The 44,778-nt window shown below is 44.3% G+C and carries 25 protein-coding genes and 1 pseudogene; 10 read left to right on the top strand and 16 right to left on the bottom strand.

The window, feature by feature from the left end; genetic code table 11:
* Positions 1 to 231 precede the first annotated feature (231 nt).
* From Xenpb_RS14775 to Xenpb_RS14765, 3 genes are all read left to right on the top strand, one after another.
* Positions 232 to 522: a JHE-like toxin PirA gene (locus tag Xenpb_RS14775; RefSeq protein ID WP_255523150.1), complete on the top strand. Its 291-nt coding sequence runs from the start codon at positions 232 to 234 to the stop codon at positions 520 to 522.
* A 65-nt stretch (positions 523 to 587) separates the two neighbouring features.
* Positions 588 to 1,865 carry a toxin PirB gene (locus Xenpb_RS14770; protein WP_187655025.1) on the top strand — a complete coding sequence of 426 codons (1,278 nt, stop codon included), beginning with the start codon at positions 588 to 590 and terminating at the stop codon, positions 1,863 to 1,865.
* A gap of 526 nt (positions 1,866 to 2,391) precedes the next feature.
* Positions 2,392 to 3,459 carry a PfkB family carbohydrate kinase gene (locus tag Xenpb_RS14765; RefSeq protein ID WP_187655024.1) on the top strand — a complete coding sequence of 356 codons (1,068 nt, stop codon included), beginning with the start codon at positions 2,392 to 2,394 and terminating at the stop codon, positions 3,457 to 3,459.
* 300 nt (positions 3,460 to 3,759) lie between these two features.
* On the opposite strand, the gene Xenpb_RS14760 is transcribed toward Xenpb_RS14765, so the two are convergent.
* Positions 3,760 to 4,311 (bottom strand): AidA/PixA family protein, encoded by a 552-nt coding sequence (locus Xenpb_RS14760; RefSeq protein WP_187655023.1) that lies wholly within the window; start codon positions 4,309 to 4,311, stop codon positions 3,760 to 3,762.
* A 446-nt stretch (positions 4,312 to 4,757) separates the two neighbouring features.
* On the opposite strand from Xenpb_RS14760, the gene yegD reads away from it, so the two are divergent.
* Positions 4,758 to 6,110 carry a molecular chaperone gene (gene yegD, locus Xenpb_RS14755; protein ID WP_187655022.1) on the top strand — a complete coding sequence of 451 codons (1,353 nt, stop codon included), beginning with the start codon at positions 4,758 to 4,760 and terminating at the stop codon, positions 6,108 to 6,110.
* Between the two features lie 193 nt (positions 6,111 to 6,303).
* On the opposite strand, the gene Xenpb_RS14750 is transcribed toward yegD, so the two are convergent.
* On the bottom strand, positions 6,304 to 6,873 hold the full coding sequence (locus Xenpb_RS14750; RefSeq protein WP_187655021.1) for a TetR/AcrR family transcriptional regulator: 570 nt from the start codon (positions 6,871 to 6,873) through the stop codon (positions 6,304 to 6,306).
* A gap of 20 nt (positions 6,874 to 6,893) precedes the next feature.
* Between Xenpb_RS14750 and Xenpb_RS14745 the strand changes: the two are divergent.
* Together Xenpb_RS14745 and Xenpb_RS14740 are read left to right on the top strand one after the other, a co-directional pair.
* Positions 6,894 to 7,151, top strand: a pseudogene (locus tag Xenpb_RS14745) (DUF1348 family protein); the annotation flags it as partial.
* Between the two features lie 96 nt (positions 7,152 to 7,247).
* A complete protein-coding gene (locus tag Xenpb_RS14740) occupies positions 7,248 to 8,114 on the top strand; it encodes a GyrI-like domain-containing protein (RefSeq protein WP_187655020.1) in 867 nt (288 codons plus the stop codon).
* A 679-nt stretch (positions 8,115 to 8,793) separates the two neighbouring features.
* Here the strand turns inward: Xenpb_RS14740 and Xenpb_RS14735 are convergent.
* Positions 8,794 to 9,651 carry a queuosine precursor transporter gene (locus Xenpb_RS14735; RefSeq protein ID WP_187655019.1) on the bottom strand — a complete coding sequence of 286 codons (858 nt, stop codon included), beginning with the start codon at positions 9,649 to 9,651 and terminating at the stop codon, positions 8,794 to 8,796.
* Positions 9,635 to 10,249, bottom strand: coding sequence for a helix-turn-helix transcriptional regulator (locus Xenpb_RS14730; protein ID WP_187655018.1), 615 nt, complete (start codon positions 10,247 to 10,249; stop codon positions 9,635 to 9,637). Before Xenpb_RS14730 ends, Xenpb_RS14735 begins: the two co-directional genes overlap by 17 nt.
* Positions 10,250 to 10,659: 410 nt before the next feature.
* Between Xenpb_RS14730 and Xenpb_RS14725 the strand changes: the two genes are divergently transcribed.
* The gene (locus tag Xenpb_RS14725) at positions 10,660 to 11,355 is read left to right on the top strand and encodes a helix-turn-helix transcriptional regulator (protein WP_187655017.1); all 696 of its coding nucleotides are present in this window, start codon (positions 10,660 to 10,662) and stop codon (positions 11,353 to 11,355) included.
* A gap of 22 nt (positions 11,356 to 11,377) precedes the next feature.
* Positions 11,378 to 12,658: a cytosine permease gene (locus tag Xenpb_RS14720; protein ID WP_187655016.1), complete on the top strand. Its 1,281-nt coding sequence runs from the start codon at positions 11,378 to 11,380 to the stop codon at positions 12,656 to 12,658.
* Between the two features lie 48 nt (positions 12,659 to 12,706).
* Here Xenpb_RS14720 and iolB read toward each other — a convergent pair whose 3' ends face one another.
* The 7 genes from iolB to Xenpb_RS14685 form a co-directional block, all read right to left on the bottom strand.
* Positions 12,707 to 13,537 carry a 5-deoxy-glucuronate isomerase gene (gene iolB / locus Xenpb_RS14715; RefSeq protein WP_187655015.1) on the bottom strand — a complete coding sequence of 277 codons (831 nt, stop codon included), beginning with the start codon at positions 13,535 to 13,537 and terminating at the stop codon, positions 12,707 to 12,709.
* A 35-nt stretch (positions 13,538 to 13,572) separates the two neighbouring features.
* On the bottom strand, positions 13,573 to 14,463 hold the full coding sequence (iolE, locus tag Xenpb_RS14710) for a myo-inosose-2 dehydratase (RefSeq protein WP_187655014.1): 891 nt from the start codon (positions 14,461 to 14,463) through the stop codon (positions 13,573 to 13,575).
* Between the two features lie 37 nt (positions 14,464 to 14,500).
* Positions 14,501 to 16,405, bottom strand: a complete 1,905-nt coding sequence (gene iolC, locus Xenpb_RS14705; protein WP_187655013.1) for a 5-dehydro-2-deoxygluconokinase — start codon at positions 16,403 to 16,405, stop codon at positions 14,501 to 14,503.
* 220 nt (positions 16,406 to 16,625) lie between these two features.
* Positions 16,626 to 18,302, bottom strand: coding sequence for a solute:sodium symporter family transporter (locus Xenpb_RS14700; protein WP_187655012.1), 1,677 nt, complete (start codon positions 18,300 to 18,302; stop codon positions 16,626 to 16,628).
* 104 nt (positions 18,303 to 18,406) lie between these two features.
* Positions 18,407 to 19,393, bottom strand: coding sequence for an inositol 2-dehydrogenase (gene iolG / locus Xenpb_RS14695; RefSeq protein ID WP_187655011.1), 987 nt, complete (start codon positions 19,391 to 19,393; stop codon positions 18,407 to 18,409).
* Between the two features lie 279 nt (positions 19,394 to 19,672).
* Positions 19,673 to 21,607 carry a 3D-(3,5/4)-trihydroxycyclohexane-1,2-dione acylhydrolase (decyclizing) gene (gene iolD / locus Xenpb_RS14690; protein ID WP_222943000.1) on the bottom strand — a complete coding sequence of 645 codons (1,935 nt, stop codon included), beginning with the start codon at positions 21,605 to 21,607 and terminating at the stop codon, positions 19,673 to 19,675.
* 38 nt (positions 21,608 to 21,645) lie between these two features.
* A complete protein-coding gene (locus Xenpb_RS14685; RefSeq protein WP_187655009.1) occupies positions 21,646 to 23,157 on the bottom strand; it encodes a CoA-acylating methylmalonate-semialdehyde dehydrogenase in 1,512 nt (503 codons plus the stop codon).
* A 265-nt stretch (positions 23,158 to 23,422) separates the two neighbouring features.
* Between Xenpb_RS14685 and Xenpb_RS14680 the strand changes: the two genes are divergently transcribed.
* Positions 23,423 to 24,256 carry a MurR/RpiR family transcriptional regulator gene (locus tag Xenpb_RS14680; protein ID WP_187655008.1) on the top strand — a complete coding sequence of 278 codons (834 nt, stop codon included), beginning with the start codon at positions 23,423 to 23,425 and terminating at the stop codon, positions 24,254 to 24,256.
* Positions 24,257 to 24,430: 174 nt separating this feature from the next.
* Here Xenpb_RS14680 and Xenpb_RS14675 read toward each other — a convergent pair whose 3' ends face one another.
* Positions 24,431 to 39,994 carry a non-ribosomal peptide synthetase gene (locus Xenpb_RS14675; RefSeq protein WP_187655007.1) on the bottom strand — a complete coding sequence of 5,188 codons (15,564 nt, stop codon included), beginning with the start codon at positions 39,992 to 39,994 and terminating at the stop codon, positions 24,431 to 24,433.
* Positions 39,995 to 40,951: 957 nt separating this feature from the next.
* Positions 40,952 to 41,176 carry a hypothetical protein gene (locus Xenpb_RS14670; protein WP_187655058.1) on the bottom strand — a complete coding sequence of 75 codons (225 nt, stop codon included), beginning with the start codon at positions 41,174 to 41,176 and terminating at the stop codon, positions 40,952 to 40,954.
* Positions 41,177 to 41,202: 26 nt separating this feature from the next.
* Between Xenpb_RS14670 and Xenpb_RS14665 the strand changes: the two genes are divergently transcribed.
* Positions 41,203 to 41,601 carry a hypothetical protein gene (locus Xenpb_RS14665; RefSeq protein ID WP_187655006.1) on the top strand — a complete coding sequence of 133 codons (399 nt, stop codon included), beginning with the start codon at positions 41,203 to 41,205 and terminating at the stop codon, positions 41,599 to 41,601.
* Positions 41,602 to 41,744: 143 nt separating this feature from the next.
* Here the strand turns inward: Xenpb_RS14665 and Xenpb_RS14660 are convergent, their stop codons facing one another.
* Genes Xenpb_RS14660 through Xenpb_RS14650 form a run of 3 tightly spaced genes read right to left on the bottom strand, consistent with a single transcriptional unit; the run spans position 41,745 to position 44,593 of the window.
* Positions 41,745 to 42,524 carry a hypothetical protein gene (locus tag Xenpb_RS14660; RefSeq protein WP_187655005.1) on the bottom strand — a complete coding sequence of 260 codons (780 nt, stop codon included), beginning with the start codon at positions 42,522 to 42,524 and terminating at the stop codon, positions 41,745 to 41,747.
* A 5-nt stretch (positions 42,525 to 42,529) separates the two neighbouring features.
* Complete coding sequence (locus tag Xenpb_RS14655; RefSeq protein ID WP_187655004.1) at positions 42,530 to 44,395, bottom strand: lipase family protein; 1,866 nt, start codon at positions 44,393 to 44,395, stop codon at positions 42,530 to 42,532.
* A 42-nt stretch (positions 44,396 to 44,437) separates the two neighbouring features.
* Entirely contained in the window at positions 44,438 to 44,593 is a 156-nt protein-coding gene (locus tag Xenpb_RS14650) for a hypothetical protein (protein ID WP_187655003.1), read from the bottom strand.
* Between the last annotated feature and the right edge of the window lie 185 nt (positions 44,594 to 44,778).

Here is a 44,778-nt window from a genome sequence, read left to right as displayed (position 1 = left end):
TGGAAACAAGCCAAATATCACTGGCGACGTTTTATCACCTGGACTCAAGATACCATGGAGTATGAGCTAAATACGTTATTGGAAGGTTATGGTGATCAATTTGCAATTAATTTTTCTTGAGCACTTAGTAGCATTACGGTTATAAATAACACTCAAACTGCTCCAACAACAAAAATTGATAATCAAAACACACCCGAATCAGAAACTCATATCATCAGTAATTATAGCGATATGACAATCGAGCCACATTCTTCTGTTCAAGCAACAAGAATAGACACACCTATTATTCCTGAAACACGCCCTAATTACTATGTGGCTAATTCCGGCCCTGCTCCAGAAGTTAGAGCTGTTTTTTATTGGTCTCACTCCTTCACATCACAATGGTTCGAACATTCATCTATCACGGTAAAAGCCGGTGAAGACGGAATATTAAAAGCACCTGGCAATGCTTTATATTACAGTAAAGTTGTAATTTATAACGATACAGATAAACGAGCCTTTGTTACCGGGTATAATAAATAACGATATAAAAAAGTTATTTATTACCAATAAAACTTAAATGATGGCACTAAGGTAAAAACAAAATTATGAACACCACACCTATTATTGTATCTGAAAATAGAACACTGCCTTTATCAAATGAAATAATAATGTTAGATACTTATACAGTTTCCACACCTGATTATGAATGGGATATGTCATCAATAATAAAAGATGCTATTATTGGTGGCATAGGATTTATTCCCGGTGCTGGCCCTGCGATGTCTTTTCTATTGGGGTTATTTTGGCCTCAACAAAAAGACAATACTTGGGAACAAATTCTCCAGAAAGTCGAACAGATGATAGAGGATGCCGCCCTAAAAACCATTCAGGGTATACTTAATGGAGATATACAAGAAATCAAAGGAAAAATGGAACATGTGGAATACATGTTAGAAACTTCGCCCGGTAGTCAGGAAAGCCATGACGCGTATATGTTCCTGGCCAGATATCTGGTTAGTGTAGAGGAAAAGTTTAAGTCTTTTGATAATAAAACAAACTATCAAATTCTTCCAATGTACTCTAACACTCTTATGTTACAGGCTCCTTATTGGAAAATGGGAATAGAGAAGAAAGGCGAAATTGGTTTAACAGATATAGAAGTCGATGAATTAAAGCAACTCATCAACAAATTAGTTGCCAATGCGAATAACTATATTCATACAATGTATACTAACCAATACGATGATGCTATAAACACCTCAACAGCAGGAAGTGTGACTAATAATTTATTCTCTGTAAGAGGATATTGTTTATTACACGGTTTAGAATGTCTTGAACTCATTGAGCATATACAAAACAATAGCCTTGAAAGTGGTTTTTATCCCAAGACTATCAGTTATTCAACTGTGTTTGATCGTCCTACAAACAAAACGAGAATTCAGGCTCTTACAGAAGACGATAAAATGCAGGAACCACTCAAGCCCTCTTTAATCAATGGAAAGTATAGTAAAATAAAATCACTCATTGGGTATGTACAAAGGATCGGCAATGCACCTAGAGTAGGAGGTATTAAGGTCATATTTGACAACGACTCATCTCATACACTTGGTACAGTGACATCAGAAACAAGATCAATTGAGTTAAATGATAGTGTTATAACCAGCCTGGAAGTATGGGGTAATGGTGCGGTTGATGAGGCTCTATTTAGGCTAAGTGATGGACGCCAATTCAGTTTCGGCCAGCGCTATGCCAGCAAATATAGAAAATTCGCGGTTGATGGTCACTATATTGCCGGGCTTTATCTGGCCAGTGATGAACCTTCACTTGCTGGTCAAACCGCAGGAATTGTGGTTTCATACCATATGGTAACTGATAAAAAATAATATGGTATATATCCAATAAATTTCAAATTACAGAACAACTGTAAAAAAGTAAATATCCAGTCACATAGCTGATTATGTGACTGGAATATGTAAGCCCAATCAACATCCCCCACTCTGAACTGCTTAGCAGACTATTTTATGAATAACTGAATTATTAAAAATCAATTAATAAATTAGATTACGAAGTTTTATTCTAAATACCACTAAAAACTATCTTGTAATAAAAAATAACTCATAAAAAACCAAACATTTGTTTGCAACTCTCCATCGATAACACAACAGATTGTTTTAAAAGGAATTATTGTAGACAAAAATATAGTTTACTGACTTGATGTATTTATCTATCTAATTTCCCCTGATTTTACAGCATAATATTCAAGATGCAGATCACGTTTTTCTGCAAAATACATGCTTTATAAAACTTACGATCACATTCTCATAATTGGAACTAAACATAAAAATAGCCTTTACTATCAGTCACACATGAAATAAAACATCAATACAAAAAAACAACTAGGGAAATAATATGTCAAAAAGGGAAAACCAGATATTGCAACTTCTAAAACGTGATCCTTTCATTCAGCAGCAAGAACTTGCTGATATCCTTGGAATTAGTCGATCATGTGTTGCAGGACATATTATGAATCTCAGTAAAAAAGGTTACATCAAAGGCAAAGGTTATATTTTATCCAATGACGTTTATACTGTCACAATTGGCGCCGCCAATATGGATCTAACAAGTTATGCCTATGCCAAATTGATTTATGAAGATTCCAACCCAGGGAAAATTATTTCAACACCAGGCGGTGTTGGAAGAAACATTGCACAAAATATTGCATTATTAAAAAATGAAAGTTACTTAATATCTGTTGTTGGTAATGATTCACATGGAAACATACTGTTTGAGCAAACAAAATCAGCAGGAGTTAATGTTAAATATCTCTATAAATTAGATGGAGAAAAAACATCAATCTGTAATTCACTTATCGACGAAAATGGTAAGTGTGTTGTGGCTGTTAATGACATGAGCATTTTGGAAAAACTCACTGCTACGTTATTATCTCAATCTAAATCTTTAATCCAACATGCCAGTGTCTTAGTCATTGACTGTAACTTAACAGAAGATGCCTTGAAATGGTTATTTAACCATGTCGGCAACGTTCCTATTTTTGTTGATACTGTTTCAGGATCTAAAGCGCCCAAAATTCGCCATTGGTTATCCCATATTCACACTTTAAAACCCAATCGTACTGAAGCTGAAATTCTGAGTGGAATCAAAATAGAAACTCAAAAAGATGCTGCCAATGCAGCACTCTGGTTTCATCAGCGTGGTGTCCAACGCCTAATTTTAAGTATGGATGCAGAAGGAGTCTATTACAGTGAATTGGACAACACATCAGGATGGTCACATGCTATCAATACTAATGTTATTAATACCAATGGAGCTGGTGATGCGATGATGGCCGGTCTTGTGCATTGTTGGTTAGAAGGTATGGAACTGAAAGAAAGTATACGCTTTGCACAACAGTGTTCAGCACTGACGCTATCCTCAGAGAATGTTGAAATATTTCCTAAAAGTCGCCCATATATTTAGGAAGGAATTTTAACACACAATCCTAATGAATTATTCAAGGGAATACGCACTTGTTTACTTCGAGGATAATAGTATTACTCTTATTATGTGAATACAAGTGATATTAATATATAAAAAACAACTAATCCACTATTCCAATAAGACTGCATATGAAAAATATTATGAAAAATTATTATTTAATCAGGTAATATCTGAAAGGAAAATTTAACTTTCATATTATTTCATTAGATGAAAACATCAAAAATAAAAAGCCTCGCGAGTGCAAGGCTTATATCTATGATCGAAAATTATATAAATAGACTATCTATGATCAAGAACAATAGCCATATTCCAAGAAATATATCCCGTTAAGTTACCATTTCTATATATACCTACAACGAAAGTGTAATGTTCCCAAGGCGTACTCTGAGCAGGAGGCATTCTTTTAACTTCTAGCTCGATATAGTAACTCCTTGCTTCCTGGGGCATTACAGCTATCGGATAAAGGGTTGATGTTGTGTTGTCAGCTACCATCTTAGCGTAGTTAAAATTAACCGGTTTTGCATCTGGCATGTCGAAAAAATGAGATTCTGATGAACCCATTCGATAACACTTTGATATTGCAGATGAATATTTTAAATTCGTAGTTGTTAAAGCAACTTCGCGCCAACGAATAGAATCACTTAGATCAAGTTTAACTTTTAACTGACTACTTAAAAGTAGTTCAATATCTTGTGATCGTGTCAACATCTCAATATAATTATCAGGATAGGGAAGATAAGTAGGTTTATCAACATCTTGGCTAATTGTATGATAATCACGCATAATGGAATCGGCATCTATATCAACTAATATATCAATGACATCAGACATTACAGTATCCTCATTAATTAATTAATTGGAATATTATCTCTATAACCAAAATAAAAAATTCTATACTTTAATAGTAAACTACCTACCAGTTTTAAAATATCAAAATAAAAACAAAATAAAACATCAAAAAATCACACATATATAATAAAGATGATTTCGTCATAATAAATTTATTTTTTAATAATGTTAATTATACATTATTTATTTTTAGTAAAGTTTATCATTGTATCTATTTATTCTTATTATGTGGATGCAAGGACTCTGATTTATTAATAGCAGTGAATATTCAAATAATGGTCGATAACATTTTCATGTATTTCAATGGATGCCAATATGATATAGCATATATTCTATTAGTTCCCTTATGTTAAGCTCGCATTCAACCCTAATTTAGGATAGCATCTGCGCCTTTTTAAAATTGTCAACGATTGAGAATAAGGAAAGCTATGTTCATCGGTTTTGACTATGGCACATCAAATTGCGCGGTAGCAGAGATGATCGGGGATACACCACGGCTGATTGCTATCGAAAATGATAACTTTTACATGCCTTCTGCTTTGGCAGCACCGACCCGGGAATCTGTTTCTGAGCACTTATTTCGTCACTGGAATATCAGTCCAAGCAATCAAGCGGGTGAACAGCTTCTTCGTAGTGCGATTGCTGCAAACCATGAGGAAGGTATTGAGCTTTTGCCAGATGATATCGTATTTGGGCAAGAAGCTCTGGCTCGATATTTGGAAGATCCTCAGGATGTTTACTATGTAAAATCACCAAAATCCTTCTTGGGTGCAATGGGATTAAGGGATATCCAAATCAGCTTCTTTGAAGATCTGGTTTGCGCCATGATGGCAAATATCAAACAACAAGTAGAAATCAATAAACAACAAACTATTGAAGAGGTTGTGATCGGCCGTCCGATTAATTTTCACGGACGGGGTGGCGATAAATCTAACCAACAAGCTGAGAAGATTTTACTTGATGCAGCAAAACGAGCAGGGTTTCGCAATATTGAATTCCAATTTGAGCCAGTCGCGGCAGGTTTGGAATATGAGGCCACTCTGACAGAAGATAAAACAGTATTAGTCGTTGATATTGGCGGTGGAACGACAGACTGTTCTCTTATCCGAATGGGGCCAAGCTGGCGAGGAAAATCTGAACGAAAGGATAGCTTACTGGCACACACTGGTCAGCGTATCGGTGGAAACGATTTGGATATTAATCTGACCTTTAAACAGCTAATGCACCCTTTTGGGTTAGGAAGCAAAGTTATCTCAGGCATTGATATGCCACTGACTCAGTTTTGGAATCCGATTGCCATTAATGATGTTCAGGCCCAGAAAGATTTTTATTCTCGCCAGAATTTGACGGTATTAAAATCCTTGCACAGAGATGCTCAAGAACCAGAAAAATTAGCTAGATTATTGAAAGTATATCAAGACACATTGGGATATAGCTTGGTTCGCAGTGCAGAGGAAACCAAAATTGCCCTTTCAGAGCAATCTGAACATCGCGTTAAGCTCAATTTATTATCAGAGATTATTGAGGTTAGCATCCAGCGCGATCAGATGATTGACGCAATCGAATCCACGAAAGCGAAAATGGCTAAATTGGTTAGCGAAGCGGTGGTACAAGGAGGTACTCAACCTGATGTGATCTTTATGACGGGAGGTTCAGCAAGTTCACCTATCCTGCGTCAGGCAGTTGAACAAGAGTTGCCGGGTATTCCATTAGTTGGCGGTAATTACTTTGGTTCCGTGACTACAGGTCTGGCACGCTGGGCAAAAATTTGTTTCGCTTGATAAGCTACAAGCAGGCTCAATAATACTGGGCCTGCTTAACATTGAGTACAAATAGCTTACCCTATAGCTTGATATTCATTACCCTATAATCTTTATTATGAGATATATCAATGTAACTCCAATCTGATAACAGAATTCAACCCAGATATTTATTAAGTGATGATTGGGATGGCCAAGAAGATGCAAAAAGTCCTTATTGATTCAGCAGCGCTGAGTGCAACAATAACCACTTATCCACTAGAGATATCACCTGATCACTCTCTTCACCATATTGCGCCATTACAATGGCTCCATCGATGAGCAATGTGATTTGCTTAGATAGCACCAGCTTTTCCGGTATATCAGGTAGGAATTCTGCGAGTGTTTTTGTCATTTCCTGTTTATGAGACAGTACGACAGGTTGTATCTCAGATAATGCCTGAGAAAATTCAATCGAAGAATTGATAAAAGAACAACCGCGAAATTCGCTGCTCATAAACCATTTTTTCAGTACGGCAGGAATTGCTTTTATAAGTGTTCCATGAACAGACATTTCAACAGTTAATGTCGTATGGAACCAATCTATCCAGTGCTGATGTCTGTATTCAAGAAATGCCATGATCAAATCATTTTTAGAGGGGAAGTGCCGATAAAAGGTGACTTTTTTGACACCGGCTTCTTTGATGATACGGTCTATTCCTGTTGCTCTGATCCCTTCTTGATAAAAAAGATTGTGGGCAACCTGAAGAATACGCTCACGTGCAGTTGAGATGTTTTTTGACATAGTGACTCCTTTAATAGAATTATCGATTAATTAAAGAGTTATGGGCCTATGATGAAAACCGCATTGCTGTCAGGTTCGCCTATGAATGGCAAGATGACTCAGGGAACTGGTACCGCAGCTATGGTAATGAAAACTGGGATTTTAACGAACAGGGGCTTATGACCAACCGATATGCCTGTATTAATGACGTACCGATCAAGGAAGAAGAACGCCTTTTTTTATGGCCATTGGGGCGTCGGCCTGATAATCACCCTGAACTTTCAGAATATGGGCTTTAATAACCCGCTGACAGGTAAGCGTTAAGTCAGCAATTATCATCATGTCCTGCCACGGAAGGCTATATATCATGCGTTGTACCAGATAAGGCGGACATTATGACAATGATTAAACAGCGATTACATGCACTTCTTCATTACATCGATGAACATATTGATACACAGATGGATGGAGAAAATTTGAGCCGTGTTGCAGCTTGCTCTAAGTATCACTTTCACAGATTATTTTCAGCAAATTACGGCATCAGCGTTGCTGCCTATATCAGGCAACTTCGATTGAAAAAAGCCGTTTATGATCTCGCCTATAGCAATAACCCAGTTATAGACATTGCTTTTGCCTGTGGATATGAAAGTCCCGAGGCATTCTCAAGAGCATTCAAAAGCGCTATTGGTCAAAGTCCCACTGAATTCAGGCAAGAGCCTGATTGGTCTGTCTGGTATAGCCAACACCAAATCATAAATGAAATTAGGACTAAAGTGATGAATGAGAAATTACCTTATCTTGAAGTGAAAATCGTTGATTTTCCAGAAAATTCAATCGCAGTTATGGAACACAAAGGCTCTCCATCGGATATCGGTCATACAATCAGGGCATTCAAAGAGTGGAGAATAAACAATAAATTACCACTCGGGCGGTACAAAACATTCAATCTTGTTTATGCAGATCCGACAAAAGTTGAACCGGATGAATATAAATTTGATTTGTGTGTCGAAGTCTCCTCCATGTTTGAGATTAACAACCCAATAATCATCAAAAAAACCATTCCATCAGGAAAATGTGCTTATATAAGACATATTGGTCCAGATGAGGAAATAACCACCTTAGTCAATTACTTGTATACACGCTGGCTGTCGGAAAACAACCAAGAAGTCCGGGACTTCCCACTATTTTTTGAACGAGTAAAGTTATTCCCTAACGTCCCAGAAACTGAAACTGTGACAGATATCTACCTGCCTCTGGTGTAAAAAGCCTCTCTTTCAAGTTGCGGTTGTGTCGGTTATGCCGCAATTTGAAACCCGTTTGGTATATGATTGCCTAGTCTCTTAATCAGGAATATCAACTAAGAGACCGGGCTTTCATAAGTACAAAAAACAAACTAACATTACCCTGGTGCCGGGCGAGTAAAAATTTTTATTCAAAATAATGAAGATATTTTACCGATACAGAAGGAGAGAAATGCTTCTTTCCTAACCTTTCAGATAAATATCAATTTTAACTTATGTTTTTATAGTAAAATAAATACACCAGACAAATACTAAAATCAACATATAAAACATCAAATGGTGATTTTAATGATGAATTTATACGTTATTTTTTGGTGCCATATGAACAAAATACCAACCAAAATCCACGTATTATGTTGATAAATAACAATTAAATTTAAATCTCTCCTAAGACTGTCTATGCCCTGATAAAAACGAGGTAAAACAGTAAATCCCTACATTGATTGCGTGAATATAAACAGGGTTACTGCATAAATATGCGCAATATAATTACATGTAGTTATAAATGAATAAGTTTATTGGTTATAGAAAAGTAATATCATATCTTATGTGATTATGAAAAATAAGGGCACTGGTTTTAAATAGGCATTGATTTTAAATAGGTAATAGCATCATGGGGGGATACCCCCCATGCGGCTTGTTAGTTTGCTGTTTTGACAACCCACCGATTAAATAAATAACGTGAGCCGTAAGCGGGAAATACATTAAACAATGCAAAGAAAATCTTAATTAGGATTTGCACGATCATCATTGCAACAATTTGATTTACAGGCAATTTTCCATAAAATGCTACAAAACAGAAAATAAAACTATCAATCACTGATGCAATGAATGTACTGAAAAATACTCTTAACGCCAAAAAACGAGAATTTGTCATATCTTTCAGCTTGCACAAAATATAAGAGTTGACAAGCTCTGAAACTAAAAATGACAAAGAGGATGCAAAGATTGCCGACAATATATGATTCATCAGAGCATTATACTGATCATTTAAATCCCAACTTGCAATTGCCGGTAAACTGGTTGAAATACTCAACAAGGATACGATAATCAGATTAGAGATTAATGACATGTATATTGCTTTTCTTGCTAATCTGAATCCATAAAATTCACTCAGCAAATCAATAACTAAAAATGAAAAAGGATAAATAAACGTACCAGGAGTAACAATAATATCAAGGTATTCGATATAAACGGGTTTTGCTGCTGCTATATTGCTGAATGTATAGAAAATTGTCAGTAATAATGCGAGAAACGAATAAATAACCCAGGATTTTTCATTACGCTCTTCAATTTCATAAACTGAGGGAGTATTTGGGAAACTAGAATACAACTTTCTATAAAGTGATTTTATCTCGTGATTGTCCAGATCATCCGCTATTTCGCTCTTTTCAAGCTCCTTTGTGTTTATTTTCAACACCTTTCCGGTTGATAAAATTAATACATTCGCTGTATTATCCTGACTATTGAATCCCAGTAATTTATATTTTTTTCCCATATCCGAACCGTTCTTCCATTATATCCCCAATCACCATAAAACTATCCGAATTCTCTTGAGTAAACTCTTTTATATGAAACTTCTGCTTTTTTGGATCGAAACATAATTTTGGGTTATTGTTCTGATAGTTACCCCTCTTAATTATTAATAAATCACCTGCATTATATTTACCTAAAAAATCATTCTCAAGTAAAATGGCAACGATATTAGGCCCTGAACCAAAATAATAAGTCAGTGGCCTATCCACAATCAGAGACCCTATCTTACTGTCAGAAAAGTCAGAAGTAATGCATTCAGACTGCATAAATAACGGAACAGCACTGGGGTTCATGTTTCCTTCATAAGAGACAACCGCGTCCAGACGTTCTTTTTCTGCAATATCCGTTGCCTCTATTTCACTATATGATACGCCAAAGAAATTGGAGACTTTTTGTATTGTAGAAGAGTGAACGTTTTGAACTCTGCCATCCAAAATATTATAGATAGTTGTACGGTTAAGCCCTGTTCGATCACAGAGAGATACTCTTGTTTCCCCTCTGGAATCAAGTAGATATTGTAAGTTTTTTTTCAGGTGTTTCATTTTTTGTTTCTTATACATACTAACGCCCAGAAAAATATATAACTGGCTAATTTATATGACCTTTTAGACTAACCATTTTTTCTTAGAGCAAGGAAGGGTGAAAAACACTCTTGTCATTAAATAGCAAAAATGATAGCAATTTATTTTTAACTGATATTATTTAGTAATATAACAAAATTATCTTATATTGAAAATATTAATTAAATAATTTATATTTTATATAGAAACCAACAAAACAGATAATGAAACACATAATGACAACTCAAAATATAGGAGATATGACTTATGTTGATTTTTTAGTTTCAATTCTCCAATTTATACGGAAAATTATCTTTTATGGGTATGATGTTAATGAAGACAGGTATATAAATACATGCGTTATTATTTATTAGTTAAAATTTAACAAGTATAAATTACATGAGATAGAGATGAGTTTATCCCTTAAAAATAATGAACCCTATTTAAAGGGGTTAATCGCCATGATGGAACATCTCAGCGATCCTTGGGGCATTAAGGATTTAGTGTCCCGACATATCTATATGAATAAAGCTGCTTACCTTTACACTAATACACCAACAAATTTTGATGTCGAAGGTAAGTTAGATTGTGAATTTCCAACAGATTGGTCTGATGATCAATTTTCACAAGATCTTAAAGAGCATGACCGGAGAACAGAGAAATCAAAAGATAGAGTTTCAATTATCGAAACACATTATTGGTACGGAAAAAACTCGCTCTCACCTTTCATCAGTGAAAAATTTCCCATATATAACGATGAAAAAGAGTGTATCGGAATAGTGTGGAATGCTAAACCACTCAGTAATCTTTCTCCTTTAAAATACATCAATCGCCAAGCACCCAGTGTTCTCACGACAGAAGCTGCAACCGATCTGTTTACCAAAGGTGAGCTGGATATCATCTTCTTAATGCTGCAAAGACGCTCAAATAAGGAAATTGCTCAAATATACAACGTTAGCCACAAGACGATAGAAAACAGGGTGTATAACATCTATCAGAAGGCCAATGTTCATTCGATCCAACAATTTGAGGAATTTTGCCTGAATATACAATTAGACAGTTATATTCCAGAACGCCTCATTGAAAAAGGCGTTCTCTTTATCTAAATAAATCAAGGGAATGATAGTCGTGCTCAAAATTGAACACTACCCACTGAGCCGAGTGCCACAAACGCAACGTTTATCGCTGTTAAGCGTGGCGATTGTTCATATGGGTATGTTGACGGCATTGGATCAATTTATGCTTGGGGCTGTACTCGGTAACTCTATGGCGGTGCTCGATGCTTTTATCGCCATTTTCATCGGCAGTTTGATTTTTGGTATTGTTACAGTTGGGCTTGGCTTTGCGGGAATGCGTGAAGGTTTATCCGGTAGCCTGTTGGCTCGATGGTGTGGTTTTGGCCGCATAGGTTCAGTATTAATCGGGTTCGTTGTTGCAGTCAGTTTACTGGGCTGGTTTGGTATCCAAAATGCCATTTTTGCCCATTCGCTTAACTTTGCTTCTGGTGACAAACTTGGGTTTAGCCGGGCAGCAGCCTTATCCGGCATATTGTTAACCACATTGGTTACTTTTGGCTTTAAGGCGTTACGGTTTACTGCCAGAATTGCTGTTCCCCTCTTTATTTTTCTGATCGCTTATATCTCTACTAGTGTGCTATCCAGCGGAACAGATCAATATTTGCACGAGATCATTAAGCTGCCTCACTCTGGTGAAAAGCTATCTATCAGTGCAGGAATCACTATTGTTGTTGGCGGTGCAATTGTAGCCAGTTTGATGACTCCGGATCTCACCCGCTATACCAAATCAGGCAAGCATGTTTTCGGGATCACCTTGTTGACTATTATTGCTGGTGAATTTGTCATTAATGGCCTTGCGATTCTCATTGCAAAAGCGCTGAATACAGCAGATGTCGTTACTATCATGTCACAAGTCGCAGGAGGAACGGGTCTTATGGTCGTCGTCTTTTCTACATTGAGAGTCAATGACTTAAACCTGTACTCTTCGTCATTAGGCATTATCAATGCGATAGAGGGCATCACAGGCAAAAAACTTAGCTATCCTCCGACAACTATAGCCATTGGCATGCTAGGAACGCTACTTTCTATTCTGGGTATTCTAGAACGATTTGTAGATTTCCTGACGGTATTAGGCGTTGTCTTCCCTCCTATCCTTGGGATCATGCTGGTTGATTACTATATTCTGCGTTCCCATCGTCAGGTACTGGGTAATAGCCTGAAAAAAGGCACGCTTCCCCATGAAACACCAACCATCGGCTGGGCGGCTATTATCGCCTGTCTTATCGGTAGTATTATTGGCCTGAGAACAGATTGGGGTGTACCGGCAATTAATTCGTTATTGCTGGCAAGTGTTGCCTATGGAGTATTTAAGTTAATCTGTAAGCGCTTTTAACATGAAACATCCTTGATATTGCTCCCCATCCGGGGAGCCGTTTTCCATTTAACGGCTGGCATGTTTCGCTGCATATTCTTCGCTATTAACCCATTGATGATCTTTTTCCCACGTGAATAACCACTTACGGGTCGGGCCAGCCATGACATTCAAATAATAGCTATCATAACCTGCAATGGTAGCCACGGGATGATACCCTTTTGGTACCATCACCACATCCTTGTTGTAAACTGCCATGGTTTCATCTAACGAGCGATCATCGGTATAGACCCGCTGCACACAAAAACCCTGCGATGGATTCAGACGATGGTAATAGGTCTCTTCCAGATAAGTTTCTTGTGGTTCATTGTTGGTATCATGCTTGTGGCTAGGATAGGAGCTGGTGCATCCCTCATCAGTATAAACTTCAACAACCAGCAGGCTATCCGCAGGTTGGTCGTCGGGCAAAATGTTGTGAACATAACGCCGATTATTGCCATTGCCACGGTGTTCCGCACTAATATCCTGCGGTGTAATCAAGCGGGTAGGATAATTTCCTTTCCCCTTTGCCTGACATACCGCCAATTCGAGTTGAGTTTCAGCAATGATGACCATTAGTTCATTGGGTGCAACATAAACAGCATAAGGTTTTTTACGCTCAAATGGGCTGATGCGTTCCCCAATTTTCTCAAATCGTTGTTGAAGTGTAATCACCGAAGCTATTCCCGCAATCAACACCAGACAAGTTTCATTTTCCGATGCAGGTAAGGTAATGGATTCTCCCACATTCAGTTCATAAACAGAGAAGTGGACATGTTCCCAGTTTGCTGTTTGCGGCGTGATATGTTGTATCCGCTTATCCTGATCGGGTACGTGGTATTTTGATAGTAATTTAGACATTTGGCCCCCACTCTTTGTATTTAAATCAGTCGCATTTAAATCAATTCCGCTTCTTTGGCAAATCGATACAAATTGTTATATCCCATCGTGGCATAAGCCAGCGGATGGGCAACAGCGGGATCTTGTTCTGCCTCAACGACCAACCAACCGTTATAGTGATTCGCTTTCAATACATCAAAAATGGCCGGATAATCGACGCAACCATCACCGGGTACGGTAAAAACACCACTCAATACGGCATCAAGGAAACTGGTCTTCCGATTTTTGACATCCTTCAACACGTCAGGACGAATATCTTTGCAATGCACATGGTTAATACGTTTGCACCAGCGTCTTGCTACTGCCAATGGATCATCGCCGGCAAAGGTCAGATGCCCGGTGTCCAATAACAAACCCACTTCTTCTCCTGTATTTTCCATCAGGTTATTGATGTCTTCTGCACTTTCAATCACTGTCCCCATATGGTGATGATAAGCAATCTGCACGCCTTGTGATTGGGTATAATGAGCGAACTCTGTCAGCTTTTCGCCATATTCCTGCCAGCGCCCTGCCGGAAACAGAGGTCGCAGATGTACTGGTTTACTCTGATTACCATGAATGCAGTGTGTCACTTCGGCAAACACCATCACGGTAGCGCCTAATTCACGCAATAGAGTCAAATGCGGCTGAACCGCTGCGGTTTCTTCCTCAACACTGCGCGTGAGTAGTTCCCCAGAATACCAACCGGACACCAGTTTCAAATCATGGGCAGCCAGAATAGGCCCCAAAACCTGCGCCTGACGAGGAAATTTATTGCCAAGCTCAAAACCTGAAAATCCCGCCTGCCGCCCTTCTGTCAGGCAAGTTTCCAGAGGTATTTCTGCACCCAAAGAAGGCAAGTCGTCATTAGTCCATGTCAGGGGATTGATGCCAAGTTGAACAGCCATAAGGGTTCTCCTGTTTTACATAGTTATTCCGGCTTCGCTATCCGCGCTGGCGCCAATAGCTAATCAGATTGTGATAGTTGGTTTTTATTTGCAGAATAAGAGCCTCATCATCAATTTCTTCCGCCAGCCATTGTAATGAAGGTTGACCAAACAGCGTTCGTCCGACAGCGAAGCCTTTCACTATCGATTTTCCGGCTGCCGCTTTGAAGCTGGCTTTCAGGATGGTTTCAGGGGCATCAAGGCCAAGGATCACAACTCCCCGGCAATAAGGATCACGCTGTTCAATCAATGCCGAAATTTGATCCCAGGTAGTGGATTGCATCGGCGGTAATTTCCACCAGTCAGGTTTAACGCCGAGATTGTAGAAACGCTGGAGCGCTCGCAGGTATAGCTCATCAGAATGGGGCATATCGACTGGCAAGATCACTTCCAACAATAATTCATGACCAGACTGACAACAGGCAGCATAGACTTCCTGCACCGTTTTTTCCTGTTCCAGACGTAATGGAAGGTTATCTTCTGGATGGAAGAACACTAAACATTTCACGATATGTTCGTGTGGCCAGTTAATAAGCTGAGAACCAATATCACCATGTTCAAGGCAAAGTGGCCGGGAACCGGGTAGTTCTATCGGACGACCAATCCATAACCCCTTTCCTGTTGCGGCATTCAGTACATCTTGACCGAAACTACTGTCACACAATATTCCCGCTTTTCCTTCCAAATGGGCTTCTGTGCAAACCTCTTGGCTGGCTCGGAACAGTAATTTTTTCAATTGTGGAATTCGATCGAGGCTGGCATTCACTTTGCGTGCCATTTCAACAAACTGAATACGGTGATCAAATGCCATCACACACAGTTCATCCCACTGTTTACGCCGGCTACCAATACGATGCAAGTGATTGAGATGTACATCCAAATCAGGACACGGCACTTCCGCTGCCCGCATCAGATAATTATCCAATTCAGTTTTGTCCGGCATAGCTGGCGCACAGCCATGACGGGAAGCGACTAAAGCCCCGCAAGCATTGGCATAGATGCAAGCCTGTTCCCAGCTTTCGTTGTTGAGGTAACCACGCAATAAGCCTGACATAAAAGCATCTCCTGCCCCCAGGACATTTAATACTTCCACTTTTACGCCTTGTACGGTGATCCCTTCATCTAAGGTGTCTGGAATACTGGCAATAAATACAGAACATCCCAACGCCCCCTGCTTGCAAACCAATGTTGCAGTCGTCAGTGCTCGTACATTTCGCAAGGCTTCTACCGTGTCCGTAACACCACCAGCAATATGAAATTCTTCTTCGGTTCCTACAATCAGATCAAATTGGGAAAGCACTTCCTGTAATTGTGATGTCACCTGCTCTGAAGCGATATAACGAGTTTCACCGTCACCCAGTGAGGTCAATCCCCACAATACCGGGCGATAATCAATATCAATGGCCGTCTTGACACTATTGCGGCGGGCATATTGCAGTGCGGTCAGCACAGCATCACGAGTTTGTGGATGGGAAAGATGAGTTCCGGTGATCGCCAGACAACGGGAAGATGCAATATAGTCTTCACTGAAATCATCGCGGGTAATGGCCATATCAGCACAATTATCACGGTAAAAAATCAGCGGGAATGTTTCGTTATCTTTAATACCGAGCAAAACCAATGCCGTCAGCCGTTCTTTGTCAGTAATCAAATGACTGGTATCACAGCCAACCCGCATCAACTCCTCACGCAGAAAGCGCCCCATGTGTTCATCGCCAACTCTTGCCAGCATTGAGGATTTTAATCCCTGACAAGCCGTACCGTAGGCCACATTCCCCGAAGATCCACCCAGATATTTTGAAAAACTCCCCATGTCTTCCAGACGGGAGCCAATCTGCTGACCATACAGATCAACCGCGATACGTCCCATGCAGATAACATCAAACCGTCTATGCTGCTCCATTGATTCACCTCTTACCGAATCGCTTGATTTTGTTAAACCTCAAATGATTTTGAACAGCAAAATTTAATTAATTTCAGCGACGTTAACCCAACGTTTCTCTTGATATGCCCTTTATATTTCATTTCCTTATTTTTCAGCTAAATGGCGTAGGTTTTTTGATTACTATCTTTTTGATCTATTGCTGATTTCTATCTGTCTGGTCATTACGTTCAGCAGGGATTCAGGCAGCTTGCCAAAAGGATAGCGCCTTGCCTATTTGATAGAAAACATAACTCAGAATGCTGGCCGCAAATATATAGTAGATTGCCATGACATAAGCCGGCACATTATGGGCAAGGAAAACGTACATGGAGATAGCAGCCAATGTAATTAACCATCCCATTGGTTTCACCATTGACCACGATGTAATATCCACCTGCTCTGTATACACTTCCTGATAAGATTCAGCCGGGAAAAAATAACCAATCGCCAGCATGAAAACGATATTCAGAACAAACAGAATGCCTACCAGATGGAAAAAATGAATATTAATGTTCAAGACAAAATTACAAACGATGTAAGCTGACATACCAAACAGCAACCCCAGTTTTGCTGCAATCGGGGGAACCTTCTTTGTCATTAACCCGACCAATACCACACTGAGGATGGGTGCATTAAAAATCCCCTGTAATTGTTGAATCAGATAGAACAAACCGTCAGGTGCATTAGCAACAAGCGGAGCAATGAGCATTGTTGCCAATGCAAGTATGATCCCCAAATATTTGCCTACCGCCACGGTTTGTGCTTCCGTAGCGTTCGGGTTAATCCTCGATTTATAGATATTAACGGTAAATAACGTCACGGAAGAATTCAGGCCACCACTGAATGTTGAGAATACAGCTCCCACAACAACGGCGGCAAAAAAGCCAACCAGAATTTTAGGTAATACCAACTGTACTAATGCAGGATAAGCATTATCGGGATTATCCATCTGACCACTGAAAATATGGAATGCAATTATCCCCGGCAAAATAATGATCGAAGGAATAATGAGCTTAAATAGAGCACATAGCATTACACCTTTTTGCCCTTCCGCGAGATTCTTGGCACCTAATGATTTCTGCACAATAGATTGGTTGGTACACCAGAAAAACATGTTAGAGACAATCAAGCCAGTAAATAGCGTCGAAAATGGAACAAGTGAATCTTCACTACCTATGGAATTGAATTTATCAGGATGAGTCTGATAAACATCGGTCAGACCTTTCCAGGCGTTACCATCCCCGACATACAACAAGGCAAAAACGGTTACCATCAATCCGCCGACAATCAGGCCAACACCATTCACGGTATCAGCCACTGCAATGGCTTTGATCCCGCCGAAAATAGCGTAAATCGCACCGAGTCCCCCGACACCCCAAACCATGATCCAAAGCGCCGTAGTTTTATCGACGTGAAAAACCTGCGAAACCTGAAAAAGACTTTCCAGCGCAATGGCTCCGGTATATAGCACAATGGGTAATAATGAAATGACATACATTGCCAGAAATAGAATTGATGTAATGAGTAAGGTATTTTTATCAAACCGACGCTCAAGATATTCGGGGATCGTTGAAATACCCAGTTTCAGATATTTAGGCAGGAAGTAGACAGCAAATAAGACAATGGTTAATGCCGCAATCACTTCCCAAGCCATAACAATAAATCCGGTTCTGAATGCCAACCCATTCAAACCGACCAAATGTTCTGTAGACAGATTCATTAACAACATGGAACTGCCGATATATATGCCGGTCAGGGAGCGCCCGCCAAGAAAATAGCCCTCAGTTGAATCAATTAAGTGTTTGTTTCGTGTTTTATAATAAGCAATTCCTGCGACCAGTAGCGTAAAACCGATAAAAGAAAGAAAAGCTGACATATGATCCTCCACCCTGATTAACCGTTTTCAGGCATTAAAAACCCTCTTTCTGTTCTTATTTTTTATGAAATAAATGTTCCAGCTATACGTTTTATAAAACCCGGTTATAACTTGATTTCTTTACCGGATTGCAGGGATTCGAGCGCCTTATCTGCAAGGTACAGTGCCTGTTCACCATCAATACCACTGGCTTCAGGAATTACTCTACCTGCCATAACATCAACAAAATGGCTCCATTCTGCAATATAGGCTTCACGGTAGCGTTGCAAGAAGAAATGCTCTGGTTTGGCGGCAATACAACCTTCTTCACCCCAGACCTCGACACTGTTTTCCCTGATATTTCCTGCGGTCAGCAAACCTTTTTCACCGTGCAACTCAAGGCGCTGATCATAGCCATAGCCCGAACGGCGGCTGTTAGTTATGGTCGCCATTACTCCTGATGGGAATTTCATAACAATAAATGCGGTGTCAATGTCTCCCGCTGCGCCAATGGACGGATCAACAAGATTGCTGCCCTGAGCATAAATAGCACACGGTTCTTCCCCGATGATAAAACGTGCCATGTCAAAGTCATGGATGGTCATGTCCCGGAACATGCCGCCAGATACCCGGACATATTCAGCGGGTGGTGGAGAGGGATCACGAGAGGTAATCAGCAAGGATTCCGCTTTGCCAACCGTACCGGCATCAAACAAGTTTTTTAGCCGACGGAACTGAGGATCGTAACGGCGATTAAACCCGATAACCAAAGGAACCTGACACGCTTTTACCGTAGCAAGACACTGACGAACCCGCTCAAGATCAAGATGAACCGGTTTTTCACAGAAGATCATTTTATTGTGCCGAGCCGCCAGTTCGATTAAATCGGCGTGGGTATCCGTTGCTGATGCGATAAGCACACCATGAACATCAGGATCGGCCATCGCTTCTTCTGTGGTCTGAATTTTGGATTGATATTTGTGTACCAATATTTCAGCACTTGCCAGATGCGGATCTATCACAGAATAAAGGCAAGTTTCTTTATGATTAGCAATGTTGGCAGCGTGAACCTGCCCAATTCGCCCAGCGCCAAATAATGCAATATTGAACATGAATGCTCCTTGATACCTGCTTTTGGTGTGGATGAAAATATATCAAACAAAATATTTATTTCAATTTTGTTTTATTTGAAAAATTTATTTTTTAGAGCCAGCTCATAACTTTCACTTGGAGTGCATCTTGCCAACAATTTCCTCAATAGCCACTATGGGGAAGATGCTTCTTCAGCATATTTGCATTTTGAGATAAGGAAAAATGGACATGCTGTTGATCCGCGCAATTTATTACCACCGAAACAGCGACAAGGCGTGTGTCTAAATACGCAGTATCGGTTAATATTGGCGCACTTTATTTTTCACATATTCTCTGATTTTTTCCGCCGATGCGGTGATCGCTGGTTCCTCAGCAACCTGCGCGGTTCCTGTTCTCCACCAAGATTCATAATCATGCGTCATGGTTTTTGGCAGTACTTTAATATCTATCAAAGTCGCACGTGGCTGTTTTTGCGCATCCAGCAAAGCGGCAATTAATTGTTGCTCGTTATGCACCCGATAACTCTTGCAACCGTAACTTTCCGCATTTTTGGCGAAATCCACCTGTATCAAGGCACCATCCAATTGACCATTTTTCGGGTTGCGATAACGATTTTCCGTGGCAAAACTCCCCATGCCTTGACTCATCTGCAAGTTATTGATGCAGCCAAATCCGGCATTATCAAACAACAGAACAGTGATCTTGATGTTTTCCTGAATGGCAGTTTGTAATTCGCTGTTCAGCATCAGATACGAACCATCACCGACCATCGCATAAACTGGCTGTTCCGGGCAGGCAAGTTTTGCCCCCAACGATGCCGCAATTTCATACCCCATGCAGGAATAGCCATATTCCAGATGATAAGTATCTGGTACTTTTGGCCGCCAAACCCGCTGCAAATCGCCCGGCAGGGAACCCGCAGCCCCAACAATGATGGCGTTTGGTTCCAAATACTGATCCATCAGGCCAAGAACACGGGTTTGAGTCAGGTTGGTTTGCAGTGTTTCACTGTACTCACTGAATTTACTATCCAAATGCCCCGCGATTTCTGGCTTGAATCCGTCCTGATATTGAATAGAAAACAGCCGCTCTAATTCTTTCTGCCAAACTGATTTGGCCTGTGCTATTTCCTGCTGCCATGCTGAACGCCATGCTATTTCTGCCAGTTTCTGCGCAATTGCATTCAACCCCTCACGGGCATCCGCCAATACACCGACCGCATCTAGTTTGCACGCATCAAACTCCGCCACATTGATAGTGAGAAATTCCACATCTGGATGCTGGAATAATGACTTTGAGGCGGTCGTAAAATCAGTAAAACGTGTCCCAACACCAATAATCAAGTCGGCTTCTTTGGCAAGCAGGTTTGCAGCCAAACAGCCCGTCGTCCCTATCCCGCCACAATTCAGGGGGTGATCTGCCACAACTGCACTTTTTCCTGCCTGTGTTTCAGCAAATGGAATATTGAATGTTTCAGCGAAATGGCGAAAAACATCATGGGCTTCGGAATAACGTACACCACCCCCACAAATCAACAGTGGCTTTTTCTTGCGCATAATCAGTGCCAATGCGTCCTGAATCCGCGCTTGAGAAGCAGGACGACGCTCAATCTGATGAATTCGCTTCTGGAAGAAGTAATCCGGGTAATCCCATACCTCTCCCTGCACATCCTGGGGAAGACAAATTGTGACTGCGCCTGTATCTGCCGGATCGGTCAATACCCGCATGGCGTGGATCATTGCTGTCATCAATTGTTCTGGTCTGGAAATGCGATCCCAATAGCGGGATACCGGGCGGAAGCAATCATTGGTGCTAATGGTGCCATCACCATATTGTTCTACTTGTTGCAAAACAGGATCTGGCTGACGGCAGGCAAAAGTATCTCCCGGCAATAACAAGAGCGGGATGCGGTTTGCTGTTGCGGTTGCCGCAGCCGTGACCATATTGGCAGCGCCCGGCCCAATAGAAGAAGTTACGGCAAAAATCTGCCGACGCTTTTTCTGCTTGGCAAAACCCGTGGCAATGTGTGCCATTCCCTGTTCATTACAACCTTGGTAAACGCGAAGATGTCCCGGCTCCTGCTCCAGTGCCTGACCTAATCCCACCACATTACCGTGCCCAAATATTGTGAAAATACCCTGAATAAAAGGATATTCTTCTCCATCAACACAGATATATTGCTGATTGAGGAATTTGACCAGAGCCTGAGCCATCGTCATCTTTTTCGTATTCATTGAAGTATGATTCATAGAAGTATGATTCATAGAAATAGCTACTCCATTGTCGGCATTACAAAGCTGCTGTCGTGATGCTCTAAACGTACACTGGCAGGCCAACGGCTGGTAACCGTTTTCATGCGGGTATAGAAACGCACGCCATCATTACCATGTACATTCAGCGGCCCGAAAATGGAACGTTTCCAGCCACCGAAACTATGGAATGCCATTGGCACAGGAATAGGGATATTCACGCCAACCATGCCAGCCTGAACATCTTCACTAAATTGACGGGCAGTTTCACCATCACAGGTAAAGATAGCAGCGCCATTACCATATTCATGGTAATTCACCAGGTTCAATGCCGTGTCATAATCCGGTACGCGAACAATGGCAAGCACCGGGCCAAAAATCTCTTCTTTATAAATTTTCATATCTGGCGTGACATAATCAAACAGTGTCGGCCCCACGAAATAGCCATTTTCATAGCCAGCAACCTGATACCCACGCCCATCCACCAGCAACTTAGCACCCTGTTCTACACCGCTGCGAATGTAGTCATAAATTTTCGCTTTGTGCTGTTCAGTAATCACTGGTCCCATGTCATTTTCTTTTCCTTCGGTCATACCAATACCGACAGACATATGGCCAATTTGATGCTGGAGTTTTTCTACCAATTTATCTGCGATCTCATCGCCAACTGCCAATACAACAGACAATGCCATGCAGCGTTCCCCTGCTGCGCCAAATGCCGCCCCCATAATGGCATTTGCCGCCATATCTATATCAGCATCCGGCATCAGGACACTGTGGTTCTTCGCGCCGCCTAATGCCTGACAACGCTTACCATGCGCCGATGCGGTGGTATAAACATATTCCGCAACCGGTGTTGAACCAACAAAACTGACGGCCTGAATGCGAGGGTCAGTTAGCAGCACATCAACGGCTTCTTTGTCTCCCTGAATAACATTAAATACGCCGTCCGGCACACCGGCCTGCTGCAATAATTTCGCCAGTTCTATTGAGAGAGAAGGATCTTTTTCCGATGGTTTCAAGACAAAAGTATTTCCTGTCGCCAAGGCAATCGGGAACATCCACATTGGAACCATCGCAGGAAAGTTAAATGGCGTGATGCCGGCACAAACACCTAATGGCTGCATCAAGGAATGGCTGTCAACACCTGTTCCCACATTAGCAGAGTGCTCCCCTTTTTGTAGATGGGGAATACCGCAGGCAAATTCGACCACTTCAAGACCACGTGTCAATTCACCTATAGCATCGGAATAGATTTTGCCATGCTCTTCAGAAATTAGCCGTGCTAATCTGTCGCAGTTTTCTTCCAGCAGTGACTTGAACTTAAACATGATCCTCGCCCGTTTCAACGGGGAGGTTTTTGCCCATTCGGTAAAGGCCAAGTGGGCAGATTCAATAGCATGCTGAGTCTCATGAACCGTGCTTAAGGCAACCTGCCGAACCTCCTGCCCTGTAGCCGGATTAAAGATTGATGAAATGCGACCACTTTGGCTATCAGTGAGTTGCCCGCCAATAAAATTTTTAACCTGTTCCATTCTGAGCCTCTCTAAAAATACAAAGACGATTGAATCAATAGAAGTTAATCAATAGAAGTTGAATCAAGATGCCACAGATATATGAAATATACATTTCACTTTCAATGAGAATTGAAATGCGTTTTAATTAATGTGATCAACACGTTATTTTTATGCAATTATATTCATCATCCAGTGGCAACTTGCGAATATCTTCGCCTGCATCAAGCATAATTGCCTGATGAATGAATTACCTATTTCATTAAAATTTCTTTATGGAGGCATTATGTCTGCTGCGTCTAACCTGAATGAACTTCAAGAACAAGTACGCTCACGCTATGGTGAATTAAGTAAAAGATTACAACAAGTTGCAAGATATGTGCTGGATAATACGAACAGTGTTGCATTTGATACTGTTGCCATTATCGCAAAAGAAGCTGACGTTCCGCCTTCCACTTTGATCCGTTTTGCCAATGCCTTTAATTTCACTGGATTCAATGAAATGAAACAATTGTTTCGCATGAATCTGGTGGAAGAAACAGCCAGCTATACCGATCGGGCACGCCTGTTCAAAGAATTAGACGGTGCTCATCAAATACCGGAAGAACCCCAACATATTTTGCAGGAATTTGCCCACTCCAATGCTCAGGCCATGCAACAACTCGCGGCACGCACACCGGCAGAGGATTTAAATAAGGCAGTGAATTTGCTGGCAAATGCGCACAATATTTACATTATTGGGCTGCGTCGCTCTTTCAGTGTTGCATCATACCTTGCTTATGCCCTCAGTCATCTCGAATGCCGCCCTATGTTGCTCGATGGTTTAGGTGGTATGTTCCGCGAACAAATGAATATGATCGGCCCCAAAGACATCGTGATATCCATTAGTTTTACACCGTATGCAGAAGAAACCGTAATGGTAAGCGAAAGAGCAGCAAAGGCAGGGGCAAAGCAAATTGTGATCACTGATAGCCAAATTAGCCCGCTGGCTAGTTTCAGTGATGTTTGCTTTGTCGTGAAGGAAGCACAGGTTGATGCGTTCCGTTCTCAATCTGCAACCTTATGTTTAGTGCAATCATTGACAGTAGCACTGGCGTACCGGCAGGGTAATGCAAGTTGACATGCTTGATCGTGCCTTTTAGCCGTCACTGAATCTTTTCCATCCGGGAGAAAATCCAGTGGCGGGTCTTTATCTTAGTTCTATTTGGGAAGCGATGTCCGGCTATTATAAACATCTTTAACCGGACAATATCGCTGTCAATAATCGCTTGCTATTTCTGCAATACCACTGACATTACACCGCCTCTGCTTCACAATTCATTGCCAACGCCATACTTAAGGTTTTAGCCAAAATGGTTTTATTTTCACTATCCTCCATCAGGCTAAAGTGGTCACCCGGTACAGATGTTAGCCGCAGCAAAGAGTCAGGCACAACCTGCTTCCAGCCTAACGATGGTTCCATACTCAGGGAGGGTAATATGGTTTCCGTAACGAAAGGGATCTCCGGATAAGGTTCTCTCGCATAAAACTGATGAAGCGTTATCGCCAATGTTTGTGGTTCATATTCTTTGACCATTTGCATATAATTTACCATCTGTTCCCAACGTCTTGCGATCAAGTCAGGATGCAGGTTTGCCGGGTATAGATCCAGTTCCTGCGCCGCGGCAATAAATTGCACCAAATTCAGTTTATCGATTCTCTGATGCAATACCGCAATCTCCTCTGCATGTTCCTCGCCCGACTGTTTTGCCAGTTCAGCAAGAAACTGGAGTTTCGGTTGAATAACCAGCTGCTTGAAGTAGTGAGGGGCTGGCGTATCAATCAAACCCAGGAAATCGACGGTCTCACCCGCGTTCAAAAGTTGCTGGGCAATGGCATAAGCCAGTACACCACCAGAAGAATAACCGTAGATCCGGTATTGGCCTTCCGGTTGAACCGCCTTCATAAAAGTGATCATTTTGGCGGCCAACGCTTCAATAGCCGATACGGGCTCTTCATTGATGGACGGCCAGGGCAAAGCATAAATCGGATAATCTGACTGAATATGTTGAGCTAATCCAAAGATATAGGAGTAATCATTCATGCCGCTGGGCACAAAGAATAGCGGCGGTTCCATTCCGGATGGCCGCACAGGTATCGCACTGCTTTGCGGCTGAGACAGTGGATCTAATGTGATTTTTGATACCAGTTCAGCCAGCACAGGGAATTGGAATAGGTTATTCAATGTACACATCAAACCACGACCTGCGGCAAGGTTTATCATCCGCATAGCGAGCAGCGAGTGTCCACCCAACGCAAAGAAATTGTCATACCGGCCTATTTGTTCAACCTCCAGCAATTCACGCCAGATAGTGGCCAACGCGATCTCAATCTCTCCCTGCGGCGCTTCATAGGTTTGATGAGAAAAGGCATTCTGATCAGGCTCCGGCAGTGCCCGGCGATCCAGCTTACCATTAGGGGTCAGCGGAAGTGCGTCCAGACGTACAAAAGCTGCCGGCACCATGTAGTCAGGCAATGACGCGCTCAGATGGCTATACAAACAGGTAGCCAATCCATCATCCGCTGGCGCCACCACATAAGCCACCAAACGTTTATCCTGTTCATCCCCCAAGGCCAGTACGATAGCTTCACGCACCGCCGGGTACTCCATCAGCCGGGCTTCGATCTCTCCCGGTTCAATACGGAATCCCCGGATTTTAACTTGCTGGTCATTACGGCCAATAAATATCAGGTTGCCATCCGGCAAGTAGCGGGCCAAATCCCCGGTTCGGTACATCCGTGCATCCGGTGTCTGGCTAAACGGGTCAGCCAGAAAACGTTCAGTGGTCAGATCAGGACGGTTGAGATAGCCACGCGCTACACCATCACCACCAAGATACAATTCTCCTACCGCTCCCAACGGAACCGGCTGGCCGCAGGCATCCAGCAGATAAACACAGGTGTTAGCCGTCGGACGTCCGATAGGAATTAATACATCTGTATAATCTGCCTGACAACGCCAGGTGGTGGCACATATCGTGATTTCTGTCGGGCCATAAGCATTGAACAGCGTAGCCCGGCCACGCAGTGCCTGAAACAGCGCCGCACTGGGCGCTTCACCGCCCAGTATCAATGTTGGTCTTATGTTTATCTCCGGTAAATCCGCACCATCCCTCAACAGAGCCGGTGTCAGGCAGGCATGAGTCACCGACTGTTCTTCCAGATAATGCCAGAGGCGAAGCGGGTTCTGACGAACCGTGTCGGCAGGAATATCCAAAGTGGCGCCACCACACAATGCCATCATGATTTCCCAGACGCTGGCATCGAAACCAAATGAAGCGAATTGCAACATTCGGCTCTGGGGATGAATGTCAAACTGGCTGATTTTATCCCGGATAAGGTTGACCAGCCCACGATGTTCAACCATCACGCCTTTCGGCATACCGGTTGAGCCGGAAGTATAAATCACATAGGCCAGATGCCGTGAAGTTAACGCAGGAACCTGCGGATTACTGTCCGGTTGATTGTTGTCCGGCTGGTCAGGCAGGGTATTCGGGTCAAGTACAGTTAATTTCGCCAGTGCTTCTTCACCCAGTGCGGCACGCCCGGTATTATCCGCCAGTATCACCAACGGAGCGGCATCATTCAGCATATACGCCAGACGATCAGCCGGATAGGAAGGATCCAGAGGTACGTAAGCGCCACCTGCTTTCAGTACTGCCAATAGCCCCGCTATCCTTGATGGTGAACGCTTCACACAAATCGCCACTCGTTGATCAGGCTGCACACCCAGTTCAATTAATTGATGAGCCAGTCGGTTAGCACAGCCGTTCAGCTCCGCATAACTGAAGGCTTGCTCTTCATAGACCAACGCCGTGGCATCAGGTTTTTTTCCCACTTGTTGTTCAAACAGTTGATGAATGCACAGTTGGTCAGGATACGCTATTTCAGTCGCGTTCCAGGTTTTCAGCAGCAAACCCCTCTCTGCCTCAGGCAGGATTTCCAGCATCCGTACCGGCGTTTCCGGAGCCTGTTCAAGCGCCTTCACCAAACTTTCCAGCGCTTGCTGCATATAACCACATACCTGCTCCGGATCAAATGGCTGGACAATTTGCGCGGTTAAACCCAACGCTTCACCAAAATCTTCCACTGATAGCGTAAACGGATAGTTAGTTCGCTCCTGTGCGCCAAGGAATTCAACACCGTCCATAATTTCATTCGAAGCCGTCGGCAATGCGTTGTGCCGATAGTTCAGCAAGGTACTGAACAGTGGGGTTCCACCTTGCACCCCACTGCAACGTTGAGCCAGTGCCAGTGACGCATGTTCATGTGTCAACAATCCCGCCAGCCGACGATGTGCCGCCTGTACACTGTCCTGTACCGAGGTATCATCCATATCCAGCTGTAGCGGTAAGGTATTGATAAACAGTCCCATGCCATTGTCTGCACCTTCACCGGCGGCCATGCGCCCGAATAATACCGTGCCGAATACCACTTGTTCCTGTCCGCTGGTACGCGACAACACCTGCGCCCAGGCCAGATGACACAAAGCGGCTAAGCTAACGCCCAGACGCCGGGCCTGACCGCGTAAGCGGTCATTCAGCTCCGCGGTCAACATCCGGTGTGATTCTGTCATTTGCGAGCCATCATGATGAACCTCTGTCAATCCGAACGGCAACGTAGGCTCATCGACCTCAGCCAACATGTCGGTAAAGAAGCGAATATGCTGCTCCTGACTGACTCCCAGCCGAGCCTGCGCCACTAAATTGCGGAAAGGTGCCGGTGCAGGTAGGTTGCTTTCCTGTCCGTCAAGCTGTCCATCAAGATAGGCCTGAACTTCGTTGCTCATCACATCCAGCGCGGTATGATCACCAATCAGATGATGCATCAATTGCAGTACAATCCAGCGGCCATCGGTCTCCGGCGCCACGACAAAGCGCAATAACGGTGCCTGTCCCAAATCAATACGATACCGACGCGGATCAAAATGTTGTGCTAACTGGTCATTGACTGGCCCGTCAACGGGATCCAGCGTCAATTCAGTTACCGATAATTGCACTTGACGGCAAACCACCTGAGCAGGAACAGATAAACCTTCCCAGATAAAAGCGGTACGCAGGATGTCATGTCGGTCAATCACCTGTTGAACCGCAGCCAGATAACGATCCAACAGAGGCCTATCAGCAAAAGCCATCTGACCAGCCAGCAAATATGGATCACCTTCGTTTGCCAATAGATGGTGGAACAGAATACCGTCCTGTAACGGCGATAACGCATAGATATCCTGAATATTGGTAATCCCACCCGGTATCTGTTTGATGATGTGATCAATCTCAAGCTGAGTGAGATCAATCAACGGTAACATTTCCGGTGTCAGCTTCGTCGTTGCTGGCGTAATGACGTTGGCAGGCACACATTCGCCCTGATTCAGTTTCAAGGTTTGAGCAAGTTCAGACAGTACGGGAGATTGGAACAGGTCACGTACTGCCAGTGTAAGACCCAGATTACGCAAACGTTCGACCATGCGCACTGCGAGCAATGAATGACCACCCAATGCAAAAAAGCTGTCATACCGACTTATTTTCTCAATGCCCAGTAAGTCATGCCAAATAACAGCAAGTGAGGTTTCTATTTCCCCTTGTGGCGCCGCGTAAATCTGGCGCGCAAAGGCTTCCTCCCCCGGCGCTGGTAGCGCCCGGCGATCTAGTTTGCCATTAGATGTCACCGGGAATGCGTCCAGTCGTACAAAAGCCGCCGGTACCATGTAATCAGGCAATGACGCGCTCAAATGTTCACGCAGACGGTTAACCATCCCGTCATCCGTTTCTGCCACTACATTATTTGTCACTACATAGGCAACCAGACGTTTGTCCTGCCCGTCACCCAGCGCCAATACCTGCGCTTCACGTACCACGGCATGTTCTATCAACCGAGCTTCAATTTCCCCCGGTTCAATCCGGAAACCACGGATCTTAATCTGCTGATCATTACGGCCAACAAATACCAGATTGCCGTCCGGCAGGTAGCGAACCAAATCCCCGGTGCGATACATCCGTGCATTAGCTGCGTTACTAAACGGATCAGCAAGGAAACGTTTTTTGGTCAGTTCAGGACGATTGAGATAGCCACGAGCCACACCAGCCCCCCCAATATACAGCTCACCCACCGTTCCCAAAGGCACTGGCTGACAGAGGGCATCCAGCAGATAAATCCGGGTATTGGCCGTCGGCCGTCCAATCGGAATGAATCCCCCCTGATAGTCTGATGGACAACGCCAGGCGCTGGCGCAAACGGTGATTTCTGTCGGGCCATAGGCGTTGAATACCGTTGCCCGGCCGCTCAGTGTCTGGAGCAAGGCCACACTGGGAACCTCACCGCCCAGTATTAATGTTGGTTTGATGGTCATCGCCGGTAAATCAGTGCCATCCCGCAGCAGCGCGGGTGTCAAACAAGCGTGGGTTACCGATTGATCTTCCAGATAATGCCAGAGATGGCGCGGGTCCTGACGAATGGCATTGTCAGGAATAACCAGACTGGCGCCACTGCCTAATGCCATCATGATTTCCCAGACACTGGCATCGAAACCAAATGAAGCGAATTGCAACATCCGGCTATGGGAATGAACGGCGAACTGGGCGATTTTATCCCGGATAAGATTGACCAGCCCACAATGTTCAACCATCACCCCTTTTGGCGTACCGGTCGAGCCGGAGGTGTAAATCACATAAGCCAGATGACAGGAGGTCAACTCAGCAACGTGTGGGTTATTATCTGGTTGATCGGTGTCCGACTGTTCAGGTGATGAATTCGGATCAAGAACAACATACTGCGAAAGCATTTGCTCATTTAGTGCTGAACGTCCGGTATTATCTGCTAACAAAATAGTCGGTGCAGCATCGGTCAAAATATGAATCAGACGTTCACCCGGATAAGCAGGATCCAGCGGCACGTAGGCACCCCCCGCTTTCAATATTGCCAACAGTCCCACTATCCGTGCCGGTGAACTTGCCACACAAATCGCTACCCGTTGATCCGGCATAACACCCAGTGCGATAAGCTGATGCGCCAGCCGGTTAGCACGGGTATTCAATTCCGCATAGCTAAAGGATTGGTTTTCATAGACCAACGCTGTCGCATCCGGGGCATTCTCCACCTGTTGTTCAAACAATTGATGAATGCACAGTTGGTCAGGATAGGTTGTTTCAGTCGCATTCCAGGTTTTCAGCAACAATGTGCGCTCAGTTTCCGGCAGGATTTCCAACATCTGTACCGGTGTTTCCGGTACCTGTTCAAGCGCCTCTGCCAGACTTTCCAGCGCTTGCTGCATATAACCGCATATCCTTGCCGGATCAAAGGGTTGTACTACCTGAGCAGTCAGCCCCAAATCGGAACCCCCATCCTCTACCGACAACACAAACGGGTAGTTGGTCCGTTCCTGTGCCCCAAGGAATTCAATTCCGCTGATGATTTCATCCGACGTAACCGGCTGGGTATTATGCCGGTAATTCAGCAGCGCATTGAACAGCGGCGTCCCACTGGCTACTCCACTGCAACGTTGAGCCAGCGCCAGTGAGGCATGTTCATGCGCCAGTAATCCCGCCAATCGGGTATGGGCGGCCTGTACACTCTCCTGCACCGGGGTTTCATCCATATCCAACCGCAACGGCAGGGTATTAATAAATAGCCCCATGCCATTGTCGGCGCCTTCGCCAGCCTGCATACGCCCAAACAGCACCGTGCCAAATACCACTTGCTTCTGACCACTGGTACGCGACAACACCTGCGCCCAAGCCAAATGGCACAGCGCCGCCACACTAACGCCCAAACGCCGGGCCTGATTACGCAGACGGTTATTCAGTGCAGGCGTCAGCATTCTGTGCGATTCCGTCACCTGCGAGCCGTCATGGCGAATTTCCGTCAAGCCGAACGGCAACGTCGGCTCATCCACCGCCGCCAGCATATCGGTAAAGAAACGGGTATGTTCTGACTGGTCGGAGCCCAACCGGGCCTGCGCCACCAGATGACGGAAAGGTGTCGAAGCCGGCAAACTGTCTCCCCGTCCGGTAAGATAGGCCTGCACTTCGCTGTTCATCACTTCCAGTGTGGTATGGTCGCCAATCAGGTGATGTAATAGTTGCAGCAGGATCCAGCGGCCATCAGAATCCTGAGCAATGACAAAGCGCAGCAACGGAGCCTGATTCAGGTCAATACGATGCCGGCGCGGATCAAAGCGTTGGGCCAGCTGGTCACTGATCGATCCGTCAGCCGGATTGAGTGTCAATTCTGTGATAAATAAGGGAACCTGACGACAAACCACCTGAGCCGGAGCTGATAAGCCCTCCCAGATAAACGCGGTACGCAAAATATCATGGCGGTCGACCACCTGTTGAACCGCGGCCAGATAACGGTCCAACAAAGACCGATCCACAAAAGCCTGTTGGGTTATCAGCAGATAAGGATCGCCTTCGTTTGCCAGCAAATGGTGGAATAAAATGCCATCCTGTAGCGGTGACAGGGCATAGATATCCTGAATGTTGGCAATCCCGCCCGGCACTTGTTCAACTATGCGGTCAATCTCAGGCTGAGTCAGCTCAATCAACGGCAACATTTCTGGCGTCAGCGCAATAGTATCCGGTGTAATTCGGTTGTCAGGTACCCTGATTTCACAATGTTGCGCCAGAGACTGGGCCAAAACACTGAGTGTCGGATGTTCGAATAGCGTTTGGACCGATACGCCCAGCCCCCTACGCCGCAAGTGTTCAATCATCCGCACAGCGAGCAACGAGTGACCACCCAGCGCAAAGAAGCTGTCGTGCCGGCTAATCTGCTCAACCTCCAGCAATTCACTCCAGATAGTGGCGAGCGCAGTCTCAATTTCCCCTTGCGGCGCTTGGTAAACCTGACGGGCAAAGGCATTCTGATCCGGCACCGGCAACGCTCGCCGATCCAGCTTGCCGTTTGGCGTCAGCGGGAAGGCGTCCAGACGCACAAAAGCCGCCGGCACCATATAATCCGGCAAAATAGCACTCAGATGTTCACGCAAACGGGCAGCCAATTCGTTGTCTTCTTCCGCCACAACGTAGGCGATCAAACGTTTGTCCTGCCCATCACCCCGCGCTAGCACCCACGCTTCGCGCACCGCAGGATATTCTGTCAACCGGGCTTCGATTTCTCCCGGCTCAATCCGAAATCCACGGATTTTCACCTGCTGGTCATTACGGCCAACAAACACCAGATTGCCATCCGGCAAATAACGGGCCAAATCCCCGGTACGATACATTCTCGCGTCAATTGCATCACTAAACGGATCAGCCAGAAAACGTTCGTCAGTCAGCTCAGGGAGATTGAGATAGCCGCGCGTCACACCCGCACCACCAATATACAACTCCCCCACTGCCCCCAATGGCACCGGCTGCCCATAGTCATCCAGCAGATAAATCCGGGTATTCGCCGTCGGACGCCCAATAGGCGCCAAGGCATCGGTATAGTTTGACGGACAACGCCAGTGAGTGGCACACACGGTAATTTCTGTCGGGCCATAGGCATTGAACAGCGTGGCCTGGCGGCTCAATGTCTGGAGCAGCGCCGGGCTGGGTGCTTCACCGCCCAGTATCACGGTCGGTTTTATCGTCAGCGCCGGTAAATCAACCCCATCCCGCAGCAAAGCCGGAGTCAAACAAGCGTGCGTCACCGCCTGCTCTTCCAGATAATGCCAGAGGCGTCGCGGATCTTGACGAACCGTGTCAGCCGGAACAACCAAACTGGCTCCACTGGTCAGCGCCATCATGGTTTCCCAAACACTGGCATCGAAACCAAATGAAGCGAACTGCAATACCCGGTCACCGGACTGAATATCAAACTGGACAATTTTATCCCGAATAAGATTGACCAACCCCCGATGTTCAACCATCACCCCTTTAGGCACGCCAGTAGAGCCGGAGGTGTAAATCACATAGGCCAGATGACGGGAAGTCAACGCCGGTACTTGCGGGTTGCTGTCCGGTTGATCAGGCAAGGTATTCGGATCAAGCAGAGTCAGCCCGGCCAGCGCTTCCTCGTCCAACGCTAGCCGTCCGGTCTCATCAGCCAATATTATTGAGGGGGCCGCATCATTCAGGATATGCGCCAGACGTTCCCCCGGATAAGCCGGGTCCAACGGCACATAGGCGCCACCGGCTTTCAGCGCCGCCAACAACCCCACTACCCGTGCCGGTGAGCTTGCCATGCAGATCGCCACCCGCTGATCCGGCGCGATTCCCAATGCAATCAGTTGATGGGCCAGCCGATTAGCATCAGCATTCAATTCGGCATAACTCAGGGTCTGTCCTTCATACACCAACGCTGTGGCGTCAGGCGTTTTTTCTACCTGTTGTTCAATCAACTGATGAATGCATAGCTGCTCAGGATACGGGGTTTCAGTCGCATTCCAGGTTTCCAGCAATAATGTCCGCTCAGTGGATGACAAAATATCTACGGTCGTGACGGATTGTTGAGGATGGCTCACCATCGCCCGCAATAGGGCCAGCAAATATCCGACCTGTCTTTCAATCGTTTCAGGGTCGAACAGGGCAGAAGAATAATTCAATTCCCCAACAACCTCACCTGCCTTTTCCGTTAATTCCAGTTGCAGATCGAATTTAGCGATATCGTATCCCTGTACGACTGGCGTCACCGCTAATCCCGGTAGTTGCCACTCTTCTGTGTCACTCTCCTGCCAAGCGAACATCACTTGAAATAGCGGAGTATGTTCCGGTCTGCGGGGCGGTTGTACGATCTCAACCACCTGCTCGAAAGGCAGATCCTGATGTTCCTGTGCGCCCAGTGTCGTCTGCCGCACATGCCGGAGCAGTGTGACCATATCCGGTGTACCGGACAAATCAATGCGCAATGCCAAGGTATTAACAAAGAAGCCGATCAGCGGCTCGATTTCCCGCCGGTTGCGGTTGGCACTCGGTATGCCGATCACCAGATCATCCTGCCCGGACAAACGCGACAATAATGCCGCCCAGGCGGTCAGCAATGTCATAAATAATGTGGTGCCGTGTCGTTGTCCCAGTTGTTTCAGGGCCTGTACCAACGTGGCATCAATCTGCACAGGTATCCGGCCGCCGGTAAATAATTGCCGGGATGGACGGGGCCGATCTGTCGGTAATTCCAGCAATACCGGGGCATCAGCCAGCGTGCGACGCCAGTAATCACTCTGCGCTCGCAATCCTTCACCAGAAAATACCTTACGCTGCCAAGCGGCATAATCTGGATATTGAATAACCAGCGAGGGCAATGGATCAGGCTGTTTATTCAAGTAAGCCGAATAAAGGGCGCTTAGTTCTGATTTTAATATTCCTAAAGACCAACCATCAGACACAATATGATGCTGAGTCAGTAAGAAGACGTAATCCTCATCGGCCCGTTGTATCAACGCACAACGGATTAAGGGACCATGGGTAAGATCAAACGGTGTTTCCGCTTCCTGTACGCACAGAAGCTTAAGTTGCTCATCCACTTCAGGCGCGTTACGCAAATCGTATTGTTTCACCGGCAGACCTAACTCCGCCGGTAACAGTTCAACCTGAGGCTGACCGTTAGCCATGATAAAGACTGAACGCAACGCTTCATGGCGGGCAAACAGACGATTCAGCGCCTGCTGCCAAGCGGTAATATTAAGCTGACCACGTAAGTGCAGTGCCAACGGAATATGATAGGTATCACTGACGCCATCAAACTGCGCCAGAAACCACAGACGCTGTTGAGCGAATGACAGTGGTAAGGCACTATTATTATCACTATCACGGGGGACGGGAATAATCTCAGACAATCTATCCCTTCCCTCATTGCGTTGGGCGCAGATCCTCTCCGCAAAGGCCGCGAGTGATGGTGACGTAAATAAGGCAACCAGCGGCAGTTCAACACCGAAAGCAGCGATACGATTCATGACCCGTACCGCCAACAGTGAATGACCACCCAACGCAAAGAAGTTGTCATACCGGCTGATCTGCTCAATGCCTAATAATTCACTCCAGATAGCCGCCAAGGCCGTTTCTGTTTCCCCTTGTGGTGCTACGTAAACCTGACGGGCAAAGGCATTCTGCTCCGGCACCGGCAACGCCTGCCGATCCAGTTTGCCGTTTGGCGTCAGCGGGAAGGCATCCAGACGCACAAAAGCCACCGGCACCATATAATCAGGCAAAATAGCACTCAGATGTTCACGCAAACGGGCAGCCAATCCGTTGTCTTCTTCCGCCACAACGTAGGCGATCAAACGCTTGTCCTGCCCCTCCCCCAGCGCCAGCACCCACGCTTCGCGCACCGCAGGATATTCTGTCAACCGGGCTTCGATTTCTCCCGGCTCAATCCGGAATCCACGGATTTTAACCTGCTGATCATTACGGCCAACAAACACCAGATTGCCATCCGGCAAATAACGGGCCAAATCCCCGGTACGATACATTCTCGCATCAGTTGCATCACTAAACGGGTCAGCCAGAAAACGTTCGTCAGTCAGCTCAGGGAGATTGAGATAGCCGCGCGTCACACCGGCACCACCAATATACAACTCCCCCACTGCCCCCAATGGCACCGGCTGACCGTAGTCATCCAGCAGATAAATCCGGGTATTCGCCGTCGGACGCCCAATAGGCGCCAAGGCATCGGTATAGTTTGACGGACAACGCCAGTGAGTGGCACACACGGTAATTTCTGTCGGGCCATAAGCATTGAACAGCGTGGCCTGGCGGCTCAATGTCTGGAGCAGCGCCGGGCTGGGTGCTTCACCGCCCAGTATCACGGTCGGTTTTATCGTCAGCGCCGGTAAATCAACCCCATCCCGCAGCAGGGCCGGAGTCAAACACGCGTGCGTCACTGCCTGCTCTTCCAGATAATGCCAGAGGCGGTGCGGGTCCTGACGAACCGTGTCAGCCGGAATAACCAAACTGGCTCCACTGGTCAGCGCCATCATGGTTTCCCAGACACTGGCATCGAAACCAAATGAAGCGAACTGCAACACCCGGTCACCGGACTGAATATCAAACTGGACAATTTTATCCCGAATAAGATTGACCAACCCACGATGTTCAACCATTACCCCTTTGGGCACGCCGGTAGAACCGGAGGTGTAAATCACATAAGCCAGATGACGGGAAGTCAGCGCCGGTACCTGCGGGTTGCTGTCTGGTTGATCAGGCAAGGTATTCGGATCAAGCAGAGTCAGCCCGGCAAGCGCCTCCCCGCCCAACGCTATCCGTCCGGTTTCATCAGCCAATAGTATTGAGGAGGCTGCATCATTCAGGATATGCGCCAAGCGTTCCCCCGGATAAGCTGGATCCAGCGGCACATAGGCGCCACCGGCTTTCAGCACCGCCAACAACCCCACCACCCGCGCCGATGAGCTTGCCATGCAGATCGCCACCCGCTGATCCGGCGCAATACCCAGTGCAATCAGTTGATGGGCCAGCCGGTTGGCATCGGTATTCAATTCGGCATAACTCAGGGTCTGTCCTTCATATACCAACGCGGTGGTGTCAGGCGTTTTCTCTACCTGCTGTTCAAACAACTGGTGAATACATAACTGCTCAGGATACGGGGTTTCAGTCGCGTTCCAGGTTTCCAGCAATAATGCACGTTCCGTTTCAGGCAAAATATTCAGTGCCCGTACCGGCGTTTCCGGGGACCGCTCCAGCGCTTCTGCCAGACTTGTCAGTGCCTGTTGCATATAACCACATACCCGATCCGGTTCAAACGGTTGCACTACCTGCGCAGTCAGCCCCAGAGTAGAACCCCCATCCTCTACCGACAGCACAAACGGATAGTTAGTCCGCTCCTGTTCACCCAGAAATTCGATACCCGGTACAATCTCATGTGGGATCAGCGGCTGCTCATTATGCCGATAGTTCAACAGAGCACTAAACAGTGACGTGCCGCCCGCTACCCCACTGCAACGTTGGGCCAGCGCCAGTGAAGCATGCTCATAATCCAGCAATCCGGCCAGCCGGGACTGTGCCAGCCGTACACTGTCGTGTACCGGCGTGTCATCTATATCCAGTCGCAGCGGCAAGGTATTGATAAACAGCCCCATGCCGCTATCAGCGCCTTCCCCTGCCGCCATGCGCCCGAACAGCACCGTACCAAACACCACTTTATTCTGCCCGCTGGTTTGTGACAGCACTTGCGCCCAAGCCAGATGACACAACGTTGCTACACTGACGCCCAGACGTTTTGCCTGCTGACGAAGGCGGTCGTTTAACTCCGGCGATAACATCCGGTGCGATTGTGTGACCTGCGAACCATCACGATGTACCTCGGTTAATCCAAATGGCAGCGTCGGCTCATCCACGTCAGCCAGCATATCGGTAAAGAAGCGGGTATGTTCTGCCTGATTGACATTCAACCGGGCCTGCGCCACCAGATTGCGGAAAGGCAACGGTGCTGGCAAATTGTCATCCTGTCCGGCAAGACAGACTTGCACTTCGCGGTGCATCACTTCCATTGTCGTATGGTCGCCAATCAGGTGATGCTGCAATTGCAGCACATGCCAGCGGCCATCAGTTTCCTGCGCCACCATAAAGCGCAACAATGGGGCCTGACTCAGATCAAAACGATATTGGCGCGGGTCAAAACGGTGAGCCAATTGCTCACCCACTAGCCCGTCAGCCGGGTTCAAGAGCAGTTCAGTGACCGATAAAGGTGCTTGACGCCAGACCACCTGCGCTGGTACAGATAATCCCTGCCAGATAAATGCAGTCCGCAGGATATCATGGCGATCAACCACCTGTTGTACTGCTGCCAGATAGCGATCCAGCAACGCCCGGTCAGCAAAAATCATCGGATAGGCCAGCAGATAGGGATCACCTTTTTTCGCCAGCAGATGATGGAATAAGATACCGTCCTGCAACGGCGACAGCGCATAGATATCCTGAACATTAGCGATCCCGCCCGGAACCTGTTCAACAATATGGTCAATCTCAGACTGGGTCAGATCAATCAGCGGCAACATTGCGGGGGTCAGCACGGTGGTCGTTGAGGTAATGACATTCGGCGGTACTACTACAGTCTGATGTTGCTCCAATGTCTGAGCCAGTTCTGACAGCACCGGGCGCTGGAACAGGTTACTGGCGGCCAGTGTCAATCCCAGATTGTGCAGACGTTCAATCATCCGTACTCCAAGCAAAGAATGACCGCCCAGTGCAAAGAAACTGTCATGTCGGCTAATTCGCTCAATACCCAGTAATTCGCGCCAAAGGGTCGCCAGAATAATCTCCATCTCTCCTAGCGGTGCTTCATAAATCTGACGGGCGAAAGCGTCCTCTCCCGGAGCTGGCAATGCCCGGCGATCCAATTTACCATTCGATGTCAATGGGAATTCATCCAGACGTACAAAGGCTACCGGCACCATATAATCCGGCAACCGCGCACTCAGGTATTCACGCAGGCGGGCAGCCAATCCGTCACTCTCTTGGGTCAACACATAGGCAACCAGTTGTTTGTCCTGCTCCTCCCCTAACGCCAGCACCACAGCTTCACGTATCGCCGGATATTCCACCAGTCGGGCCTCAATTTCCCCCGGTTCAATCCGGAAACCGCGGATTTTCACCTGCTGGTCGTTGCGCCCAAGGAATTCCAGATTACCGTCCGGCAGATAGCGGGCCAAATCTCCGGTTCGGTACATATGCGCATTCGGTTTATCGCTAAATGGATCTGTGAGAAAGCGTTCTGCGGTCAGTTCAGGGCGATTGAGATAACCGCAGGCCACGCCGTCACCCCCGATATAAATCTCACCGGTCATGCCCGATGGCACTGGCTGACCATCAGCATCCAGCAAATAAATCCGGGTGTTGGCAATGGGGCGACCAATAGGAATAGAAGTCGTACCTGATGTTAACGTGTGAATATGATAGGTCGTGGTAAACGTGGTTCCCTCACTTGGACCGTAGGCATTCAATAACTTTTGTGGCGGGTTCTTACACAGCACTTGAGCAATGACATGCGGATCGAGCACATCTCCCCCGACCAGCAGTATTTTAAGTTGAGGCAGCACCGGGGACAGCTCCGCTGCCAGCCGGTTAAACAACCCGACACTCATCCACAAGACTGTAATGCGATGCACCTGTAACGTCTGGACAAAATCCCGCGGTGTCAGCAACGTGGTATGATCAATAACCACCAGCGCAGCACCGTTAAGCAAAGGCGCCCAAACTTCAAAGGTGCTGGCATCGAAAGCCGGATTAGCGGCGAAAGCAATCCGGTCATTGGGTTCGATGTCAGCATAGCCATTATTAATAACCAACCGAACGACAGCCCGGTGAGGCACAATGACTCCTTTCGGTATACCCGTCGAACCGGAGGTGTACATGATATACGCCGGCCCGGCACTGACACCCAATAAATCAAGATTGTGATGTTCTTTTTCCCTGATCGGTTCTGTCTCACAAGTAAGACGAAGCCGCGGGATAACTAATTCAGCCGAGATCTCTGTCTGCATATCAGTCAGCAGTAATTTGGCGGCACAATCGTTTATCAGCCAGTTTTTCCGTTCATCCGGTACGTTGGGATCGACGGGGACATAAACCGCTCCAGCCTTAAGGATAGCTAACTGAGCCACCACCAGTTCAATTGAACGTTCTAACAGGATCGCGACATGGTCACCCAAGCAAATTCCCTGTTCAATCAGTTGACAAGCCAGCCAGTTAGCCCGGGTGTTCAGTTCCGCATAGCTCAGTGTCTGATCCCCAGCGATTAACGCTATGGCAGCCGGGGTTTTCTCTACCTGTTGTTCAAACAACTGATGAATACATAACTGCTCAGGGTATGGGGTTTCCGTGGCGTTCCAGGATTCCAACACCCCCACTCTAAAGGTATTTTCCTTGCTGGTAATACTGTCTTTCATCTACTTACTACCTCAACGAATCTATTGGATATTTGAAAATTGTTATTCCGATAAACCATCAAAAATGTTTTTCTTTTATTTTTAGGAAAAATAAAAACGGGCACGCCAAGCATCGAAAGATACTTAGTCAATACTTTCTCTCAGGCGCTGGATGTCATAGTCCGGTTAATAACCGCACAACCAAAAATTATGTGGCAATAATTTTCCAGACAGCGGAATAAAGGGTTCATTTGATGAACCGGAAGAAGGCATTCCATTTTTTTCCTGTTTTTTAGATAAGCGTCTTTGATTTACCGCAATTTTTTATTAATCGATGCTGAATTCCATAACAAAATAAAAATGGATCTATTGAATATATCTATTGGCATGAGCGCTAAGTCCTTGCTGTATTTTATCCATTTAGTATTAATATCTAATTGAAATTATTTAAGATGAAATAAAGTGTTTATGAATATATATAACCCCTAACAACCAAGGAACAAGGCAGACCAAATTAAAATATTATTTATCAACAAGTTATAATAAATTCATGTATATTTACCCATATAAAAAATAAACTAACTTTACTACATGTTATTTTATAATAATCAAATTACATAACTAATGTAAATGTAAACAATAATTATATTTAATACCGAAATGAAACAATTTAGAGTGAACACTAATTTTCGCTCATATTCCTTTGCAATAATGGGAAAATATTATGAATATGAAATCTCATTGAATTTAATACCACTAGTAAATAATATCAAAATAAAAAAACAATATGACTAATTATTTATTTAAGCATATATTTTATTTTCATTGATGGCAAAACGAGTGACATAACATCACAATTTCCAGCTAATATTTATAAATAATCAGCATCTTAAACTGATGAGATTAATATAATAAACAAAATGGCCATAATATTATAAATATGCGTTAATTAATTCTATTGTCTTGATATAGTTTCTTTTAAAGATTATTAGACACGTAAGAACCTATGTTACTATTAATGTCAAATTTAGTTCCCAAACCGTACAGACACAATAGAAGGCGTGGCTGCAATACTGAACGATCCATCGCCTTGTAAGTTGTCGGGCTTTTCAAGGCATCAATAAAGCTCAACCGCAAGTCGTTTTCCTTGACCACATCAAGCAGATGGAGCGTTATCAGCCATTGACACAAGAGCCGGTACATATTCTGGGTTGTTCAAAGGGGGGAGATTGATTGCTCTGGAAATAGCCGCCCAACTGGGAGCCAGAGGGATTACAGATATTCATCTCTATCTGTTGGACAGTTTTTATCGGATCAGTTTAAGTTTCGTGCACCCAAGCTGGAGACAAATGCTATTGCAGGAGTTGGGACTAGAAGGTGATGCCTCAGCGCGGCGCTGGAAGCCGGCCCGGCGGATGATACCATTTGCCAAAGTGAGCTTTCCCTATGCTATGCAACATAGCCAGGTCACTTTGTTCAAAGCCACCCGGCTGCCAAAACTCCATGTCCAATTCACTCAGCAGGAAATGACGGCTGTATCAATAGACCATCCCATTAAGCAAGAAACTCTTTCTGGCTGGCAATCAGCTTTGCACCACAGGCTGTGTGCATACCCTCTACTGCGATAGATTTCCCTTTACTTTTTAAATTATCACTTCCCTTAAATGGGAAAAACTCAGTTACCAATGATTGATATCAGCCACAACATCAGAAACTATAAATAAATCATAGGAGGTTCTGATGTTGAGGTGGTTTTAATAAATATTTATTACTATTCCCATTGGGATGTATTATTTATTTTCCAATAATCAATAGAATCTCTATTTAATTCTACTTTACCATCTGGGTATTCAACTCTGGATGGTTCTTCCCCTGCTGGGATAATAATTTTAGTAATTTTTGATTCATCTAACTTTGGATTGTAGTAAATATATCCATTCATTTCTTTTGATAGAGAAATTTTAGGTTCACCTTCACCATTAGGATTAACAAAAAATACCCTTGTATATTCTCCTTTAAATTCTTTATAAACAGGAAAAAGTGTAGAAGTATAATTAACGGTATTATTTATTTTGTCCTGTTTAGCTTTGTTGTTTTTTTCATCATCCACATTTTCTATATGAACAGTAAGAGTATCACCTGTATTGATTTTTATGTTTTTATCGGTAATTTTTTTTTCATCATAAGAAAGCCCCATTGTAATTTTACTTAGTTTCCAGTTACACCACCCTCTTCCATTAATAGGAATCTCTGTTTCTAATCTATCATTTTTATTAGGTTTCATGTCCCATTCAATCTCTCTTATTCTATATTTTTTCCCTCTAGGAAGAAGATCTGAATTCAATTGTATTGTTGAGCATTTACTAGATAAATATTCTGCTAAAATCCTTGGCTCAGTATTATTTGGTGGAATACTTGATATTATAATAGATTGACTTCCGTATTGTGGATTAAGTGGAAAGTATTTATCGATCTGAGAATCAATGACTTCACCACATCCTGATAAGAATGGAGTAATTATAGTAATAAAAACAAATTTTACTTTATTCATGTCAATTAGTCCTTATTAGATTTTTCGTTGTGTGCGAAATAATCAACCGCCCGTTTCCCTGATTCACTCTCTTGACTAAGAGATAAACACGAACCAATTTTTTGTTCCAGTTTTAAAAAATACTGATAGTTGAAATATTCTTCTTTCAATTCAAATTGTTGTTTATTCATCTTATCTTTAAAGTTCTGTATATTTTCTTTATAAAGTACATTTTTCTCAGGAATACATAACGAAACAATCTTTTCTTTTATAAAATCCATATAAACCCCACTAAAGTGGTGTAATATGTTGTTTGACAATGACTTATTGGGTTGTTTGTTATTTGGTAAGAAATTTTCGATTGCAGAATCGTTTGGTAATAATGATGGAACCAAATAAAAATTAAACCCCACTTTTTCGGCAATATTTATTGGAGAAATTAAATTTGCAGTGGAACCATATATAATCTCTCCTTTATATAAATGAACGGTTTTCCCTTGATGTAAAAATAAATCATTTGCTTTTATTTTATCAAGTCTAGTAGTTATCATTGCTGCGGGTGTCAAACTAGCTGTGATTAGCGATGGAGATGTAATTATGGCAGACACAGGAAGACTTAATGCTTCTATAGCATACCCCATGGAATCCCAACCATTTTCAAAATAATAATTATTCATATCTTTTTCGAAAGGTACACCAGGAACTAAATCATTTCGATTAATATGGCGATAATGGATAATGTCCTGAATTTCCATTATTGCATTGTAAGTGAATACCCTGGGCATGCCATAGGTATATAAACATGGATTGTATTCTTTTAATTGCACGCTATGAATTAATGCCAGTGCACCACCTAAACTATGGCCGCAAACAAATATTTTTCTATCTCTTGTTAGTTCCTTTATATCATCAAAAACACTTATTTTTCCTATGTCTGACTTATTGATTCCAGCCCAAAAAGCTTTCCAAAAACCATCATGCACTCTACCTTTCCCAATGAAATTACTGGGTAGTTTAGTTGGCTTAAAATTTAAATCAGTAATAACAGCATCTGTAAAACTAGCTGTACCTCGCCAACTGATAATCAATTCCTTGTTATTCGCTACATAAAACATTTGTGTATCTAAATTATCACCAGTATCAATAAATTTCACGACTATATAACGATCCCTGAAAGGAACATCATAAACAATTGGCTGAAAATCTTTTTGTTCAATTCTATTAGGTAAACAAGATAAATCAAGGAGCTGCTCTTTAAAGAAATGAAAGACAGAACCGCTGTATTCTTTTGTATCTTTGTCTCCATTATCTGTAGCATTGGCATAAACTAGAACGGACATTAGTCCTTGGTTATAAGCATTAGCCAGAGAATATTCTGGTTGATGATGTAATAACAACACCCAGGCACGGAAAGGACACACTTCCAATACCCAGCGTTCATCCATAAACACGGCACGAAATCCCTGAAATTTATCATCAGGGAAGTGATATTTGGGAAGTTCTTCTTCATTCCATTCATTAATTTTGGGCGCTTTATCGCAAAGATCACCAATTTTAACATAGCGATAAAAATGTCCTTGCGTTTTGGCATTATGTTGAACTTTTGAACCCAGAAGCCCACGAACAGTTCTTAATTGCCTGAATTCCATCTCATCAGTGAGTTTTTGTGCATCAACCCAAAGTCTTACTGGGGTTGGTGGTAAATTTTCTTCTCGCAATAACCCTTCACCATCGGTAACACCTGTACGAATATCTTTTTTATTCCCCATACTTATCAACTTATAAGGCATCCCCACCAATGGTTTACCCTGTTCATCCACAAGTTGAAATTCAATCCAGTGTTTCAGTATCTTCTGGCAATCAATGCAATCCATTGGTTGTAACTGACTCATTCTTTTCTTCCTTAATTAATTTTAGATAGTGGAAAATTGATCTCAAATCTCTTTATCGAGCGCAACTTGTTGGTTATCGGTAATAAAGCGTTCAACAGTGAGTTTATTCAGGTTATGTTTTTCATCTCTCGCCCGTTTCAGCCATGCAACAAGACTGTTCTGCAATTGTCCTTCCGGTGTATCCAGTTTCAGCGCCAATTCGGAGTTTTCCTCCCAAAGCTGGCAACCTAAGGCATAGGCCATATTATTAAGAGTAACGCGATGCTCGACTTTAACACCCTATAACCTTGGCTTGTTGAAGCAAGTCGCGTTGACTTTTGCCTTGTTTAAAATTGGCAAAAATACCCAACGTGTGAGAAAGCAGTTTTCTGGCTATTCGATTA

Origin of the sequence: Xenorhabdus sp. PB62.4 (assembly GCF_014467285.1) — a bacterium.
Classification (GTDB): Bacteria; Pseudomonadota; Gammaproteobacteria; order Enterobacterales; family Enterobacteriaceae; genus Xenorhabdus.
This window is presented reverse-complemented; position numbering and strand designations above follow the sequence as displayed.

Excerpts from the sequence above, each read along its gene's own strand:
- Xenpb_RS14700 (WP_187655012.1), bottom strand. The coding sequence starts at position 18,302 with ATGTCAGCTTTTCTTTCTTTTATCGGTTTTACGCTACTGGTCGCAGGA.
- Xenpb_RS14680 (WP_187655008.1), top strand. The coding sequence starts at position 23,423 with ATGTCTGCTGCGTCTAACCTGAATGAACTTCAAGAACAAGTACGCTCA.
- Xenpb_RS14770 (WP_187655025.1), top strand. The coding sequence starts at position 588 with ATGAACACCACACCTATTATTGTATCTGAAAATAGAACACTGCCTTTA.
- Xenpb_RS14765 (WP_187655024.1), top strand. The coding sequence starts at position 2,392 with ATGTCAAAAAGGGAAAACCAGATATTGCAACTTCTAAAACGTGATCCT.
- iolB (WP_187655015.1), bottom strand. The coding sequence starts at position 13,537 with ATGTCTAAATTACTATCAAAATACCACGTACCCGATCAGGATAAGCGG.
- iolE (WP_187655014.1), bottom strand. The coding sequence starts at position 14,463 with ATGGCTGTTCAACTTGGCATCAATCCCCTGACATGGACTAATGACGAC.
- Xenpb_RS14670 (WP_187655058.1), bottom strand. The coding sequence starts at position 41,176 with ATGTACCGGCTCTTGTGTCAATGGCTGATAACGCTCCATCTGCTTGAT.
- iolG (WP_187655011.1), bottom strand. The coding sequence starts at position 19,393 with ATGTTCAATATTGCATTATTTGGCGCTGGGCGAATTGGGCAGGTTCAC.
- Xenpb_RS14750 (WP_187655021.1), bottom strand. The coding sequence starts at position 6,873 with ATGTCAAAAAACATCTCAACTGCACGTGAGCGTATTCTTCAGGTTGCC.
- Xenpb_RS14760 (WP_187655023.1), bottom strand. The coding sequence starts at position 4,311 with ATGTCTGATGTCATTGATATATTAGTTGATATAGATGCCGATTCCATT.
- Xenpb_RS14675 (WP_187655007.1), bottom strand. The coding sequence starts at position 39,994 with ATGAAAGACAGTATTACCAGCAAGGAAAATACCTTTAGAGTGGGGGTG.
- iolD (WP_222943000.1), bottom strand. The coding sequence starts at position 21,607 with ATGAATACGAAAAAGATGACGATGGCTCAGGCTCTGGTCAAATTCCTC.
- iolC (WP_187655013.1), bottom strand. The coding sequence starts at position 16,405 with ATGGAGCAGCATAGACGGTTTGATGTTATCTGCATGGGACGTATCGCG.
- Xenpb_RS14725 (WP_187655017.1), top strand. The coding sequence starts at position 10,660 with ATGAGTTTATCCCTTAAAAATAATGAACCCTATTTAAAGGGGTTAATC.
- Xenpb_RS14730 (WP_187655018.1), bottom strand. The coding sequence starts at position 10,249 with ATGTATAAGAAACAAAAAATGAAACACCTGAAAAAAAACTTACAATAT.
- Xenpb_RS14740 (WP_187655020.1), top strand. The coding sequence starts at position 7,248 with ATGACAATGATTAAACAGCGATTACATGCACTTCTTCATTACATCGAT.
- Xenpb_RS14660 (WP_187655005.1), bottom strand. The coding sequence starts at position 42,524 with ATGAATAAAGTAAAATTTGTTTTTATTACTATAATTACTCCATTCTTA.
- Xenpb_RS14685 (WP_187655009.1), bottom strand. The coding sequence starts at position 23,157 with ATGGAACAGGTTAAAAATTTTATTGGCGGGCAACTCACTGATAGCCAA.
- Xenpb_RS14735 (WP_187655019.1), bottom strand. The coding sequence starts at position 9,651 with ATGGGAAAAAAATATAAATTACTGGGATTCAATAGTCAGGATAATACA.
- Xenpb_RS14775 (WP_255523150.1), top strand. The coding sequence starts at position 232 with ATGACAATCGAGCCACATTCTTCTGTTCAAGCAACAAGAATAGACACA.
- Xenpb_RS14655 (WP_187655004.1), bottom strand. The coding sequence starts at position 44,395 with ATGAGTCAGTTACAACCAATGGATTGCATTGATTGCCAGAAGATACTG.
- yegD (WP_187655022.1), top strand. The coding sequence starts at position 4,758 with ATGTTCATCGGTTTTGACTATGGCACATCAAATTGCGCGGTAGCAGAG.